This is a genomic window from Corynebacterium pacaense (assembly GCF_900169525.1).
Taxonomy (GTDB): Bacteria; Actinomycetota; Actinomycetes; order Mycobacteriales; family Mycobacteriaceae; genus Corynebacterium; species Corynebacterium pacaense.
Genome location: NZ_LT821240.1, coordinates 230,686 through 288,356, shown reverse-complemented (window position 1 = coordinate 288,356; position 57,671 = coordinate 230,686). Strand labels below are relative to the sequence as shown.

Below are 57,671 nucleotides of genomic sequence, written 5' to 3'. Positions count from 1 at the left end.
GGTGCTCTGATCAACCGTGCCATCTGGTGCAATGATCGCGGACACCCCCGACGTCGCGGCCACCACCACCGCCCTATCGAATTCGATGGCTCGCATCCGGCTCATCGCCACCTGCTGGTGGGTCATGTCGGTGAAGCCGAAGGTCGCGTTGTTGCTGGGTGTGGCCAAAAATTCGGCCCCGTTGGCGATGGCGGACCTGCCCGCGGCGTCGAAAGCCACCTCGTAGCAGGTTTGGATTCCCACGGACACCTCGCGCCCGAGCCGGGCGACATTCATCCCGACCACACCGGTGCCGTCACCCGGTTGGAAGTTCCCGGCCTGATCGACATAGGAGGAGAAGATCCGGAAGAACTCCCGGAAGGGCATGTACTCGCCGAAGGGCTGCAGGAACTTCTTGTTATGAAAATCACCGGCGCCGCTCTCCGGATCGAAGACCACCATGGTGTTGCGCGGCCCGATCTCGTCCTGGGTGATGGTACCGACCAGAATGGGTGCCTGTGCGCTCTCAAGTGCCTGATTGATCAGCACCGATGCCTCAACATCGGTGAAGGGGTTGACATCGGAGGAGTTCTCCGGCCAGATGACCAGATCCACCGGGTGATCCAGTGTGGCGGTCTCCCGGACGTGGTTGGCCAGGACCGCGCGCCTCTGGGCGTTGAAGTCCAGGCCCATCCGCGGCACATTTCCCTGGATGGCAGCGACCTCCACCGATTCGGAACTCGTTCCGGGGCGATCGACGTAGAGCGACGCAACCAGTCCGGAAAGAAGCACCGCACCTGTTGTCAGTGCTCCTGCCACCCTGCGGCGGGAAACCAGCACCATGGCCAGCCCGACACCCGCGAAGACCGTGGCGAGGGTGACCAGTGCTGGGCCGCCGATGGCGGCGAGGTTGGCCAGGGGTCCGTCGATCTGCCCCCATGCCAGGCGCACCCAGGCGAAGCCACCGAAGGGCCAGTGGCTGCGCAGATACTCCACGCTGAGGTAGAAGGGCGGGAACAGGTACGGGCCCCACGTCCGCCAGCGGGCAATCGCGGTTCCCCCGGCACCGGTGGCCAGCGCGTAGAGGGCGAGAACGACCGAGAGAGCCAAATACGGAAGATTGCCCACGAATTCACCGATCCAGGGGAGCATGAGCAGATACTGGACGAGTCCGTGGGTGAATCCCAGGAGCATTCCCTGGGCGATGGTGGGTGAACCGGCGACCGGTCGCCAGGACCACGGGCACAGGCAGATGTAGAACAGGGCGATACCGACGATACCCGCCCAGAACCATCCGACCGGTTCATAGGAGGCGTAGACGAAGAGACCGCCGCCCGCTGCGATCAGCAGCCGGAGGAGCAGTCTCACTTCTCGGGATCCTGCTTACCGAGGTTCCCGGAATCGGGCCGCCCGAAATCCTCGGGGGTGACGTGGCTACTCCACTCCTGAATCTCCTCCTCGTCGATGACGACGGGTGGACCCGCGTGCGGGCCCCCGCCGAAACTGCCGTAGGAGGCCTGCGTGCGGTAGCTGTTCGCCGCCTCGAAGCCCCTGACGCCGAGGTTCTCGACGAAGGTGCGCAGGCGCTGCGCCAGCAGCCCCCTGACCATGCTCCGGGTCGGCGGGATGATCAGCAGGAGGCCGATGATGGAGGAGACGAATCCGGGAATGGCCACCAGGACCGCTCCGGCCGCGGTCAGACCGAGGTTGCCCAGCGTCCTCCCGGGCTGCGCCCGGCCACTGACCTCATCGACCGCGGCGGTGCGGGAGATCCGCCGCATCTCCACCGCGGCGAGCAGGAGACCCCCGAAGAAGGTGATCAGGAGCAGACCACTGGCCCAGCCTAGGCCGAGCCAGAGGCTGACACCGACGAAGGCGGCGGTTTCGACGAACAGATACAGGATTGCTATTACTGCGGGCACCTGTACCACACTACCGTCTCCGCGGGAGCGTCAGGAATCTACTGACGCTCCTCCAGCCAACCCTCAGCCTCCAGGTAGGTCCCGCGGAGAGTGTCCAGGGACTCCGCGCTGGGTTCCTTCCACAGACCGCGTTCACCCGCCTCCAGCAGGCGCTCGGCGATGTCCTTGAGCGCCCAGGGATTGGACTGTTCAAAGAATTCCCGGTTCACCGGATCCGCCACGTAGGTCTCGGTGAGCGATTCATACATCCAGTCCTCCATCAGCCCCGTGGTCGCGTCATAGCCGAAGAGGTAGTCCACGGTCGCGGACATTTCGAAAGCCCCCTTGTATCCGTGGGCGCGCATCGCCTCGATCCAGCGCGGATTGACCACCCTGGCGCGGAAGACGCGGCGGGATTCCTCATGCAGGGTGCGGGTCTTCACCGTTTCCTGACGTGTCGAGTCGCCGATGTAGGCCTCGGGGTCCTCACCGGTGAGTGCACGGACCGTGGCGACCATGCCTCCGTGGAACTGGAAGTAGTCATCGGAGTCGGCGATATCGTGTTCGCGGGAATCCACGTTCTTCGCCGCGACCTTGATCCGGGTGTAGGCCCGCCGCATCTGTTCCCTGGCCTCCACCCCCTGGAGGCCGCGGCCATAGGCGTATCCGCCCCAGGTCGAGTAGACCTCGGCCAGATCCCTATCGTCGCGCCAGTTTCCGGATTCGATCAGCTCCAGCAGTCCGGCGCCGTAAGTGCCCGGGGCGGAGCCGAAGATCCGCAGCACCCGCCCGTCATCATCGGTGGCGGCGTTGGCGCGGATGAAGTTCTCCGAATCGGATTCATCGAGACCCGCGACCATCTGTACCGCATCATCGATCAGGGCGAGCACGTGCGGGAACGCATCCCGGAAGAAACCCGAGATCCGAACGGTGACGTCGATTCGGGGACGACCGAGCTCCTCAAGCGGAATGATGTGCAGGTCCACCACCCGCCTGGAGGCCTCATCCCACTCGGGACGCACGCCGAGCAGTGCGAACACCTCGGCGATGTCATCGCCGGAGGTGCGCATCGCGGAGGTCCCCCACACCGACAGGCCCACCGAGGTCGGGTAGGCGCCGTCATGGTCGGCGCGGTAGCGTTCGATCAGCGAATCCGCCAGCAGCTGACCGGTCTCCCAGGCCAGCCGCGAGGGCAGGGCCTTGGGATCGACCGAGTAGAAGTTGCGGCCTGTGGGCAGGACGTTGATCAGACCGCGCATGGGTGACCCGGACGGTCCGGCCTCGATGAAGCCGCCGTCGAGCGCGCTGAGGATCTGGGTAATCTCACGGGGGGTGGCATCGAGCCTGGGCACGATCTCCTCGCAGACGAAGACCAGCAGGGACCTCAACGCGGCAGGGTCCGCCCCCTCGGGCAGCCGGTCGAGGAGGCTGTCGACGCCCCCGGCGTCCCACCCCCCGGCCTCCAGCGCGGTGAGCAGTGCTCGTGCCAGCGACTCGACCTCGTCGACACGCGTACGGTTTTCATCACCGGCCTCCGAGAGGCCGAGCGCCTCGCGCAGTCCGGGAACCGCGGTCTGCCCGCCCCACAGCTGGCGGGCCCGCAGCATCGAAAGCACGAGATCGACCCGGACCTCTCCACTGGTGGCCTCGCCGAGTATGTGGAGGCCACCGCGGATGGAGACGTCCTTGATCTCGCAGAGCCAGCCGTCGATTTCCATCAGGTGGTCATCGAAGGATTCATCATCTGGGCGTTCATCCCAGCCGAGATCGGAGTCCATCTTTGCGGCCTTCAACAGTGTCCAGATCTCCTGCCGGATCGCCGGCAGCTTCCCCGGGTCCATGGCCGCGATGTTCTGATGCTCGTCGAGCAGTTGCTCCAGGCGGGTGATGTCACCGTAGGATTCGGCCCGGGCCATCGGCGGGATCATGTGGTCGACGAGGATTGCGTGGGCGCGTCGTTTCGCCTGCGTGCCCTCACCCGGATCGTTGACCAGGAAGGGATAGATCAAAGGCAGCTCGGAGATCGCCTGATCGGTGTAGCAGTCGGCGGACATTCCCGCGTTCTTGCCTGGCAGCCACTCCAGGTTTCCGTGTTTGCCCATGTGCACGATCGCGTCGGCGCCGAAATGGCTGCGCAGCCAGTGGTAGACACCGAGATAGTGGTGGTTGGCCGGGAGATCCGGGTCATGGTAGATCCCCACCGGGTTCTCCCCGAAGCCGCGTGGCGGCTGAACCATGACCACCACGTTGCCGAATTGCAGCCCGGCGATGTACAGGTCGCCGGATTCCGGATGGACATAGTGGGTCCCCGGTGCCTGCCCCCAGTGTTCGGTCATCTCCGCACGCATACCCTCGGGAAGCGTGTCAAAGTAGCGCTGGTAGTCACCGGCGGCGAGGCGCAGCGGGTTGGTCCGCAGGATCTCCTCGGTCAGCCAGTCCGGGTCGTGACCACCGGCCTCGATGATGGCGTGCATGAATGCATCACCGTCGAGGTCCGCGTATCCCGGAATCGCCGAGGTCTCCCCCAGGTCATAGCCCGCGTCCTCCATGGCGTGGAGGACCCGCAGTGTGGAGGCGGGGGTGTCCAGGCCGACTGCGTTGCCGATGCGCGCGTGTTTGGTCGGATAGGCCGAGAGCATGACCACGATCCGCTTCTCGACGTTGCCCAGGTGCCGCAGACGCGCGTGCCTAAAGGCGATTCCGGCCAACCGGGCGCAGCGCTCCCGATCGGGAACATAGGCGATCAGACCCTCGGAATCGTAGTGCTTGAAGGAGAAGGGCACGGTGATGATCCGGCCGTCAAACTCCGGGACCGCGATCTGGGTGGCCACGTCCAGCGGCGAGAGTCCGTCATCGGATTCCTCCCACTGCTCCCTGGACCAGGTCAGTGCCAGACCCTGGATGATCGGGATGTTCAGGGCCGCAAGTGCCGCGACATCCCAGGCCTCATCGTGCCCGCCCGCCTGGGCGGTGGCCGGTTTGGTTCCGCCCGCGGCGAGAACCGTGGTAATCAGGGCGTCGAGGGTTCCCAGCTCGTCGAGCAGGTCATCGCTGGCCTGGCGCAGAGATGCGGCGTAGATCGGCACGGCCTGCGCCCCGCGTTCCTCGATGGCGTCGGCGAGCGCGGCGATGTAGTCGGTGTTGCCTGCCAGATGCTGGGCCCGGTAGTAGATGATGCCGATCCTGGGTCCGGAGTTCGGTGACTCCGGCCTCTCCAGATGACCCCACATCGGCATGTGCTGCGGGGGTTGGAAGCCGAGCCCCGTCAGCAGGACGGTGTCGGAGAGGAAGTTGTGCAGATTGACCAGGTTGGCCCGGCCCCCCTCGGCCAGGTAGGTGTGCGCGGTGGTGACCACACCTGCGGGGACCGAGGACAATTCGGTCAGTTCCGCGTCCACGGCGAGTTCTCCGGAGACCACCACCACGGGCTTTCCCGAGGAAAGCACCTCCCCGAGGCCCTCCTCCCACGCCCGTTTGCCACCCAGCAGCCGCACCAGGACCACGGAGGCGTCGTTAAGCTCCTCCTGCAACCTGGTATGGGAGATGGTGCTGGGATTGGCATAGTGGTAGTCCACCGATTCATCCGTGTTCGCCGCCTTCGCGGAGAGCAGGTCGGTGTCTGAGGTCGACAGCAGGAGGATCATGATTGCGTCCACGCAACCTTTCCGGGGTTCACGCGCCCCTTAGGCATGTTGAAGTTGTTGTTGTGACGAAAATGGTCTGGCTGTGACAGTGGCGCGACCGCTCGGATTTTCACCTTGTGGAGAATTCACTCCCGTCAAACATCCCCGTTGACACTACCCGATGCGCTCAGTGCAGCTGGTCCAAAAGCCACCCGGAATAGGTGCGGAGGTGACGGAAGTAGGGACCGAAGTGGTTGACTCCGGTGCGTCCGGGTACCTTCGGTGCCCGGGACTCGTGGTAGCTGAGATCCGTGCCGGCCAGGGACCAGGCGTCGCGGACCCTGCGCACCTGGGCGACCGGGATGACGTCGTCGTGGCGCGAACCCCACAGCAGCACCGGCATGCCCGGCGCGATACCACCCAGGCGCTGTCGCCGGAACTCCGCGGAGACCTCGGGCAGGTCATCGAGGATGTCGTGGAGCCGGTGCCCGCTCACCGTCCACCGTGCGGTGTCGCGGTACCCGCTCGCCAGCAGGGTTCCCCCGGCGCAGGTGGCGACGTTGCGCAGGATGATGCGCAGACCCTCGGCGGTGAGCTTGGGCATGATCTCGTCATGGAGCTCCGGTCTGCTCACCGACAAGCCAGCGACGGCATAGGCGATCACCCCGGTCAGCAGGCCACCGTCGACCTCACGCAGCACCTCGCCGAGCTCGGAGGGCGGGGCCCCGACCACCGCGGCACGCGGTGAGATGTCGGGGTGCCCCTCTGCGAGCTGGGCGGCCCAACCCACTGCCCCACCGCCCTGGGAGAATCCCCAGAGGCCCACGGGACTATCCGCCGCCACCCCCAGTTCCCGTGCGGCACGCAGGGCGTCGAAAAGCGAATGCGCAGCGGATATGGAATCGCAGTAGGACTGGATTCCCAGGACCGGGTCACGGGGATAATCGATGAATACTACATCCGCGCCGTTGGCCAGGAACCAGGTGAACACGGGAAGCTCATAGGCGGCGATGGCGTCAAGTGGCGGGGAATAATAGACATTCAACCCGATCGCGCAGGTATGGGAGGGATCACAGTGCGCGGCAACCCCCTGGGTCGAGGGTGCCAGAACGATCACGGGACGGGGACCGCCGGTCCACGGGGTCTTTGAAAAGCACACCCCGCCCGTCGCGGTGGTCATGTTTCCGTGGGAGTCGCCGGTGACGTACTCGAAACGGTAGGAACTGGCGGGGTTGAGCTCACCGCCGGTGCCCAGGACCCGCAGCGGGGCGACGTTGACCAGGGTGCCCCCCGCCATCCCCGGGGTCCGTGACGCCGCCCCGAAATCGGGCACCAGCTCCGGTGCCCCCGCACGCGCGGGGCGCGGTGTCCTGCCACTGACCCGGCGCAGGACCGCGGCAGAGGCCTCCGCGGCGAGCGGAAGCAGACTTCGTCCCATACGGGCGCCGGCCCCGGCGCGGATGACCGCCCCCGGGTGAAACTCTCGGTATCCCTTATCCACCATGTCCTCCGATGCTAGGTGAATGCGGATCACGGAATCCGCTGACATAGGATGATGATCATGGAGTCCAAGAACTCGATCGGCAGCTCCGCCAGCCCTCCCCCATCCGGTGTCTCACACCTGGTTTCCGCCTCGCTCGAACTGGGCGACCGGAACCGCGGGGACGGGTGCCCCGGAGCGCTGCGCATGCATGAGGCCGATGATGGCCTGATCGGCCGGATAAGGATGCCCGGTGGTCACCTCGACCCGTCCGACTGGCTGGCCATGGCCGACCTCGCCGACGGTTTCGGCGACGGTCGAATCCACCTGACCTCACGGGGCAATCTTCAGATCCGTGGGATCAGTGACCAGTCAGGGTTCGTCGCCTCCATGTCGGAGGCGGGCTATCTCCCCTCACCCGCCCATGATCTGGTACGCAATATCATCGCCTCCCCCCTTGAACCCCGACTCCGGACCCTGGTCGACCGGCTCGATGCGGAGCTGATCGCCTCCCCGGTGGCCGCCGGGCTCGCGGGCCGGACCCTGTTCGGCCTGGATGCCGGTGGCGGCGAGATCATCGCGGAGAACCCGGATTTCGGCCTCCTCGCCAGGGACGGTGTCTTCGAGCTCTTCCTCGCGGCCCGGCCTGTCGGTCTTTCGGTGGCCGGTGACGATGCGGCCGCAGTCCTGGTGCGTGCCGCTGACATCTGGCAGGCCGGGCGCGGTTCTGCGTGGCGGGTCAAGGAGAGACCGGAGATCATTCCCGGAATCTCGGAGTCGCTGCTGGCGGACGGCCGTGTCCGGCGCATCGAAGCCCTCCCGGCACTCCGACCACGGGCGATTGCCCCCATCGGGTGGATAGAGACGGAGGAGGGGATCAGCCTGGGCGCGGGGCTGCGGCTGGGTGTGCTCTCCTCCCGCCTGGCGCGGTTCCTCGCGGCCGTCGATGCTCCGACCACGGTCACTCCGTGGAACTCCCTGGTGATCACCGGTCTCTCCGAGTGCGTGGCGGAGGAGGTGGTCAAGGTCCTCGCCCCGATGGGTCTGATCTTTGATGAGCGTTCTCCGTGGTTGAGGGCCACCGCGTGCACGGGTCTCCCGGGTTGCGGGAAGTCCCATTCCGATGTTCGCGCTGACCTCGAGATCGCGCTCGGACAGGGACAGCTCGACGGTCAGGGACATGTTCACTTCGTGGGATGCGCACGTCGATGCGGCCATCCCAACTTCCCGCACACCGAGTACCAGGCCACCGCCGAATCCAGCTACGACATCCACCAGAGGTAGACAACAACCGTGCTTGCTTCCACTCCCTATGAGACCGACGGCAATGAGATCTACCGCCAGTCCTTCGCCATCATCCGCTCCGAGTCGGACCTGAGTGAATTCACCGCGGACCAGGCGCAGGTCGCGGTACGGATGATCCACGCCGCCGGGCAGACGGATCTGTCCCGGGACATCGCCTTCTCCCCCGGCCTGGTTCCCGCAGCCCGTGGTGCTCTGGCTGCCGGGGCACCAATTATCACCGATGTCACGATGGTCTCCACCGGCGTCACCAGGAGGCGGCTGCCCGCCGACAATGATGTGCTCTGCCTGCTCAACGACCCCCGGACCGCGGAACTGGCCCAGCGGCTGGGAACCACGCGTTCCGCTGCGGCCGTGGAACTGTGGGCACCCCGCCTGGACGGGGCGGTGGTGGCCATCGGCAACGCGCCGACGGCACTGTTCCATCTCCTCGACTGGATCGAGGAGGATCCTAACAGGCCCAGGCCCTCCGCGATCATCGGCATTCCCGTCGGATTCGTCGGAGCCGCGGAATCCAAGGCTGAACTCGGCGAGCGAGCGGAGTACCTGGGCACGCAGTATCTCACCGTCCACGGGCGGCGGGGCGGTTCCGCGATCACCTGCGCGGCACTGAACGCGCTGGCGACCGAACAGGAGATCCTCTCATGAGCCGGCTGATCGGTATCGGGGTGGGACCGGGGGATCCGGAGCTCCTCACCGTCAAGGGCGCCCGCGCCATCGGCGAGGCCGATGTCCTAGTCTATCACGCACGGCGCGGAGGAACCTCCACTGCCCGGACCATCGGGGAACGCTACATGCGGCCGGGCCAGATCCATGAGCTCCTGGAATACCCCGTGACCACCGGTATCAGCGAGCACCCCGGTGGATACGCCGGGGCGATGGCGGAGTTCTACCTCGACGCAGCGCAGCGTCTGCGCGCCCACCTCGATCAGGGGCGCACCGTGGCGGTTCTCTCTCTCGGTGATCCCATGCTCTACAGCTCCTACCAGCACCTCCACCGCCTGCTGGCGGAGGATTTCCCCGCCGAGATCATCCCGGGTATCCCCTCGATCACCGCGGCGGCGGACATGCTGGGACAACCACTGGCCGAGGAGGAGGAGGTGTTGACCATCCTCTCCGGAACTCTTCCGCTGCCCGAGCTGAGCGATCGTCTGCGGGGCACCGATACGGCGGTGGTGATGAAACTGGGCCGCACCTTCGAGAAGGTGCGGACGGCCCTGATCAACGCCGGTGTAGCCGAGCGTGCCTGGGTGGTCAGCAGGGCCACGATGCCGGAGCAGACCATGGTGCCCGTGCTCGCGGCCGATCCCGCGGACATTCCCTACTTCTCCTGCATCATCGTCCCCTCGACGGCCACCGTCGCCGCCCCCGCGGAGGCGGAGGGTGAGGTCGTCGTTGTCGGTCTGGGCCCGGGTGATCCCATGTGGACCACCCCGGAGGTCACCGCGGAACTGCGGCGGGCTACCGACGTCGTCGGGTACACCACCTATGTCAACCGTGTGCCAGCGGTAGCGGGGCAGCGTCTGCACCCTTCCGACAACCGCGTCGAGGCAGAGCGTGCGGCAATGGCTCTGGACCTGGCGAAGCAGGGACGTCGCGTGGCGGTGGTCTCCTCCGGTGATCCCGGCGTGTTCGCCATGGCGGCCGCGGTTCTGGAAACCGCCGATGACGAGCAGTGGCGGGATGTCCCGGTCCGGGTGGTCCCCGGTGTCACCGCGGCCCAGGCCGTGGCCTCCAGGGTGGGTGCACCCCTCGGTCACGACTTCGCCCTGATCTCACTCTCGGACCGTCTCAAGCCCTGGGAGATCGTGGAGCGGCGCGTCCGGGCGCTGTGCGGCGCGGACATGGCGTTCGCGGTCTACAATCCGGCGTCCAGGACCCGTCGCCAGCAGGTGGAGGAGCTCAAGCGCCTGGTCGCGGAGAGCCGCTCCCCGCGGACCCCGGTCATCGTCGCCAGGGCCGTCGGGTCCGCGGAGGAGAAGGTCACGGTCACCGACCTGGAGAATTTCGATCCCGGGGTCGTGGACATGCGCACCCTGTTGATCTTCGGCGCCTCGACCACGAGCACCTATGAGGGCGCGCAGGGCACGAGGGTGTTCACCTCACGGCGCTACAGCACCGATTGAGGGCCTCCTCCGCGCTGTGGACCACCAGGTCCACCTCCGGGAGACCGGGACGCTCGATCATGATCACCTCGACCCCCAGTTCCCGGGCCGCCTCCAGCTTCGCCGCGGTCAGTGTCCCACCGGAGTTCTTGGTCACCAGGGCATCGATACGGTGTTCGCGCATCAGCGTGATCTCACCCTCGACGGTGAAGGGGCCACGGGAGAGCAGGATCAGCCGCCGCTCCGGCAGCGGTTCCACCGGCTGTTCCACACAGCGGATCAGGAAGTCGTTCCCGGAATCCGCGAACACGTGAAGGTTCTGCCTGCCGATGGTAAGGAAGATCCTCCGTCCGCTCTCCCCGCACGCGGCCGCGGCATCCTCCATCGAGGCCACCATCGTCCATTCATCCTCGGCCTGCCACGCCGGTCGGTGCAGCGCGATCAGCGGGGTCTCACCCGCGGCCGCGGCGGCCGATGCCGAGATCCGCTCGGCGAAGGGATGCGTGGCATCGACGATGACATCCACGCAGTGCCGCGCGATCCAGTCGGCCAATCCCTGCGGACCCCCGAATCCGCCGATGCGCACCTCCCCCGCCGGCAGAGCAGGATCCCGGACCCTTCCGGCGAGGGAGCTGGTCACCCGCCAGCCCCGCTCCAGCAGCAGCGGGGCGAGATCCCTGGCCTCCCTTGTACCTCCGAGAATCAGTGCGTGCACGTCAGTGTTCGTCCGTTCTCGTCGCGGGGGCGGTCGTCGGAGTAGAGGAAGCTGTCGGGGAAGCCCTCCGCCGCGAGCACCCTGCCGACGATGATCACCGCGGTGCGTACGATCCCCGCCTCCCTGACCTGGTCGGCGATGCCGGCCAGGGTGCCGCGGACGGTCTTCTCCTCCGGCCGTGAGGCATAGGCGACGACGGCCACCGGGCACTCCGGGCCGTAGTTGGGCAGCAGCTCGGCGACGACGCGGTCGATGTCGTGCGCCGCGAGGTGGATGACCATGGTGGCACCCGATCTGCCGAGCGTCGGCAGATCCTCGCCGTCGGGCATCGCCGAGGCCCGCCCTCCGACGCGGGTGAGGATGACGCTCTGCCCCACCGTCGGCACGGTCAGCTCATGCCCGAGAACCGCGGCGGCCGCAGAGAACGCCGGGACACCGGGGACGATCTCATACTCGATTCCCAGGGTGGTGAGTCTTCTGGCCTGCTCGGCCAGCGCCGAGTAGATCGACGGGTCACCGGAGTGCAGCCGCGCCACGTCCCTGCCCTGTGCGTCGGCACGCCTGATCACCTCAATGATCTCCTCCAGCGGCATCCGTGCGGTGTTGATCACCTCGGCGCCCTCGGGCGTGTTGTCCAGAACCTCCTCCGGCACGATGGAACCGGCGTAGAGACAGACCGGTGAGGTCCTGATCAGTCTGTCCGCACGCAGCGTCAGCAGGTCCGCCGCCCCGGGGCCGGCACCGATGAAATAGACGGTCACTTAGAACACTCCTTCTGGAAAGATCGCCTTGCTCGCCCGCCACTGGGTGATGGGCAGAGCGGATTTGAACGCGGTGAAACCGCCCACGCGGTGCTCTGTGGACACCTGGATCCGGCGCAGCGATCCGCCATGGGTGGCGCGCAGCCTGATCAGGGTCTGCTCCGATTCGATGGTCACCGCATTGGCAACGATACGCCCGCCCGGACGCAGCAGGGTCCATGCGGTTTCCGGGAGCTTATCGACGCCCACCCCTCCACCGATGAAGATCGCGTCCGGGGCCAGGCCCTCGTAACGGGCGTCGTTGAGCGCCTTCGGCGCCGCCCCCATCACCTTCAGCCAGGGCACACCGAGGCGGGCGGCATTGCGGGTGATCCTCGCCGCACGGTCCGGATCGGATTCAAAACAGATCGCCTGCCCGCGCGGACCACCAGACAGTGACAGCGCCCGCAGCCACTCGATGGCAATCGAACCGGAGCCCGCACCGATATCCCAGAGCACCTCACCCGGTCGCGGTGCCAGTGCGCTGACCGTCAGAGCGCGGATATCCGATTTGGTCAGTTGCCCGTCGTGTTCGAAGGAGTCGTCCCCGAGGCCCGGAAGCAACGAGCGGGTCCCGGTTCCCAGCCCCGGCGGTGGTTCGATGGCAATGACATTGAGTGAGGACACCGGCTGGGGCGGCTGCGCGGCGCTGCCGCGGGCGATCTCCTCGTCCGGGCTGTCCAGATCGCTGAGCACCGTGATCCGGTGGGCGGGATGATCCATGTCGACCAGCAGTCTGGCGATGTCCGGCGCGCTGCGCTCATCCCTTCCCAGGACCAGGAATCGGATACCGGAATCGATCAACGGGATCAGGGTCTCCACCTCCCGGGAGACCAGTGAGGACACCGGGGTCACATCCAGGGCCCAGCCCAGACGTGCGCAGGCCAGGGACGCCGAGGAGGAATGGGGAATGACGCGGATGCGCTCGATCCCGAGCACCCTTTTCAGTGTCGATCCAACACCGTGGAACATGGGATCGCCGGAGGCCAGAACCGCGATGCGCATTCCGGTGTACTCATGGAAAAGCGGTTCGATCGCGGGCAGCATCGGCGACGGCCAGGGCCTGCGTTCGGCCCGGATGGAATCGGGGATCAGGTTGAGCTGACGCCAGGAGCCGATGACAACCTCGGCCCGCCGGAGGACGGTCTGGGCGGTGTGGCCGAGTTCATCAAAACCGTCGGCGCCGATGCCGACCACGGTGATGCTCTCCTCCGGCGCTTTCGGTGCCGTCGCCTCAGCCACCTCGACGCGGGCGGCAGACAGGGGTTGGTTCATTCCACCTAATCTAGTTGCTCATCTCAGCGCGGCATTCTTCGCCACACCGGTCGGGGCACCAGCTTCATGATCCAGGCAAGGATCCGCAGCCGGGCGGGCACCCAGATCGTTGTGCTGCGCCGACCATTGATCGCCCGGACAACGGCCGTGGCGACATCGGAGGGGTACACCGACATCGGCGCCGGTGACATCCCCCTGGTCATGGATCCGATGACGAACCCCGGGCGGGCGGTGATCAATGAGACGTTGCTGCCGTGCAGCGCATCGCTCAAACCCTGGCAGAAGGCGTCGAGCCCGGCCTTGGTGGACCCGTAAACATAGTTCGCGCGTCGCGGCCGCCAGCCCGCGATTGAGGAAAAGGCGACGATGGTGGACCGCTGGCTCTGCTTTCGCAGCTCATCGGCGAGCACCGTGAGCATGGAAACCTGTGCGGTGTAGTCCAGGGTCGCGATCTCCACGGCATGGTTCTCGTCCGATTCCGCCAGATGCTGGTCCCCGAGCATGCCGAAGGCGACCACCGCCACCTTGATCGGCCCGGCGAGCTCGAACGCCCGGGTGATCAGCCCGCGATGGGAACTGAGAACCGTGGCGTCGAAAGCAAGTGGGTGGACCTCCTCCGCCCCGGGAAGTTCCGGCAGCGCCCCGGGGCGCCTGGCTGCCAGGACGACCTGTTCACCGGGGCAGAGCAGCCTCGCGATCTCGCCGCCGATGTCCGAGGTCCCACCGAGGATGAGGATACTCAACGCAGCTCCCTGGGAAGATTGTTCAGAAGCTCACAGCCGTCCTCGGTGATGGTGACTATATCCTCTATTCGCGCACCGTACCGGCCCTCGACGTAGATCCCCGGTTCGATGGAGAAGGTCATTCCGGGTTCCAGGATCAGCTCATTGCCGGCCATGATGAAGGGTTCCTCATGGGTGGACAGTCCGATGCCGTGCCCGGTCCGGTGGATGAACTCGGCGCCGTAGCCGGCGTCCTCGATGATTCCGCGCGCGGCGCTGTCCACCGACCACGCCGTGACCCCGGGGCGCGCCTGGGTGCGGGCGGCCAGCTGAGCCTCGTGCAGGACGTCGTAGAGTCTCCGAAAATCCTCCGGAACCACCCCGCCCTCGACGACATAGGTCCGCGTGCAGTCGGAATGATATCCGAGACCGTAGGTGCCCCCGATGTCGACGACGACGACGTCGCCGGGAACCAGGACGCGGTCGGAGAAGCTGTGGTGCGGGTTGGCACCGTTGGGGCCGGAACCGACGATGATGAAGTCGACGGCGCTGTGTTCCCGCAGGATCAGCGCGCTGATGTCATCGGCCACCTCGCTCTCCGTCCGTCCTGCACGGAGCAGGTGTGGAACCTGCCGGTGAACGCGGTCGATCGCGCGGCCGGCTGCGCGGAGCTGGTCGATCTCCTCGGGATCCTTCGCCACGAAGAGTTCGGCGAGAACCCGTGCCGCGAGCACCGTCTGAGCGGAACGCCCCATCAGTTCCTGCAGCGGAATCAGGTGATCGGCGGTGATGCTCGAGCCGATGGCGAGAGCCGAGATCGACTCCGCGCCCACCGCCCCCACCGCGAGCGCGTGCGGATCCTCACCGTCGACCCATGCGATGATGTTCAGGTCCGGGATGGCGGACAGGGCACCATCCCCGCGGTCGACGGCGGGGATGACCATGGTGGGTGCACCATCCGCAGGGATCACCAGCGCGCTCAGTCGCTCATGCGTGGATAGCCAGGAACCGGTCAGGTACGCCAGTTCCGCACCGCTTCCGATGATGAGGCCGTCAAGGCCCGCCGCCTTCGCACCTCGTTGCGCAGCGGCGATCCTGCGGGTGTAGACCTCCGGGGGAAAAATACTCATGGCATCCAACCCTAGTAGCTTTGTGGATGTGAGACTTTCCCACACCGTCCGTTTAAACTCCGCGGGACGTTACGCAACCGGGGTCCTGACAACCGGGTCGATGGATCCGGTCACAGACAGGGCGGGATTCATAATCACCGCTGCGCACTTTCTCCATGGTCCCGCAGCTGTGATCCGGGTTAGGAACCAGACCTACTCGGGTACGGCGAACCGCCACCTGGCCATCTTCGGCACCGACATCGCGGTACTCCGCCTGAATGGCCATGCTCCGACCATGAAGCTCCCCGGCATGGCTACCGACACCCTCCGCATCGGCCATTCCACCCTGACCACCGGTTTCGGTGGCCAACCTCGGGGACTGGCGCCGAAAGAGCTGCACGGGCGGGTGATCACGGCGATTCCGGGCAACGTCTCCCGGAACAGGATCACCCGCGTGCGGCACGGCGCCCTTGTCCTCAATGCTCCGGACAGGGCGATTCGTGGTGACTCCGGTGGTCCGGTGCTCAAGGACGGCATCGTTTACGCGATCCAGTCAATGATCACCGATCCTCTGGGATTCAACACCGGTCTAGCCACGGTGGCGCAGGTTGGCCCCTTCCTTCCGGAAATCCAGTGGGCGATGGATCAGCTGCGCTAACCTCGGCGCCTGCGGTCACACCATCCAGCCATTCGCTGGCGGAGGGTCTGGCCCCATAGCCCCGTGGGCATCACCTCCGCGAAGGGTCCCAGCGGTGAGGTGACCACCGGCTGGTTCATCGGGCCGATCCACATCACCTCGCCGCCTTCATTGAGCTCGGGACGGTAGCGCCCATCCGATTTCATGTTGTGGTGATGCTGACAGCAGCAGATCAGGTTGTACATCGCGGTCGGTCCTCCCTTCTCCCAGGCCAGGACGTGGTCAAGTTGGCAGCGGTCGGCCGGGACCGAGCAGCTGGGGAAACGGCAGTGCCCATCTCGGGCCATCACCGCGGCCCGCATCCTCCTGCTGGGCCGGTACCCCGGTTCGACCACATTCTCCATTTCATCGAGGTCCTCTGACCTTTTGATCCGTTCCTCCCAGTCCGCCGCCAGTACCGCGCCGAGGTATCCGACACCGGCAATCCACGGCCGCCCCCGGTCCTTCGGGGTGTAAAGGTACTGAACCACGCGGAGCGGTGCCCTCCGATCCAGGAATGCCCGCAGTGCCTCCGGCAGGGACATCCTTCCCTTTCCCACCGATGTCAGCGTGTCCAGGAGCCTCCGGGCATCGGCGCTGGCCAGTTTTCCGCGGATATAGGTGGAATCCCCGCGGGTATCAAACTCGAGATACTCCGAGTCGCGTTCACTGCGTGGCCGGGGACCCTGGAAGGTCGGGTCGAGCTCCTTGATCCATTTCGTGATCAGCCCCGCCAGATCGCTGGCCTGGATCATGGCCTCGTCGGCGACGCGCGGTGTAAGCCTGTCGACGATGCGCTGCTCCAGAACCGACAGGATGCTTCCGTGCGCCCGGGAGATCGCGTCCATGATTCTGGCCAGATAGGAGATCCCGACATGAAACATCTCCTCGACGAGGACCCGGAGCTCGGGAAGAAGCTTGAGCAACCGATCGGCCTTGATGGCCTTGTTCACGTCATTCCTGCTCTGCCCGGTGACCCGCATGAGTTCTGTGACCAGTGAATCGGCGTCATGCTCGTCCTCGGAGAGAAGGAGCTGCCATTGATGGTAGATGGATTTGGTTATTTCATAGTTGACAAACGACTGCGCACTGTTCGGGTTCTGATGGCAGAAGTAGGTCTGTACGGTCACGACGTGCACCCCCTGGTGTGATGGTTCCACCTCAGAGCATAGAGCAGAAGGAGGACACGCTCGAACATAATTTCGAACAGTGTTCGAATGGCGGTACTTTCGTCACGGACACCGTCACCGGAGCTATGAGCCAATGGCAACCACACCGCGACGGATCGCATCGACAGCACGTCGCGCGGTGCGGGCCATCTCATCGCTGTAGCCCGTCTTGGCGACCTGCTCGAGCAGATCGATGACCTGCCTGCACCAACGCACGAAATCACCCGGGGTCAGCTCCGCCCCCGACTCCGCGGCAGCCGCCATGCAGTAACCCAGTGGCGCACCCGCGGCCCACTGGTGGACGGCGAGTGCAAAGCCACCCTCCGGCTGGCGGGTGGTGGGAAGTCGGTGCCGCTGCTCATCCGCACTCAGCTCGGTCCAGATGCGCACCGTGTTGTTCATCGCCTCGGCCATCTCCTCGCTCGCCGCGTCGGGCTCTCCACCGGTGGCCTTGCGGTTCTCGAAGGTGCACATGCTCACCACACCCGCGAGTTCGGCGGGATCGAGATCCTCCCAGATGCCCCGTTTGAGACACTGCGCCACCAGGAGGTCGGATTCATTGTGGACCCTGGCCAGGCGCTCGCCCTCCTCGGTGATCACGGGATTGCTCGGATCGCTGTAATCGACATAGTCCATCTCCGCCAGCAGTGCCAGGATCCTCTCAAAATGCCGACCGAGGGTCTCCTTCGCCCTGGAGATCTTCCCCTGGATCCGCTCGAGATCGTGCTGCTTGCGCAGCAGGCGTTCCGCGGTGCGGGCGAGCTGTTCGCGATCCGGCCAATCGTGCGCCGGATGTTCGCGGATGGCGGCCCTGAGCTCGGTGACCCTGGCGCTCGGCCCGATCCGCGCGAACTCCTTCAACTTCTTCGGCCGCGGGTAGTGTCCGCGGCGGAATTCGTCCTGCACCTGGCGGGTGTTGCTGCGCGGGGCATGGACGACTCCGCGGGGCAACCTCATGTGCCCGACAACAATGGGTGCATTTGTGAAGGACTCCGCGTCGATACGCCCCGACCACCCCGACTCCGTGGTCACCCAGGGCCGCGGATCCCGGGCCTGGTTGGCGGGGGTGACCACCACGGCCAGCACGGGCCGTTTGCGTCCGGGCATGGCGATAACCTCACCCAGTTGGAGCTTCGAGAGGACGCGAACGGTCTCCAGCTGTCTCTGCTCGACACCGTGCCTGCGGTTGTCCTTCTCCTCCTCCGTGAGATCCCTGCGAAGCTGCATATACGTGAGGAAGGAATCAATGACATCACCACCGCCGGGTATCCCCGGATTCGCCGCGGTGATCTCCCTGTCCAACTGAGCGCGAAGATCCCTCACCCGGTGTTCCGCACGTTCGATCTCACGAACCTCACCGACGACGGAGCCATCCGCCTGGAACTGGGCGAAGGACTTCTCCAGCAGGCGGAGGGACTGCTCATAACCGATCGTCTTGAGCAGATTGACCGACATGTTGTACCCGGGAGCGAAGGTGGAGATCAGCGGATAGGTGCGGGTGGAGGCCAGACCCGCCACGAACCTGGGGTCCATCGCCGGGGACCACTGCACCACAGCGTTTCCGAGGACATCTATCCCCCTCCGGCCGGCTCGTCCGGTCAGCTGCGTGTACTGCCCCGGCGTCAGATCCACGTGTGCCTCGCCGTTGAACTTGACCAGCTTTTCCAGGACGACGGTCCGGGCCGGCATGTTTATGCCCAGTGCCAGCGTCTCGGTGGCGAAGACCGCGCGGACGAGCCCTTTGACAAAGAGCTCCTCCACGATGTGCCGGAAGGCCGGTAGCATGCCTGCGTGATGGGCCGCGAAACCGCGCATGAGGGCCGCGCGCCACTGCCTGAAGTTGAGGACGTGCAGGTCCTCCTCCGGAATTCCGGTCACTCCGGCGTCGATGATCCGGGCGATCTCCTCCGATTCCTCCTGATCCGTCAGAATCAGTCTCGAGCGCAGACACTGGTAGAGCGCACCATCGCATCCGGCACGGGAGAAGATGAAGGTGATCGCCGGCAGCATGTTCATGCCCTTGAGCACGGTGAGAACCTCGGGCCTACCGAGCGGGCGGTGGCGATCCTGCTCGCGCGGTCGACCACCGCGTTCCTCGCCCCTGCTGCGGGTGCGGAAACCCTCCCCCGCCCGGAACTCGGAGCGGCCCTGCTCGCTGCTGCGCTCGTTCAACCTGTCGATCACCGCCTCCAACTCGCGGTTGACCCGGCCGTCCGAACCCGGTTCAAACAGAGGAAGAACCTTCCGGTGGACCATCATGTACTGATCCAGGGGAACTGGTCGGTGGTCGGTGACGATCACCCTGGTATCCCCGCGCACCGTGCTCAACCACTCTCCGAACTCCTCCGAGTTGGACACCGTCGCAGAAAGGCCGATGATCCTTATGGATTCATCAAGGTTCAGGATCACCTCCTCCCACACCGCGCCGCGGGAAGCATCGGCAAGGAAGTGGATCTCGTCCATCACCACGTGGCTGAGCCGGTCCAGGGCGGGTGACCCCGCATAGATCATGTTGCGCAGCACCTCCGTTGTCATCACCACGATCTCAGCGTCGTGGTTGATAGAGACGTCACCGGTGAGCAGGCCGACGACCTCGGCACCGTGCCTGGCCACCAGATCGTGGTACTTCTGATTGCTCAGCGCCTTGATGGGGGTGGTGTAGAAGCACTTGGTGCCCCGGGACAGCGCAAGAGACACCGCAAACTCCCCGACCACCGTCTTGCCGGCACCGGTGGGCGCGCAGACGAGGACACCATGGCCCGCCTCCACGGCACGGCAGCCGGAGATCTGGAAGGGATCGAGTTCGAATCCGAGTTCTGCGGAGAATTCTGGAAAATGCGGGTCCGGGGTTAAGCTCATGCGCCTCAGATTACCCGTCGACGGAACTAGAGCACGTCCCTGAAGTCGGAACCGGTGCTGCGGAAGCTGGCCTGCGGGGTGGGTTCGACTGCCTCTGGTGCCTCCAACGGCTGCGGAGCATCGGTTCCGCCCGGTGCGGCATCCAGCGGTGAGGCGGAGAGATCGTCCTCATCCAGCCAGTCGGGGCGTTGCTTCTCCCGTCGCCTGTCATTGATGCGGCAGAACTGGATCGCCACCTCCACCAGCAGGGTCAGGGAGACGGCCAGAGCCAGCATCGAGACGGGATCCTGACCCGGTGTCATGAAGGCTGCGAAAACGAACAGCGCCATGATGATGATGCGGCGCTTGTCCTTGATGGAATCGTAGGTCAGCACACCGGCCACGTTGAGCATGCCGATGATCAACGGAACCTCGAAGCTCACGCCGAAGATCAGCAACAGCATAAGAAGGAAGCCGAAGTAGCGGTCACCCGTCAGGGCGGTGGTCTGGGTTTCATCGCCGATGGTGAGCAGGAACTCCAATCCGAATGCGACGATGAAGTATGCCAGAACGGCGCCGGCGACGAAGAGCACCACGGCGATGGAGACGAAGACCGAGGTCCACCGACGCTCGTTCTTCATCAGCCCCGGAGTGATGAAGCCCCAGACCTGAGCAAGCCACACCGGGGAGGCCAGCACCACGCCCACCAGCGCGGACACCTTCAGCCGAAGCATGAAGGGATCGAAGGGGCCGGTGGCGAGGAGACGACACCCGCCATCGGCGGTGAATGCCGCCCTGGACTCGGGCGGGAGGGAACAATAGGGGCCGCGCAGAATCTCGCCGAGCGAGGGGATCCTGATCCCCCAGATCTGGATGGTGAGCTGGTACCAGATGAAACCAATGATGGTTCCCACCACCACAGCAGCCAGCGAAATCAACAGCCGTCGACGAAATTCCTTGACGTGATCGACGATCGACATCTCCCCGGTCGGGGACTTCTTCTTCCGCCGGGAAATCCGCCTTGAAGCGGATTTCTGAGCGTTTCCCTGAGTTTCTGAAGGCGCTGACAATTTTTCTCCGACCTACCCCGTTTATCCGTCCGGATGAGGACTAGGAATCGCGCCTGGGACCCTCGTAGTTCTGACGGTAGTCGGGCTCCTGCTGATAGTGCTGCTCGAAATTGGGCTGGGGAGCCGCGATCTGCTGGGGTGCTGCGGGAGGCTGATGATCAGGGACATCGTCGTCCTTGTTCATCTCCTTGACCTCGGATTTGAAGATGCGCATGGAGCGGCCGATCGATCGTGCCGCGTCGGGTAGCTTCTTCGCTCCGAAAAGAAGAATGATCAACAGGACGATGATGGCAATTTCCCATGGTCCAAGGGACATGTGACCTACTCCAAACTCATATTGCGGCGCTGAAACCACGTGTGAAAAAAACTGAAACAAGGTGCGTGAAAAAAACTTTCACCCTACTGTACGCCAAGATCATACGCCGCCAAACCGCTGTCGGCTCGTTGGCGCAGCGCCAGCCGAAGGTCCTCCGGGTCCTGAACATGCAGCACATCCGCGTAACTGATGGCGAAGCGGATGAACCAGTCCCTGGACAACAACGGTGCGGTGACGGTGAACCACTCCCGGCCCTGCCCGTCCAGGATCGGCTCCGCGCCCTCGGCCAGCTCCAGATTCATGTAGTCGGCCAACCAGGTGGCATCGGAGCGGATCAGCACGCGGGCGACCTCGGAGTGACCCACCGCGTTGAAGGGATCATCGGCGGTGAAGGGCTGCGGATGGGCCTGGCCAGGCTCATTCACCAGGACGATATCCCGGATACGGTCCAGTCGGAAGGTGCGGTGCCCCGCGCTCCTCTCCTCCCACCCCGAAAGATAGGTCTCACCCTCGTTGGTGAAGATCAGGTTCGGTGTGACAACCCGGGTCGAGGTCGTGTCAGAACTAATGGAGTGATAGGTGAAGGAGACCTTGATCTGCCCGTCCATCGCCGCACGGATCGTGGCGAGGGTGTCGCCGTCCTTCTCAGGCGCCTCGGAGTCATAGACGGCGGCGGCCGCATCACCCATGATCGAGCGAAGCTTGGCGGCCGCGGATTTCACCGCGGCCTGATCGGTCACCCCCGGAAGATTCTCCAGTGACTCCAGGGATAGCAGGAGCACCCCGGCCTCCGTGGGGGTCAGGCGTAGAGGCTTGTCCAGACCCTGACTATTGATGATCTTCACCTGCGCGTAGGAGGACTCAAGATCCACCAGATCGCCGGGCAGCAGTCCGGGTAGGCCGCACATCCACAGTCTGTTGAGGTCCTCCATGATCTCCTGCGGACTCTGCCCGAGATCTCGCGCCGCTTCCATCACGGAACGATCCGGGTGCGCCTGGAAATAGGGCAGCAAATTGAGCAACCGGGTCAGCTCCGTTATCGTCCTGTGCGTTTTCGCCATGGTCTACTCTTCCGCTCCCGCAGCCCTTTTCAGCAATCCGAGCACATCAGCCACCGCGTCGGACGGTGACAGCAGCACCGCATCCGGCGCGCTGGCCGCGGCGGTCCTGACCAACCAGTCGCGCTCGACGTCCCTGAGTGTCCAGGTCCCGTCGCCGTTGTCGGTACCCACGGAGCTCAGTGCCACGGCGCGTCCGGGGGTGATGGACAGGTGGGCGTCGATAAGCTGGCGTCCCCTGCGCAACTGCTCGCGCACCACCTCCTGAAGGTCGGTGCCCTCCGCCGGCAGGTGCGTCGCCGGCGCGATCAGTTGCACATCCGAGATCCGGGTGATGCGGAAGCAGCGCGGTGCCCCGCGATCGAGATCGAAGCCGACGAGGTAGATCCGGTCCCGTTCCGGCACCAGACCCCAGGGGTCCATGGTGCGGGTGCTGGGCTCCAGCGCGCGACTGCGCGCGTAGGAAAAAGCTATTCGACGCCCGCGGTGCCGGGCCCTGAGCACCGCATCGAGGGTGTGGGCGGACAGGGTGCGCAGATCACCCGCATTTGTCACGGCCGGCGACCGCGAGAGCTCACGCTCCGCCCCACCGGCTGCGATCTTGGTCCATCCCGAGCGTGCGAATGCGTCGAGCTCCTGGCTCTGGCCCATCTCACCGATCAACCCGAGAACGGCGGACTCGGCCGGGGTGAACTGCACCTCCGGTAGCTGGTAGGTATCGGGGCGCAGACGGTAGGCCTGTTCGGTGCCGCTGACCTGCTCCAGGGGTACACCCACCCTGCGCAGATAGGCGAGATCGCGACTGAGTTTCTTTCGGAAGGCCGCATCGCCCAGGCAGCCGTAACCGTTGACGTGGGTGCGGATCCAGGCGTGGGTGAGGTATTTGCGGGAATAGGATTCCGCGGACAGAAAAGCGAATGTGAGATTGACCAGACGCTCAAGATCGTCCCTTCTGCTGTCCATCGGACCTCCGAATCAGGCGTTGGCTTCCATGTAGGTGATCAGATCGTCGATGTCGGTACTGACGGTGGCGAAAGGATCACCCAGCTCCACGGCCCGGGGTTCCGGGCGGTTGACCTTGTGGCGCATCCAATCCACGGTCACGGGTACATTTAGCCTATCCGCTGCCTTGAGTATTCGCCCGCGGAGGTGGGCCCTCGTGGTCTCCGGCGCGTTGTCCACCGCATCGGCGATCGCCGCGTCGGTGGTCCACCGCCTGATCAGGCCCCTGGACTGCAGGACATCGAAGAGTCCGCGTCCCGGCCTGGTGTCGTGGTAGGTGAGGTTGACCTGGCGCAGTCTGGGATCGTCGAGAGCGAGGTTCCCGCGGTCCCGGAAGCGATCGATGAGCTTCTTCTTGATCACCCAGTCGATCTCCTGGTCCACCCCGGAGAAATCCTGGGTATCCAGGGCGTCGAGCATCCTGCCCCAAAGATCCACCACGCGCGCCATCTCCGCGTTGCTGGTCCCGCCCTGTTCCGGACGCCGCTTCAGCCAGGAACGCGCGTGATCGTGGACGGTGCGCTGGATGTCAAGCGCGGTCATGGTCCCACCATTTTTTAACTGCAATGGTGTCGAACCCGTCTGATCCCTGGAGATCTCCCTGATGGACTCGATGTCACGGGCCAACTCCATGTCGGGCAGCCCGAACTCCGCCTCGATCATCTCCAGGACCAACAGCGTCGATCCGACCTTCAGCGCGATCGACGGCTCAGCCATGTTGGCGTCACCGACGATGATGTGCAGGCGACGGTAGCGGTGGGAATCCGCATGGGGCTCATCGCGGGTGTTGATGATGGGCCTGGATCGCGTGGTGGCGCTGGACACGCCCTCCCACACATGGTCGGCGCGCTGTGAAACGCAGTAACCGAGCGGAAAACTCTGCTTCGCCGGGTCCGGTACGTAGATCATCCCGGCACCTGCGATCAGCTGGCGGGTGATCAGGAAGGGCATGAGCCTGCGCCCCAGGGATTTCAGGGAGACATCGCGGGATACCAGGTAGTTCTCGTGGCAGCCGTAGGAGTTACCCACTGAATCGACGTTGTTCTTGAACAGGTAGACCTGCCCGCCGATGCCCTCTCCGGCGAGAGCGTGCTCGGCCTCGACGGCCATGGCGTTGGTGATCGCGTCGCCGGCTTTCTCCTGATTGATCAGCTGGGTGAGGCCGTCACATTCCGCGGTGGCGTACTCCGGGTGGGAGCCGACGTCGAGATAGAGACGTGCCCCGTTGGGAAGGAAGATATTCGAGCTGGCGTACTTCTCCACGACGGGCCGGAACATGTACCGCGCGATCTCATCGGGCCTGAGCAGACGGGTGTCGCCGTCCATGAAGGTAATGCCGTATTCGCTTTCGACGCCGACGATCCGGCGGGTCAGAACTCCCGAGTCTCCCATGGGAAGCGAGTCTACTCCCCGCCTTTTTGAACGTAGGATCGCACGAACTCCTCGGCGTTGTTTTCCAGGAGTCCATCGATTTCATCCAGCAGATCATCCACACCGCTGGTGTTGATCTGTACCTGGCCGGCTGCGACATCCTGATCGTCGTGGTCATCGCGGTCTCTTCCGCCGCCACCGATGATCTGTGTCTGCCTGCTGCTCACGTAAATCCACTCTCCTTCAATTTAACTGCACTTCTACCCGAGGTTAGCCTGTCCTGTTTTCAGGGTCTACCCCGCTCCTCCCCGCCCGAGCGCATCCAGGACGTCGCTCACCGTCGCGGCGGACTCCAGGATCTCCGCACTGCGGGTATCACTGAGCGCGTCCAGTTCGGTCAGCGTTATCAGTTGCTCCCCTCCGTCGCCGGTGTCCACGATCAGGGACTCCCAGTTGGCGGCGACTATGGAATCGCTGAATCTGTCGATCATCCGCCCCCGGAACCTGGCCCTGGTACCCTCAGGCGGTACCAGGGCGGCCCTGGCTATATCATCCTGTGAAACCAGCGTGTGCATCCTACCCTTGCGCACGAGTGCGTGATACAGACTGCGTGCCGGATCAATATCGGTGTACTGCAGGTCCAGAAGGCTGATCTTGGCGTCCTCGATGGTGATCCCGCGGGCCAGGAAGGAATTGATCAGGGCGAGTTTAGCCGTCCAGTCCAGAAGATGGGAGGTGCTCAGGGGATCCGTCGCCAGCATCTCCATCACCCCCGCCCAGGTGTCCAGCACCTCCCGGTCCACAGCGGTCAACTCCTCCGGCGGCAGGTTCGTGCTGATGCGTTCATGGTAGCTGCGCAGGATCTCGAGGGCGGTCAACCCACGGCCGTCGCTGAGGGTGAGTCTGTGGCCCAGACTCAGGTCGTGGGACACCCGGGATACCTCTGCAACCGGTCGCTGCAGCGACAGGTCACTGAAGTCCACCCCCGCCTCCACGGCGTCGAGGACCAGGGAGGTCATCCCGAACTTGAGAAGATTCGAGGTCTGGGACATGTTCGCATCACCGATGATCACGTGGAGGCGACCCCAGCTATCCGCATCGGTGTGCGGTTCATCGCGGGTGTTGATGATTCCGCGGTTGAGCGTGGTCTCCAGGGAGATCTCCTGCTCGATGTAGTCCGCGCGCTGACTGATCTGGAAACCGGCTCCGCGGCCGAGCTGGCCGATTCCGACACGTCCGGCCCCGATGATCACCTGCCTGCACACGAAGAAGGGAATCAGTGCCCGGGAGAGCACGTCGAATTCCACGGACCTGGCGTAGCGGTAGTTTTCATGGGCACCGTAGCTCGCGCCCTTGCCGTCAACGTTGTTCTTGTAGATTTTCAACGGCGGGCACGGTTCGTGGCCCTCGAGCACGGAGACGCCGTTGTCGCTGAAGGCGGCAACGTCCGCCACCGCCTGCAGTAGGATGTGGTCACCCGCGGCGTCGTAAAGCATTGCGTCCCTGGCGTCGGTCACCTCGGGTGAGGAGTACTCCGGGTGCGCGTGGTCAACATAGAACCGGGCCCCGTTTGTGATGAAGACGTTGGCCACCCCCAGCGCGTGCGGATCCACGGTGGGCACCTGATGGTAACGGCGCAGATCGAACCCCCTGCTGTCGCGCAGAGGGGATTCGTGCGCGAAATCCCAGCGGACGCGGTGGTCGCCGAAACCCCGCGCACTGGCATAGGCGACCACGGCGTGGGTCGACGTGACGATCGGACTCAGATAGTTGTGTCCCGGGGTGGAGATGCCGTACTCGGTTTCGGCTCCGATGAATCGTTGCATGTTCCGACCCCTGTCTAGACGATCACTTCGGCGTGGGTGACCCGCTTGCCCTGGCGACCGGTGATCCGCGACCATTCATCTGGGCTGGCGGTGTTGGGCATGTCCTCGCTCTGCTGGTTCTCCTCCTCGATGGCCACCAGCAGCTGTTCGGTGCTCAACCCGACGCCGCTGCCCTCGATGTGTGCCTTGATGGCGCTTTTCTTGGCGCGGTCGACGATATTGGCGATCATCGCCCCGGAGACGAAATCGTGGTAATAAAGGGTTTCCACGGTACCGTCGATCAACGTGAGACGAACATAGGGCCGCGGGGTGAACAGGTGGTCCACCGCGGCGTCGATCATGTCCACGGCCGGTTCCGCCAGTGGCAGTGAATCGTTGACGTAACGGGTGAAGATCTGCCTGGCACCCTCGCGATCGGGGCGTTCGATGCGGATCTTGATGTCGAGGCGCCCCGGACGCAGAATCGCCGGGTCGATCAGCTCCTCGCGGTTGGTGGCCCCGATGACAATGACGTTGCTCAGATCCTCCACCCCGTCCAACTCGGCGAGCAGCTGCGGGACCACGGTTGTCTCCATGTCCGAGCTGACCCCGGAGCCGCGGGTCCGGAAGATGGATTCCATCTCATCGAAGAAGATGATCACCGGGCGTCCGTCACCGGCGAGTTCGCGGGCGCGCTCGAAGATTACGCGGATGTGACGCTCCGTCTCCCCGACGAACTTGTTGAGCAGTTCGGGACCCTTGACGTTGAGGAAATAGGAGGTACCCGTCTCCCCGATGCGCTGGGCTAGTGAATTGGCCACGGCCTTGGCGATCAGGGTCTTGCCACAACCGGGCGGGCCGTAGAGCAGGACCCCCTTGGGTGGGTGCAGGTTGTAGGTGCGGTACATCTCCGGATGCAGGAAGGGCAGCTCCACGGCGTCCTGGATCTTCTCGATCTGCGCGTCCAGCCCCCCGATATCGGAATAGGAGACGTCCGGGGCCTCCTCGAGCGCCAGATTGGACACCTCGGTCTTGGGGATGACCTCGAAGGCATACCCGGCGCGACGGTCCACCAGCAGGGTGTCGCCGGGCCGCGGGAGCTTCCTCGTCTGGTCCATCAGCGGCCCGGCGAGTTTAACCACCCGTTCCTCGCCGGTGCGGTCGGAGATCAGGGCGCGGTCGCGGCCGATCATCTCCATCAAAGTGGCCAGTTCTCCGGTCTGTTCAAACTCAAAGGCCTCGAGTATCTGGTTGCCCTCGCCCAGTCGCACCTGCACCCCGGGCAGAAGATCGGCCGCGCACAGCATCGGTGACATGGCCACCCGCATGCGGCGGCCCCCGGTGAAGATCTCGGCGGTGCCGCCGTTCGGCGACATCTCCAGGAACGTGCCGTAGAGCGAGGGCGGTTGGGAGAGATCCTCGATCTGGGAGTAGAGCACCGACAGTTTGTCGCGGGAGGACTTCAGCATCTCCGCCAGCTTGGAGTTGCGCGCGCCCAGGTCCTGATTGCTCCGCTTGAGCTGGCGGATCTCGGTGCTGAGACGGGTGAACTCCTCCCTGTTGAAATCGGAGAAGGAGCTATTCATCGGTGTTGCCATGAACCCACTCTAGCGCCTGACGAAAGCTTATCGACGCGCACGTCGCTGCGGACGGGGCGGCACCACGCCGTCCGCGAGGCGGCGCGCCAGAATGAGGAAGGCGGTGTGGGCGTTCATGCGGTGCTCGGGCCTCGTTGCCAGGCCCTCGACCTTCCAGTCCCGGACCAGTGACTCCCACGCGCGTGGTTCGGTGAAGCACTTCTGTTCCCGGATACCCTCCATCACCTTCATCAGCTGAGGCACCGTGGCGACGTAGGTCATGAACACCCCGCCCGGGATGAGCAGATTCTTCACCGTCTCCAGCATCTCCCAGGGCTCGAGCATGTCCAGGATGATCCGGTCGACCGGGCCGCCGATATCATCCACGGTGACCTCCTTGAGATCGCCGAGCCGGGGATCCCAGGTGGCCGGACGCTCGCCGAAGTACTCCTCGACATTGGAGACCGCATACTCGAGGTGATCCTCGCGGATCTCATAGGAGATCACCCGCCCCTTCTCCCCCACCGCGCGCAGCAGTGCCATGGACAGTGCGCCGGATCCGGCACCGGCCTCGAGGACGCGCGCACCCGGGAAGATGTCGCCCTCCACGAGAATCTGGGCCGAGTCCTTCGGGTAGATCACCGCGGCCCCACGGGGCATGCTGAGAACGTGATCGACCATGAGGTGCCGGAAGCACAGGTAGGGCGATCCCATTGAGGATTCCACGACCGTGCCCTCATCCGAGCCGATGATGTCATCGTGGGAGATCTGGCCCTTGTGGGTGAAGTAGGATGCCCCCGGCTCCAGGATGATGGTGAAATGGCGGCGCTTGGCATCGGTGAGCTGGACGCGGTCGCCTGGCTGGAAGGGGCCGGAGTAGGGCATGGGCCCTCGCTTTCTTATTCAAGTGGAATCGACGGCGTTAACTTACCAGATAGGCCTCCAGCGCCTGTTCAAACCACTTCAGATCCTTCACCCCTGCCATTTCCCTGGCTGAGTGCATCGACAGCAACGGGATTCCGACATCGACCGAGGCGATTCCCAGGCGCGTGGCGCTGATCGGGCCAATGGTCGAACCGCAGGGGACGTCATTGTTTCCGGCGAACACCTGGTGCGGGACCCCCGCCATCTGACAGGCGCGGATCCACATCCCGGAGGTCACCGCATCGGAGGAGTACCGCTGGTTGGCATTGACCTTGAGCACCGGCCCGCCGCCGATGATCGGCTGGTTGACCGGATCGTGCCGCTGCGGATAGTTGGGGTGCACGGAGTGCGCGGCATCGGCGGAGACCATGGTTGAACGCGCGAACATGCGGGCCCGGGAATCCCCGTCGGCGCCCAGCGCCAACGCGGTGCGGTTCAGCACATCACCGAGGAGGGGTCCTGCGGCCCCGGTGGTGCTGGCACTGCCCACCTCCTCGTGGTCGAAGGCGGCGAGCACCAGAATCTCGGCTCCGGCATCACCGGATCGGGCGGCCTTCATCAGGGCGGTCATCGCGGGATGGACACTGGAGAGGTTGTCCAGGCGTCCGGAGGCGATGAACTCCCCGTGGGCACCGAAGACCTCCGGTGCCTGGGTATCCACCGTGATCAGGTCGTGGCTGAGGATATCCGATGGTTCAACCTCCGCGGAGTCGGCGATGACGTCCATGATGGAGGTCCCGGGCTCCCCGACCGAGAACACCGGTTGCATGTGGTTCTGGGGATTGAGCTTCAGGTCCGAATTGATGCTGCGATCCAGGTGGATGGCCAGGTGCGGGATCCTCAGCACCGGTGTCGTGGTGAGCAGCTTCACTGATCCATCGGCAAGGGCGATACGACCCGCAAGGCAGAGCTCACGGTCAAGCCAGGAACTCAGGATCGGCCCTCCGTAGACCTCCACCCCGGCCTGCTGCCAGCCGTGCGAGCTGAGATCACCCATGGGCTTCAGCTTGAAACCGGGGGAATCGGTGTGGGCTCCGATGATCCGGAACCCGGAGTCGGTCGTGGCCTCCTCCGGAATCCACCAGGCGATGACCGCTCCGCCACGGACCACGACATGCCCTCCCGGCGAGGCGTCCCAGGCCTCGGTTTCAATCTGACGGGTGAACCCCTCGTGTTCACATCGTCCGGCCACGGTGGCCGCGGCGTGGTAGGAACTCGGGCTCAGGGTGATAAAGGAGAGGAAATCATCGGTGACATGCATGGGTCCAAGGCTAGCGAATGGATGCCGGCCCGCGCATTGATTAAGGTGTCAACCATCATGACCACTACTAGCGAATGGATGCCGGCCCGCGCATTAATTAAGGTGTCAACCATCATGACCACTCCCCTCGCCCTGTCCCCCTCCCGCGCCGGGGACTACCAGCAGTGTCCGCTGCTCTACCGCCTCAGGGCCATCGACCGGCTCCCGGAACCGAAGACCGTCGCGCAGGTCAAGGGAACCCTCGTCCACGCCGTGCTCGAGGAGATGCACAAGCTCCCGCGCGCCGAGCGCGAGTATCCGGCCATGGTCAAACGGCTCAAGCCGACTTGGGAGGCGATGTGCGCCGGGGATCCGGAACTGGGGACCCTGGTGCCAGAGGAGGAGCTGATGGGTTTTCTCGTCGATTCCCGTGCCCTGCTGCGCGGCTATTTCGAGATGGAGAATCCGCAGGGCTTTGATGCCACCTCGTGTGAGATGTACGTGGATACCATTCTGCCCAACGGTGTACCCGTCCGTGGTTTCATCGACCGCGTGGACACCGCACCGGGCGGAGAGGTCCGGGTCGTCGATTACAAGACGGGACGGAAACCCAAACCGCAGTGGAGCCAGCAGGCGAGGTTCCAGATGCTGTTCTACGCGCTCGTGTACTGGCGGATGTTCGATGAGATCCCCGCGCAGCTGCGGCTGATGTACCTCAAGGCCACCGATTCGATGTTTCTCAGCCCTTCCAGGGAACAGCTGGAGTTCTTCGAACGTGACCTCGGTGAGCTGTGGGCGAAGATCGAGATGGATGGCAGGGCGGGTGAGTTCCGCCCGAAGCGCTCCAAACTGTGTGGATGGTGCTCCTTCCAGAAACTGTGCCCCGAGTTCGGTGGCGTTCCACCGGTCTACCCGGGATGGCCGGGTAGCACCGCGGATGCGCGGGCGCGGGACTAAACCTAAAGATTGATATTTCGATGATTTTCTAATGCTCGCTGCATACATGCAGGTCAATGAAGTTTCACCTCTTTGCGCACGCATCCGGATCGACTATTGTTAAGCTCAACCTTTAATTAATTATGAATCCCATAGGTTTATTAACTAAGGCAAACTTAAGTCAGCTTCCGGAGCGATTGAGGAGGATCAGTGACCACCGGAGATCCAGCGCCACAGCACCCCGGTGAGGTCCTTCGCCTGAACTACCTGGAACCCGCGGGAATTACCGCCTACGATCTGGCAAAATCCCTCCACGTGACCGAATCCACCATCAACAACCTGATCAGCGGGCAGACCGGACTCACGGTCGGCCTTGCCATCAGGCTGGCCAGGGCGTTCCCACTCAGCGTCCAGGAATGGATCGCACTCCAGCGCGACTATGATCAGCACCACAAGCACTCCAGGGATTCCGCCTGAACCCGCGTCCTGACGTGCGGATCCTTCCCCGTACGCACTAGAATGTCCTAGGTCAAGAGTTATTTTCAGGCGGGAAGGAAAAGTGGAGAAGCAAGTGGTGGCCGATCCCGACGATCAACGAGGCTGGCTCGCGCGCGCACTGCTGCCCGACGGCAGCGATCCGGACCCGCGGTTCACGCTCGCCAATGAGCGCACGTTTCTGGCATGGACGCGGACCTCGCTGGCCTTCCTGGCCGGCGGCGTCGCCCTGGCCGCACTGCCGATCCAGCACATCTCGGAGCAGCTCCGCACCTGGACGGCACTGTTCATCATCGCCATCGGCCTGCTGATCGCCGCGGGATCCGCGCTGCGCTGGGTCCGGATCGAGAGGGCGATGCGACGCCGGCGCCCGCTGCCGGTGCCCGCAATCATTCCCGTTCTCTCCGCCGCATCCGTCATCGCCTGCCTGCTGGCGATCTGGGTGTTCGCCTAGATGTCCGCTCCCCTGCAACCCCTGGACCCCGGACTCCAACCCGAACGCACCTCGCTGGCGTGGGAACGCACGGCGATCTCACTCGCACTGGCCAGTGCCATCCTGCTGCGCTGGTCACCGCAGTTCGGCTCCGGCGTGCACACCCTGATACTCGCCGTCCTCGGTGTGGCCGTGGTCCTCTACCTGACCCAGGCGCGCAGATACCGCGACATGGGCTACGCGCTGGTCCGGGGGCGTCGAAACGCAAACGTCAGGGCGGTGGTCACCTTAACCGCCGCCCTGATCGTCTTCGGAATCTCCGGTTTCGTCCTGGTGCTGGCCGCCCTCTAGATCAGAACTCCACCTATGAGGAATCCGAGCGCCACCGCGATCGCGATGTTCACCGTGCCCGGAATGAGGAAGGGGTGGTTGAACACGTACTTGCCGATCCTGGTCGAACCGGTGTCATCCATTTCCACCGCGGCCAGCAGGGTCGGATAGGTCGGGAGGATGAACAGCGCGGAGACCGCGGCGAAGGAGGCCACGGCCGTCAGCGGCGAAACGCCCATCGCCAGTGCCGCCGGCATCAGCGCGCGGGTGGTCGCGGCCTGGGAGTACAGCAGCGCCGCGGCGAAGAAGAGAACCACCGCCAGCATCCACGGCGAACTCTGCAGAACCTCACCCGCGAGATCCTGGATTTCCTTGATGTGGGCATTGATGATCGTGGTGCCGAGCCAGGCCACGCCGAGGACACACACGCACGCCGACATTCCGGAGCGGAACACCTGAGTCTTGAGGATCTCATCGGCTGGAATCTTCGTGATCAGCACGATGACGGTCGCCGCCGTCAGCATGATGGTCATGATCGCCTCGTTGCGCGGCAGCGTGGGATCGGTGATCAGCCCGAGCTGCTCACTGATGGCGGTGGCGTAGAGCATGACCAGGATGATCGAGGCGAGGAAGATCCACACCGAGGCCTTCGCCCCGCGGGTCGGGACATAGTTGGACGTGCCCTTCGATGGCGCTACCAGGCCCTTGGCGAGCCGATCCTGATAGACCGGATCATCCTCGAGGTCCTTGCCGAGGTGGTTGGCGATGATCGCCGTGGGGAAGATGGCGAGGAAGGTCGAGGGAATCACCACGGCCAGCAGCGTGAGATAGCTGACCCCCATCGGTTCCACCAGGGAGGCCATGAGAACCACGGCGGCGGAGATCGGTGAGGCGGTGATCGCGATCTGCGAGGCCACCACCGCCACCGACAGTGGACGTGAGGGCCGCACGTTTCCCTCCTTGGCCACCTCCACGATCACGGGCATCGTGGAAAAGGCCGTGTGTCCGGTGCCCGCGAACAGGGTCATCAGATACGTCACAACCGGGGCCCAGAAGGTGATCTGCTTCGGATTCTTGCGCAGGAACCTCTCCGCGACATGCACCAGGTAATCCATTCCGCCGGCCCGCTGCATCGCGGAGATCGCGGCGATCACCGTCATGATGATACCAATGACATCGAAGGGGATATCCTCGCGGGTAACCGGAATGCCGGTCAGCCCCAGCAGCAGGACACCGAAACCACCGGCCAGGCCGATGCCGATTGACCCTATCCGGGCACCGAGGATGATGGCCCCCAGGACGATGAGAATCTGCAGGATCAACAGCATGTGGCTTCACTGAACCTTCCATGTCGGGGCTTTAACGCTGGATCGGACATGTACCACGCCTGCCACGGATTCAACCGCGTTTGTCCAGCCTGGAGCCAAGATTATGCCTACATAATATATAAGTCGATGCTCCCGGAGTGGTGCAAAAAATGTGGGAACTAACACATTCAGACATTTTCGGACACCACTGCGGTCATCCCGTTCCTACCGCTGGTCGAGGTAGAGCTTGCCACGGAAGATCGGATGCATGAGGTTCTCCTTGGACAGCACGGTGTCCAGGGTCGCCTCATCCATGAGCTTCTTCTCCAGGATCAGTTCCCTCACCGAGCGGCCGGTCTCCGCGGCCTCCTTGCCGATCTGGTCCCCGATGTCGTGTCCGAGGAAGGGATTGAGGTAGGTGATGATCCCGATCGAGTTGTCCACATAGGCGCGGCAGACATCCGCATTGGCGGTGATACCGACCACGCACTTCTCACGCAGGGTCTTCGCCGCGTTGCCGAGGATGCGAATCGACTGGAACAGCGCCTCCCCGATGACCGGCTCCATGACATTGAGCTGGAGCTGCCCCGCCTCGGCGGCCATGGCCACGGTGAGATCGTTTCCGAAGACCTTGAAGCAGACCTGGTTGACAACCTCCGGGATGACCGGGTTGACCTTGGCTGGCATGATCGAGGACCCGGCCTGGCGGGCGGGAAGGTTGATCTCGTTGAGGCCGGCGCGCGGACCGGAGGACAACAGGCGCAGATCATTGCAGATCTTGGACAGTTTCATCGCCGCACGCTTCACCGCGGAGTGCGCGAGCACATAGGCTCCGGTATCGGAGGTGGCCTCGATCAGATCCTTCGCGGACTTGATCTCGAGTCCGGTGACCTCGGTGAGGGTGGCGGTGACCTGGTGGCGGTATCCGGAAGGGGTGTTCACCCCGGTCCCGATGGCGGTGGCACCGAGATTGACCTCGAGCAGACGCTCCATGGCCATGCGCAGGACACCCTGCTCCTCCGCGAGGTTGTGGGCGAAGGCGTGGAACTCATCGCCCAGGCTCATCGGTACGGCATCCTGGAGCTGGGTGCGCCCCATCTTGATGATGTCGACGAACTCCGTGCCCTTGTCCCGGAAGGCGGACTGCAGCAGCTCGATCTCGGAGACCAGATTGTTCATCGCCGCATAGACACCGAGACGGAATCCGGTCGGGTAGGAATCGTTGGTGGACTGGCTCATGTTGACGTCGTCCATCGGGTGGAGCACGTCGTAGCTGCCCTTCTCCTTCCCGAGGTACTCCAGCGCGAGGTTGGCCACCACCTCGTTGGTGTTCATGTTCAGACTGGTCCCCGCACCACCCTGGAAGACATCGATCGGGAACTGATCCATGCAGCGGCCCTCGACCAGAATCTGATCGCAGGCCCACACGATCGCCTCCGACTTCTCCGCAGGGAGGGTGTGAAGGCGCCGATTGGCCAGAGCCGCGGCCTTCTTCACCTGCACCATGCCGGTGATGAACTCCGGAACCTGGTTGATGGTGGTACGCGAGATCTGGAAGTTCTCCATGGCGCGGAGGGTGTGCACGCCGTAGTAGGCGTCCGCGGGAACCTCCACCTCGCCGAGAAGATCGGATTCGAGCCGGAAGTTCTTCCCACCGGCGGTTGTGCGCTTCGGGGAATCGATCTTCCTGCCTGCTGAAGTGGTTTCCTTCGCAGCCACCTGGGTGTCTGCGTCCACCGCCGGGTTGTCCAGGGTGTTCTCGGAATCCACAGACTGCTCGGAAACCTTTTTGGTCGTCTTCGACATGTTCTGCCTCTCACAGGATCTTTGCAAATGACCGGTTTGTCATTAACTATCAATCCTACGTGTCCAGCGGTGGTGCCAACGACTATATGCGTGCGATTCTGATCTCGGAGGCGAGAATGGCCTCGGCACCGATCCCGGCGAGCTGATCCATGATGAAGTTGGCGTTCCTGCGGGGCACCATGGCACGCACGGCGACCCAGTTCTCGCGGGCAAGCGGGGAGACGGTGGGTCCGGTGATCCCCGGGGTGATGGTGCTGACCGCGGCAAGATTCTCACGATCGACGTTGTAATCGAGCATGAGGTAATTCTGGGCGTGGAGGATTCCCTGCACCCGGCGGAGAAGGACCTGCTGCTCCGTGGTCAGTTCCTCGCCACGCCGCCCGACGATCACGGCCTCCGAGGTGCACAGGGACTCACCGAAGGGCGCGAGCCCCTGCTGCCGCAGGGTCCGGCCGGTGGAGACGACATCGGCGATGGCGTCGGCGACTCCGAGCTTGATGGATATCTCCACCGCACCGTCGAGTCGGATCACGTCGGCATCGATGCCACGGGCGTGCAGATCATCGCGGACGAGATTGGGGTAGGAGGTGGCCACGCGCTTTCCCTCGAGCATTTCCACAGTCCATTCACGGCCGACGGGCGCCGCATAGCGGAAGGTCGAGGAACCGAAGCCGAGGGAGAGCACCTCATGGACCTCCGCACGGGAATCCCTCGCCAGGTCCCTGCCGGTAATGCCCAGGTCCAGCTGCCCACCTGCGACGTAGATCGCAATATCCTTCGGGCGCAGATAGAAGAACTCCACATTGTTGTCGGCGTCCAACACATTGAGGGACTTGGAGTCACCGCGGCTGGCATAGCCAGCCTCGTTGAGGATTTCCACGGCACGCTCGGACAGCGAGCCCTTGTTGGGGACAGCGATTTTCAGCACGGTTACCGCCTAGAGGTACTTGTAGATGTCTTCGGGCTTCAGCCCGCGGGCAACCATGACCACCTGGGTCCAGTAGAGAAGCTGTGAGATCTCCTCGGCCAGCTCCTCATCCGACTGGAACTCAGCTGCGAGCCAGACCTCCCCGGCCTCCTCGATGACCTTCTTACCCAGCGAATGGATGCCCTTGTCCAGGGCCGCTACGGTGCCGGAACCCTCGGGACGGTTCCGGGCACGATCAAGAAGTTCTTCAAACAGCGAGTCAAATGTCTTCACCCGGAACATTCTTCCACACGGCCACCGACGATGTGGCCTGGGGTTGGGGGTTTTCCTAGTTTGGCACCTGTGCGGGCTCGATGGCGGCCCACCAGTGATCCAGAAGCTCCGGGGTCACCCCCTCCAGGCTGAGGCTGCCGTGCAGATCGCGGAGCGGAACCACCCCGGTCGGCGCAGGTGCCCCCTCGGCATGCAACCCGATGACCCGGCAGCCCGCGGCAACGGCCGCACTCATGCCGTTGAAACTGTCCTCGAAGACCAGGCACTGGGAGGGCTGAGCCCCCACTCTCTCCGCTGCGGCGAGGTACATGTCGGGCGCGGGTTTGGGCCGCGGAACCTCATCGCCGGTGATCGAACCGGTGAAAAACTCCCGGCCGACGGCGGCGATGGCCCGTTCGGCGAGGACACGTTCGGTGTTGGTGGTCACCAGCATCGGGGTGTCCCGCATGTTCAGGGCGGTGAGCAGGGAGCACACCCCCGGGTTTAGAACGAGTTGGGCGTCGAAAAGCTCGTTCATGCGCGCGAACAGGGTGCTGCGCAGCTGCGTGTAGTCGTCCTCGGTGATCTCGATGCCAGCATGGGCGGCGCAGACGTCGACGGTGTTGCGGAAGCTTCCGCCGATCGTCCTCTCCCGCAGCTCCGGGGTCAGACGCCGACCCATCGCCTCGCTCATTTCGAAGGTCGCGATGCCCCACAGCGGTTCGCTGTCGACCATCGTGCCGTCCATGTCCCAGAAGATCGCCTCAATCATGCCCATACTCTAACCTGTCCGAAGGGTAACCTACACGTTGAAGTATTTCGCCTCCGGATGGTAGAGCACGAAGGCATCGGTGGACTGCTCGGGATGCAGTTGCAGCTCCTCTGACAGGGTCACCCCGATTCGACCGGGTTCCAGCAGCTCGACCATGGTGGCACGGTCCTCCAGGTTCGGGCAGGATCCGTAGCCGAAGGAGAAGCGCGCACCGCGGTAGTCGAGGTCGAAGAAGCGCGACTTGTCCGCAGCGTCCTCATCTCCCGCGGTCCCGCCGCCACTGAGCTGGAGTTCGGAGCGGATACGCGCATGCCAGTACTCCGCGAGTGCCTCCGTGAGCTGGACACCGACGCCGTGGACCTCGAGGTATTCGCGGTACTCATTCGCTTCGAAGAGCTCGTTGGCAAAAGCGGCGATCGGATCACCCATCGTCACCAGCTGGAAGGGGAAGACATCGACCCGGCCCTCGGCGATCGCCTGTTCGCGGGGGCGGATGAAGTCCGCGATGCAGAGGAACTTCCCCCGCTGCTGGCGCGGGAAACTGAAACGGGCGCGCTCGGGTGCGTCGGGCTCCGGCGACTGCAGTATCACCACATCATCGCCCTCCGAGACCGCGGGGAAATACCCGTAGACCAGCGCCACGTGATCAAGGATGCCCTCGGACTTCAGCCGGTCGATCCAGTAGCGCAGTCGCGGACGTCCCTCGGTTTCCACCAGCTCCTCGTAGCTCGGGCCCTCCCCGCCACGGCTGGACTTCAGACCCCACTGCCCCATGAACAGGGCTCTTTCGTCGAGGTTGGGCAGGTACTCCGCCAGCGGCAGCCCCTTGACGATCCTGGTTCCCCAGAAGGGAGGGGTGGCCAATGGCGTATCCAGGGATACCGCGGAACGCTCGGGTACCTCCACCGGTACCTCTTTCTCCCTGCGCTCGGCTGCGATCCGCTTCGATCGCTCGTGCCTGGCCCTGCGCTCCTCCTTCTTCTTCGCTGCCGCGATACCCTCCGGGGAATCGGCGGCGGCCCGCTCCCCTCTCTTCGCGGCCATCCACTCATCCATCAGGCGCAGGGACTCAAATGCGTCGCGGGCGTAGTAGACGTCCCCGGCGTAAACCTCGCTGAGATCATTTTCCACGAAGGTGCGGGTCAGTGCCGCGCCGCCGAGCATCACCGGGTAGTGGGAAGCACCGACGGTATTCATCTCGGCGAGGTTCTCCTTCATCACCACCGTGGATTTCACCAGCAGCCCGGACATGCCGATCGCATCGGCCCTGTGTTCCTCCGCCGCGGCGAGCATGTTGGACAGCGGCTGCTTGATTCCGAGATTGATCACCTCGTAACCGTTGTTGGACAGGATGATGTCCACCAGGTTCTTCCCGATGTCGTGCACATCGCCCTTGACGGTGGCGATCACGATGCGCCCCTTGCCCTCGGAGACCTCACCCTCGGCGGTGTCCTCCTCCATGAAGGGCTCGAGATAGGCCACCGCGGCCTTCATCGTCTCCGCCGACTGGAGGACGAAGGGCAGCTGCATCTGGCCGGATCCGAAGAGTTCACCGACAGTCTTCATGCCCTCGAGGAGATCCTGGTTGATGATCTCGATCGGGGCCTTCTCCTTCATGCCGGCGTCGAGGTCCTCCTCCATTCCGGTCTTGTCACCGTCGATGATGCGTTGCGCCAGCCGCTCAAACAATGGCATCGCCGCCAGGGCCTCCGCCCGGGCGTCCTTCGCCGCTGCGGCCGAGACACCCTCGAAGAGCTGCATGAACTCCTGCAGCGGGTCATAGTCCTGTGTCCGCCGGTCGTAGACCATGTCCAGGGCGACCTCCCGCTGCCGCTCCTCGATGCGGTTCATCGGCAGAATCTTCGAGCTGTGCGCGATGGCGGAGTCTAGCCCCGCCTGGATGCACTCGTGTAGGAATACGGAGTTGAGTACCTGCCGCGCCGCGGCGTTGAGCCCGAAGGAAATGTTCGACAGTCCCAGGGTGGTGTGCACCCTGGGGTGCCTCTTCTTCAGTTCGCGGATCGCCTCGATGGTCTCGATGCCGTCGCGTCGGGTCTCCTCCTGTCCGGTGGAGATCGGGAATGTCAGACAGTCGACGATGATGTCGGATTCATCAAGTCCCCAGGTCCCGGTGATATCGGCGATCAGCCTCTCGGCGATGGCGATCTTGTGCTCCGCGGTGCGCGCCTGTCCCTCCTCGTCGATGGTCAGGGCGACCACGGCGGCACCGTGCTGCTTGACCATCGCCATGATCCGCTGGTACCGGGACTCCGGTCCGTCGCCGTCCTCGAAATTGACGGAGTTGACGATGCTCCGGCCACCGAGATGCTCGAGGCCGACGCGGATGACCTCGGGTTCGGTGGAGTCGATCATAATGGGCAGCGTGGAACTGGTGGCCAGCAGCGAGGCCATCGTGGACATGTCCGCACGTCCGTCCCTGCCCACGTAGTCGATGCACAGGTCGAGCATATGCGCGCCGTCCCTGGTCTGTTGCTTGGCCGCCTCGACGCACTTCTCCCAGTCACCGGCGAGCATCGCCTCCCGGAATGCCTTCGAGCCGTTGGCGTTGGTGCGCTCACCGATCATGGTGATTCCGGTGTCCTGGGTCAACGGCACGGAGGTGTAGAGGGACGCCACGGCGTCCTCGACCTCCACCTCGCGCTCCGCCCTGGCGACCGCGGTCCCACCCGATTGCGTGCCGACGACCGCGTCGCGCACGGCACTGATGTGCTCAGGTGTGGTGCCACAGCAACCGCCGACCATTGACAGACCATAGTCGGAAACGAAGCCGCGCAGCGCACCAGCCAGTTCCGCCGCGCTGAGCGGGTACTCCGCACCGTTCTTGCCCAGTACCGGCAGTCCGGCGTTAGGCATCACCGAGATCGGGATGCTGGCGTGTTTGGACAGGTAGCGCAGATGCTCGCTCATCTCCGCAGGTCCGGTGGCACAGTTAAGCCCGATCATGTCGATACCGAGGGGCTCCAACGCGGTCAGAGCCGCACCGATTTCCGAACCCACCAGCATGGTTCCGGTGGTTTCCACCGTGACATGGCAGATGATGGGCAGCGTGACCCCGCGCTCCGCGAAGGCGTCCTGGCAACCGTGGACCGCTGCCTTGACCTGGAGCAGATCCTGGGCCGTTTCAATGAGGAAGGCGTCCGCACCGCCGTCGATGATGCCCAGGGCAGCTTCCTTGTAGTGCCCGCGCAGATCGACATAGGGAGCGTGGCCGAGCGAGGGCAGTTTGGTTCCCGGGCCGAGCGATCCGACGACGAACCGGCGCATCCCGTCACGACCGGGACCCATTTCATCGGCGACCTCACGCGCGATCGCCGTTCCCTTGTACGCAAGCTCGTAGCACCGATCGGCGATGTCGTAGTCCGCCAGGTTGGGAAGGTTGCAGCCGAAGGTGTTCGTCTCAACCAGGTCCGCGCCGGCTTCGAAATAGGCGCGGTGGATCTGGCGGAGAACGTCAGGGCGTGAATGGTTGAGTATCTCATTGCAGCCCTCGAGGCCGAGGAAGTCCTCGTCCACATCGAGGTCGAAGGCCTGAAGCTGGGTACCCATGGCACCGTCGCCGATGAGCACGTGCTCGCGTAGGGCATCAAGGAACTGGGAGGGGGAAACTGTAGTCGACATTGTTTAGACAGCCTAGTACGCAGGATCGGTTTCCTGAATTTTCCCTCCCATTCAGATTCAGGAGCTCCGATTCCCAGTCCGGACGCGGCTACTCGAACTCGGGGAAGGCCTCGAGCGAGAGGTCATCGGCACCGGTGAGCCTGGCGGCGTCGAAGAGCAGTTCCGAGATCTCCTGCTTTTCCTCGGGTTCAATGACCGCATCGTGGTTGCTGGTGTTGAAATCATCCAGCTCATCCAGGGTCGACTGGGCGACGGCGTTGAGCGTGTCCTGATCGGGTCCCTGGCTGAGTTTGTCCAGGGAATCCATGTACCGTTCCAGGATGGCCTTCAGCGCGGGAAGGACCGAGGCGTCAAAGGGTTCGTCCCAGAGGTCCTTCTCGTCCTCCTTGAGGTAGGAGCCGGTGGCGAACTCCTCGAGGGTGCTGATGAACTCGTCGATCTTGGGCTGGAAGGTGGCGCGAATACTCATGGCAGCCATTGTTCCCCAAAACCCTCAGAGACGCACTCCCAGCAGCGACTCCAGCGCCCGGGAGACGATCTCACCGGATTCGGTGAACCGCTGACCGTCGCCATTGCCCGCCTCAGCCCAGGCGTCGACAGCCCCCAGCACGGAGGGGGTGTCCAGATCGCTGGAAAGATGGGTGCGGATGGCCACGGTAAGTTCCAGCGCGGCCTCCACATCATCGACGCTGCGAGCGGCCCTGCGCCAGGAGGCCAGTCGCTGCTCCGCCGCGGCGAGGATCTCATCGTTCCAATCCCGGTCCTCGCGGTAGTGGCTGGAGAAGACCCCGAGCCGGATCGCGGCGGGTTCATGCCCCTGTGCCGTCAGGCGCGAGACGAACTCGAGGTTCCCCAGCGACTTGGACATCTTCACCCCGTCCCTGGAGATCATCCCGGGATGGACATAGTGCCTGGCCATGCGCTCGACGCCGTTGGCGGCCTCGGCGTGGGCGGCGGAGAACTCATGGTGGGGGAAGATCAGATCGGATCCGCCACCCTGAATGTCAAAACTCGGCCCCAGCCGGTCCGTTGCGATCGCGGAGCACTCGATGTGCCAACCGGGACGACCCGGGCCGAAGGGTGAATCCCAGGCCGGCTCACCCTCGCGGTTGGCCCGCCACAGCAGCGCGTCCAGCGGATCGCGCTTGCCCGCACGATCGGGATCACCGCCCCGTTCCCGGAAGAGTACGTCCATGGTCGCCCGGTCATAGTTGGATTCATAGCCGAAGTGATCCGTGGCGTGCACCGAGGCGTAGACATCCGGGTACTCGGGATCATCGACGACGTAGGCGGCTCCCTCATCGAGGAGGTTCTGCACCATCGCGATCACCTCCCCGATGGATTCCATCGCCCCGATGTAGTCCTTGGGCGGGATGACCGAAAGCTCCTCCATATCGGAGCGGAAGAGGTTGATCTGGCTGGTTCCCAGATCCCGCCAGTCCACCCCGTCGCGTTCGGCGCGCTCAAAGAGCGGGTCATCGACATCGGTGATGTTCTGCACGTAGTGGACCTGCAGACCGTTGTCCAGCAGCACCCGGTAGATCAGGTCAAAGGCGAGATAGGTTGACGCGTGGCCGAGATGGGTGGAGTCATAGGGGGTGATTCCACAGACGTACATGCCCACCGGGGTATCCGAGCCCGCCGGGGGCACCGCCACCGGGCGCACCTCGCGGTCCGCGGTGTCGTACAGGGCCAGCGGTACTGGGTTTCCCTCCAGTACCGGTACTTCAGGGATGGGCCAGGATTTCATGGTGAGTTACTCTATCTGCTTTCGGTGCTTCGGGATCATGCTCGGGTAGCCTCCGGGGGAGGGTCGATCCCGAGTGTTCGGTGTTGTCCGGATCGGGCCGCGTGCGGCTACGGATCTAGGGTGCCAGGTAGCCGAGCCCCAGCAGCGCCATGACCGCCAGCCCGACAGGGATGCGGTAGGCGGCAAACCAGGAGAAGGAATGGTTGGCCACGAACTTCATCAGCCAGGCGATGGAGATATAGCCCACAACGAAGGCGACCAGGGTGCCCACCCCGAGCTGCAGGCCGGTCGCGGCCTGTCCTGCCGTCGGATCAAAGGCGTCCTTGAGCGAATACAAACCCGAGCCGAGCACGGCCGGAATCGCCAGCAGGAAGGAGAACTTCGCAGCAACCTCGCGATTGAGCCCCAGGAATAAACCCGCCGAGATGGTACCCCCCGACCGTGACACGCCCGGAATCAGCGCCAGGCACTGTGCCAGACCCATGACGATGGCATCACGCATATTCAGTTCGTCATACCCCCTCGTCTTCTTCCCCACCTTCTCCGCGAGAATGAAAACGAAGGAGAAGAGGACAAGGACGGTGGCGGTGATCCAGAGGTTGCGCAGGGACTCACGGATGAGGTCCTTGCCCAGGACACCGAGAATGACCACCGGGATGGTGGCGACGATGATCATCCATCCCATCCGGTAGTCCCGTCCGCGCCGCTGGGCGTTGAACAGGCCGGCGATCCAGCCGGTGATGATCTGCCAGATCTCCCTGGCGAAGAACACCAGGACCGCGGCCTCGGTTCCCAGCTGGACCACGGCGGTGAAGGATGCCCCGGCGTCGACGCCCCAGAACAACTCCGAGATGATCCGCAGATGGCCGCTGGAACTGATCGGGAGAAACTCCGTCAGACCCTGGACCAGTGACAGGATCAGTGTCTGTGCCCAGGACATGCTCTCCGGCGTCGCCGCGGGCTCCGCAGCGGCGGCAAGAAGGGATAACTGTTCATTCACCCGATCCACCGTACTATCCCGCCCCATCAGTAGTGTGGTCGGAGTGAAACAGAGAAGGGTCGGTGCCAGTGGATTGAGGGTGTCCCGCCTCGGGCTGGGCACCTCCACCTGGGGTGCGGGAACCGATCTGCGGGAGGCGGGTGCCATCCTCGGTGAGTTCATCGGTGCAGGCGGCACGCTTATCGACGCCTCCCCCGCCTACGCGGACGGACGTGCCGAACAGATACTGGCCGAACTGTTATCAAACACACACACGCGCCGGGATGTGGTCATCTCCTCCAGCGCGGGCGTGGACCCCACCCGGCCCATGGGGCAACGGGTCGACTGCTCCCGCAGCTTCCTCCTCTCCCAGCTCGACGCCACCCTGTCCGCCCTGGGAACCGATCATCTGGACCTGTGGTCCGTGGGTTTCTGGGATGACCGGACGCCCCTGCACGAGATCGCGGACACCCTCGACTACGCCGTGCGCACCGGACGGGTGCGCTATGCCGGCGTCCGTGGCTTCGCCGGCTGGCAACTGGCGCTTCTGCACGCGGCGACCTCCACCAGGCCCATTGTCGCGGCCCAGGCGGAGTACAGTCTCCTGCTCCGACGTGCCGAGGAGGAGCTGCTTCCGGCCGCCCAGCACCTCGGCGTCGGCTTCTTCGCCGGGGCGCCCCTGGGCCGGGGGGTGCTCACCGCGAAGTACCGTTCCGAGATCCCCGCCGGCTCACGCGCGGCCTCCACCTTCGGCGATGTCGAGGTCCGGGGTTATCTCGACCCCCGTTCGCACACCATCGTCGATGCCCTGGACACCGCCGCGGTGGGTCTGGGCATCAGCGCGACCGCCGCAGCGATGACGTGGGTCCGGGACCGCCCCGGCGTCAGCTCCGTGATCGTCGGCGCTCGAACGCCCGAGCAGTTGTCAGAGCTGCTCAGAGCCGAAAGGGTCGCGCTTCCCGCTCAGATCACCAGCGCGCTCGATGACGTGTCCCTGTAACTGGGATTTGTCCCTGTAACTGGGATTTGTCCCCGGGACTGGTAACCTAGACCGTTGTGAGTATGCGCCCCCGAACCCGTGTTCTTCCATCCGCCGCATTGTTGCTCAGTTCAGCGTTGTTTCTCGCGGCCTGCGGCACCTCGGACACCTCCGAGCCGGCGGACATGGGCGGTGCGATCCCGCAACCTTCCCCGATCCCGCGGAACCCGGACGGGCGGGTGATCCCCCTTCCCGCCGGCCAGGATGCGGTCAGTGACCTGGAACGCGCCAACGGCGACATCCTCGGCGTGCGCACCCCCTCGGCGCTGTCCGTCGGTTCCATCGGGGCCTTCGGTGCCGGTGAGCAGAAGGTGCTCGACATCGACCCGGGATGCGGTGATCTCACCGCCACGGGAGACACCTTCGTGCTGCCCTGCCCCCAGGGTGTCTACCTGGTTGACTCCGCGTCCCCCGATCTCAGCGATCTCCGGGAGACGGAGAATCCTGCGACGGTGGCCGTGCTCACCTCGACCGGTGAGCTGATCGCAGGCAACAACGAGGATGCGACCCTGACCATCTACCGCGAGGGCACGGATCCGAAGACCTTCAAGGTCGCCTCGCCGACCGATCAGATGATCGCGGTCGAGGTCGATGGCCGCCATGACGCCGTCTACCGTTCCAACAACGCCAACACCACCATTCAGGATCTGGACTGGCCCAACAACAAGATGGGCGCGACACTGCGGGTGGGGCTGGGCGTCGGGCAGATCGCCGGTGGCGAGGACGGTCTCGCTGTCGTTTCGGACAACCGCGGCGGCCAGATCGCGATCTACAACGCCGATGATGTCATCCGGCTGCAGATGACCGCCCCCGTTGATCAGAGCCCGTGGGGTGTCGCCTGGGATGCGCCGCATGCACTGGCGTGGATCGCCTCCACCTCCGACAACCAGCTCGCCGGCTACCAGATCTCCGCCGGTGTTCCCGAGGAGAAGTACCGGCTGAACACCGTGGCCAATGCACTCAACGTCGTTGTGCTTGACGACGCCTCCCTCGTCGCCGCCTCGGCCTCCGGTGACGGGCTGCAGATCATAGACAATCCTGCCTCCCAGAAAGCCCAGAACCAATGACGAAGAAGTCCACCGCCCGCATCATCCGCCAGAAGGTCTACGACGCGAGTCTGACCCAGATGTTCAGGCTGAAGCCGGAGAGAATCCACGGTCTGATCAATGACGCCCTTCGCGTCGCCCAGCTCATCGGCCCCGTGAACCGTGCGATGGGCGCGATCGTGGCGGTGAAGGATCCGGTCCTGGAGCAGGAGGTCTTCGGACGTACCATCCCCCGCCCCCTCGGTCTCGCCGCCGGCTTCGACAAGAATGCCAACTCCCCTGATGTGTGGTCCCCGCTGGGCTTCGGCTATGCGGAGCTGGGAACCGTCACGGCGTCCCCGCAGCCGGGCAACCCCACCCCCCGGCTGTTCCGCCTGCCCGCGGACAAGGCAATCCTCAACAGAATGGGATTCAACAATCTCGGCGCGGCGGAGGTAGCGGACAATATCCGCCACCGCTCCAGCACCGATGTCATCGGCATCAACATCGGCAAGACCAAGGTTGTGCCCGCGGAGAAGGCGGCCGAGGACTACCGGCGCTCAGCCTCACTGCTGGGCGATCTCGCCGATTATCTCGTGGTCAATGTCTCCTCCCCCAACACACCCGGACTGCGCGACCTGCAGGCCGTGGAATCGCTGCGCCCGATTCTGAGCGCGGTTCAGGAATCCACGACGGTGCCGGTGCTGGTGAAGATCGCCCCTGATCTCTCCGACGAGGACATCGATGCGGTTGCCGATCTGGCCCTCGAGCTGGGCCTCGCCGGCATTGTGGCCACGAACACGACCATCTCCAGGCAGGGTTTGACAACCGACGCGGGTGAGGTGGAGGCGATGGGCCAGGGAGGGATCTCCGGGCCACCGGTTGCCGAGCGCGCGCTGGAGGTGCTCCGGCGCCTGCGTGCGCGGGTCGGCGACCGGTTGGTGCTCATCGGCGTGGGTGGGATCATGACAGCCGAGCAGGCATGGGAGAGGATCGGCGCCGGCGCCACCCTCCTGCAGGGCTACACGGGTTTCATCTACGGTGGGCCGGACTGGATCCGGGACATCCACCTCGGGCTCGCCGAGCAGGTTCATGCCCACGGCCTGTCCAATATTTCGGAGGCTGTGGGCAGGGGCCTGGGCTGGAAGGCTATTTAGGAAGCAGTGCCCGGCGGATGAACAGTCCGCAGAGGATGGCCACCACCGCCCAGGCACTCAACCAGAACTGCCCCACCCACATCAGGACGGTGTTCGGCAGCAGTCTGCTCAGGATGACCAGCACCACCGCGATCAACAGCGAAATGACCTGGATTCTCGAGCTCTCCTCGTATTTGCTGGTGGTGGCGAAGCCGCCGAGGATCAGTGCTGCGACGAGGATGAGCAGGAAACCGGCCGTAATACCGAAGAGGCGCATGAATCCCCCGGTGAACAGCTCGATGGCGGCGAAAACCAGCAGTACGGCGCCCAGTGCCACGAAGGCGCCGCCGATGCGGATTCCGGCGGGGACGCGGCGCCAGCCTGCGCGCTCCCCCGACTTGGACCGTGATTTCCCGGATGATGCACTCATGATGTGAGTGACACTACTAGTTCTGGTACCAACCCCACACAATGGCTCGCCCAATTGAGTGGAAATACAGGTTGAAGCCCAGCACGGTGGGGGTGGCGTCGGGGTCAATGTCGAGCTTCTCCACATCGACCGCGTGCACCGCGAACAGGTAGCGGTGGGGCGCATGGCCGGCGGGTGGCTGCGCGCCGTAGTAGCCACGCTTTCCGGAATCACCCCTTAGCGAGACCGAACCCTCGATCTCTCCACCGGCGGGGATCGAGTTCACCGATGCGGGAATGTTGAACACGGCCCAGTGCCAGAAGCCCGCGCCGGTCGGTGCATCCGGATCGAAGCAGGTGATGGCGATGGATTTGGTGCCTGCGGGCAGATCGGACCAGGACAGCTGCGGGGAGACATCGTTGCCGGCGAGCTGCGGTTCGCCGAGTTTCGCACCGTCGCGGATATCGGTGGAGCTCAGGGGGAAGGAGGGCAGATCCTTCAACGGTGCGTAGGGGTCGGGTCCGGGGAATCGGGGATCATTGTAGGTGCTCATACCCCCGTTTCTACCTGAACCCCGTCAACTACTCCACCTTTCATACAGCCGGGCGTAGGTCCCACCGGCGGCCACGAGGGTGGCGTGGGTGCCGTCCTCGATGATCTCGCCGGACTCCATGACGATGATGCGGTCCGCTGTGACCGCCTGGTCGAGCCTGTGCGCCACCACGAGGGAGGTCCGACCCCGTGCGATCTGCGATGCCGCCGTCTCCAGCAGCCTGGCGTTGTCACTGCCCGCCTCACTGGTCGCCTCGTCCATGATAAGCACCGGCGGATCGCGCAGGACGATCCGGGCGAGTGAGATCTGCTGCTGGACCTCGGGGGAGAGTTCCTCCGCCCCGGCACCGACCGCGGTATCGAGCCCCCGGGGGAACCAGCGGGCGTGGGCCCCGCTGCTTGCGTGGAGGCCCACGGCGGCCAGGGCGTCGACAAGCACCTCGTCCGGTGCACCGGGCGCCGCCATGAGCAGATCCTCCCGCAGAGTACCGGAGAACAAATGAACCTCCTGGCTGATCAGCGTGATCTGCCGGGTGGTCCAGGTGTCGGAGACCTGCGAGGTGTCGATTCCCGCCACCGACACCCGTCCGGAGTCCGGGCGCTGGAGGCCGGCGATCAGCGCCGCAAGGGTGGACTTCCCTGCCCCTGAGGTACCGACCAGGGCGGTCGTGGTGCCCGCCGCGAGGGTGAGATCGAGACCGGAGAGCACGGCGGCCCCACCCGGGTAGGAATAGTGCAGCTTCTCGACGCGCACCTCGGGCGCATCCTCCAGATCCGCGGGTTCCGGGGCCTCCGGAGCCAACTGCCTGAGGGTGGCCAGGCTGACCGCGCGCCCCAGGGAGGTCACCGCACTCTGAATCTCGGAGGAGAAGAACAGGATGTTGAACACATGGACCTCCATCCGCACGATCAGCACGACCGCGGCCGTCGCCGCACCGATGCTCAGCGTTCCATTGGCGCTGAGGAACGCCGCCATGATGAACACGCCGATCAGGAGGAAGCCGTAGGCCAGCGAACCGATACCGAGAACCACGGTGAAGATGGGGGTGCGATCCGCGCGCGCCTGAACCGCGGTCCAGGACGCCCCGCGCATGCGCCGCACGGCCCAGTCACCCAGGCGCAGTGCGCGCAGCGTGTCGATGCCCCTGATGGTGTCCAACAGCAGGTTGTTGCGGCGCGCCTCGGTACTGGAGACGATGTTGGTCGCGGTGGGGATGCGGGCGAGAATCGTGCGGATTCCGGGGATGATGATCACGGCGACGGAGATGAACACGAGGAGAAAGGACCAGTGGATGGCCACCAGTGACGCCAGGGTGGTGGGAAAGATGATGATCGTGATGGTCAGACGCACGCCGATCATGGAGATGATCCGGACCGTGTTGTCAATATCCTGGGTGATCCGACTGATCACGTTTCCCGTGCCGAGCTTCATCACCTCGGGCACCGGCGCCCGCAGCGCCGAGGACAGGGCCTCCTTGCGCAGATCCACCGACAACCTGCGGGTCGCCGAATTGATCAGGTACTGCATGATCGACCGACCGGCCGCCTCGATGAGGATGGCCGCACCCACGGCGGCCAGCAGAGCAGCCATCCCGCGGCCGCCGCCACCAATAAGTGGAAGGCTGACGCCGTTGAGCACATCGACCGAGAAGCCGAGCAGATTCGAGGTGCCCACCATTGCCCCGACGGTCACCAGGCTGATCAGGGTGAACAGCGCGAACCAGACGCGGCCCGGCCTGGAGGGCAGCGAGGACAGCAGGCGCGAGGAATCCCTCAGACTCGCGGGTGCCAGGGCATCGGCGGTGGGTGAGTTCTCCGTCATGGTGTGGCCTCATTGAGAATGTCGGAATAGACGCGGTCCGCAGTGACGTGCCAGGTGGTGTTGGAGGTGATCACCACGGTGCGCCGATCCTGTCTGAGTTCCGCCACCGACCTGGCCACCCTGTCCAGGGTGACCGAGTCCAGGCCGGTGGTCGGCTCATCCAGGATCAGCAGCTCCGGATCCGCTGCCAATACGCGCGCGAGTGCGACCCGCTGACGCTGACCACCGGAGAGATTCAATCCGGCCTCACCGATCGGGGTGGTGGGCAGAACGAGTCCAAAGTCCGGGTCCCGTGGGTCCGCACCCAGCCTCTGGAGAATATCAAGGCAGCTGGCCGCCTCCAGCGCGTCCCTGACCCTCCCCGGGTCGATCGTGCCCCGCGGATTGAGGTTCTCCTCCAGGGTCCCCTCGAACACGCTGACGCGGTGCGGTGCGACCAGCACATCATCGACATCTCGCAGCTTCTCCAGCTCGGCGTCCACATCCGCGCGGGTCTCCGGACGCCCGGGGTTCCAGACGGTCAGTCCGGGATCGATACGCACGGCCAGAGCTCCCGGGTTGGGTTCGCGGTGCACCGCGTCCAGATCGGCCACCAGCTCCCCCACCCGCTGGGTGGAGGCCTGGGAGCGCGCCCAGATTTCGGTGAGCATTCCCAGCGAGACGCCGAGGACGGTCAGTGACGGCGGCACCAGCAGCGTCACGGTGACCAGCTCACCACCGGTGATCCGCCCGTCATAGGCGAGGATCACAGCGTAGGCCAGCAATGCGATGCTGATAACCGCCGGAACGAACTGGCGCACGAAGTTCAGTGCCGCCTGCAGCCGCGCTTCGGCCAGCATGACGGCGAGTGCGGATTCAGCCGCCGCGGCGAACCGGGCCTCGGTGTATTCCACCGCCCCGAGTCCCTTGACCACCCGCGAACCCTGGGCCACATCGGTGGCGATGGCCACGGACTCCGCCTCCGCCTGTCGACGCCGCGCAGAGATGCGGGTAAGCGGCCGCGCGGTGAGGTAGGAGGCAAGCGCGGTCAGCAGACCGCCGACCGGGAGCAGCACCGCGATCATCGGGGAAATCGGCAGGATGGACACGGCCGAGCCCGCCAGGTAGCCGACCATCATGATCGGAAAATTGAGTACCTGCTTGAGGTCCCCGATCTGCACGGAATCCTGGTCGACGGTGTTGAGGACGGCCCCGGGAGTCAGCCGGTTGCGGGGCGTGCGAAGCAGTCGTCCGGAGAGTTCGAGGCGCAGGGTGTGCACGACCCGTGCCGCGGCCATGTCGGTCAGTGCATCCCCTGTGGCCTCCATGACGAACATGATCCAGAGCAAGAAGGCGATGGTCACCGAGATGACCAGCACGGGCATCACCCCGCCGTTGCCGAACGCCCAGTCGCTTCCGCGCCCGACCACGAGGGAGATCACCGCACCGAGGGCGCTGCTGATGAACATCGTCAGGATGATTGTCCAGGTACCGGCGGGATACGCCCAGAGGAAACGCCAGGTGGCCCGCCGGGTGCCGGTGGCTCCCTGACCATCGATGAGGCCCCGTTCCTCCACCGGTGAATCGGGGACGAACCAGGACCAGGTCCGCATCCTGCGGAGTTGGGGTGGCATGGCGTTAAAGATTACCAAAGAAAACCCGCACCCGGTCCCGGCCACCTCTGCACCGGCTGAACCGCCGTCGGGCGGTGCCTTACACACATGTAATTTCCGCGCACCACGATCGGTGCCGTGACCTGCAGATTTGTCTTTCAATCCGGGTTCAGGTTATTGTTTATCTCGTTGAAAGGGCGCATGCCCCGGAAATAATTCACCCGGCCCGGGTGGCGGAATGGCAGACGCGCTAGCTTGAGGTGCTAGTGTCCTATTAACGGACGTGGGGGTTCAAGTCCCCCTCCGGGCACACTTTTCCGCCGGAGATCTTATTTAAGATCCCCGGCGGTTTTGGCATATTCTGGACTCCATGACACTCACAATTGACCGGGCGGGTCCCTCCGACTACGGAGCGGCGGTGGATATTCTCATCGAGGCATTCGCCTCCGATCCCGGGTTTCTCCGCCTGATCCCCCAGCCCGATGAGGGCGGTACCAAACTCCGACAACTGTTCGAACTGCAGATTGACAGGCAATACGGTCCGGCGGGAATGGTGGACCTGGCCCGCAATGAACAGGGCGAGATTCTCGGGGTCGCGCTGTGGGACGGCCCCGATGACAACCATGACCTGGCGGAGCAGGCGAAGCTGCTGCCCCACCTGGTATCGATTTTCGGCGTCTCGGCGGCGCGACTGGTGCTCGGTGAACTGCACTCCGCACGCCAGCACCCCCGGTTCCCCCACTGGTACCTCTACACCATTGCCGCGACGGGGGCGGCCAGGGGCCAGGGGGTGGGAAGCACATCCCCGGGCCCAGGAGACCGTCCAGGCATAGGAAGGCGGTCTTGGGCTGGAAAAAATAAAGGCGCATCCCACCACCGCCCCCACCAGCGCGTTTGGCCACGCCACGTCCCGCGGCCACCACTCTCCCCCCCTCTACACCATTGCCGCGACGGGGGCGGCCAGGGGCCAGGGGGTGGGAAGCGCGCTGCTCGAGCACGGGATCAGTCGAGCCGGGGAGGAGGCGATCTATCTGGAGGCGACCACCACCAGGTCGGCGCAGCTCTACCACCGCCTGGGATTTGTCCCCCTCGGCTACATCCCCAACGACGATTCCCTTATTCCGGAACTGGCCATGTGGAAACCGCCGGCCATGCCGGGCCTGTGACCGGATCCTAGCCGCCGTCGAAGGCCGCCAGGATCCTCTGGGCCGCAAGGGTGGGAGTGGTCGTTCCCTCACGTAGCTGCCGCTCCATGGCGGCACTGGTCGTCTTCACCGCGGCATCATTGTCCAGACGCAGCCGGATGGTTTCATGAACCATCGCCCACATCCATCCGATCTGCTGCTGCCTGCGACGGTCCTCGAACAGTCCCTCCCGCTGCATCACCTCGTGATGGTCCATGACATAGCCCCAGAATTCATCCACGCCACTGCCCTCGACCGCGGACATGGTCAGCGTCGGGGGGTGCCACAGCTCGTCCTGGCTCCGGACCATGCGCATCGCAGCGGCGAGATCCCGTGCGGCGCGCTTCGCAAGCTTCTCGTTGGGGCCGTCCGCTTTGTTGATGGCGACGATATCGGCCATCTCCAGGACACCCTTCTTTATCCCCTGAAGCTGGTCGCCTGCTCCCGCCAGGGCCAGAAAGGTGAAGCAGTCCACCATCTGGTGAACGGCCACCTCACTCTGCCCCACCCCGACGGTCTCAACGAGGATGATGTCATACCCGGCGGCCTCGAACACCACAATCGCCTCACGCGTCGCCTTGGCGACGCCACCGAGGGTGCCCGCCGACGGGGAGGGCCGGATGAAGGCCGAATCCTCCTTGGACAGACGCGCCATCCGCGTCTTGTCACCGAGGATGGAACCACGGGTCTTCGTCGAGGACGGATCGATGGCGACGACCGCCACGCGGTGCCCCTCACCGATCAGCTTCATCCCGAGAGTCTCGATGAACGTCGACTTGCCCACTCCGGGCACACCCGTGATTCCCACCCGCAGGGCGTTGCCCGACTTCGGCAAGAGCCTGACCAGCAGTTCCTGTGCCAGCTCCCGGTGAGCCGGTGAGGTGGATTCCAGCAGGGTAATCGCACGGGCCAGCTTGGGCCGGTCATTGGCGAGCACGGCTGCGTAAAGATCGTCGACGTCGATCCGTTGACGGGCCCTCTTCAGCACCTCGGGTGCCACCGCGGTGGTGGAACCCAGGTCCGTGCCGCCCGTGGTTGTCAGAGTCCCCAGATGGTGTTCCAGGTATTCCCGATCACGCATTCACATCCACGTCCAGGTCGAAACCGAGGTTGGCGGCCAGTTTGTTGATCAGGTCGATCGCAGAATCGGCGATAACCGTTCCGGGAGGGTAGATCGCCACGGCACCGTCCTCGTAGAGCTCCTGGAAGTCACCCGGGGGGATGACACCTCCGACCACGATCATGATGTCCTCACGACCGAGTTTTGCCAGCTCGTTCTTCAACTCCGGCACCAGGGTGAGGTGACCGGCGGCCAGGGAGGAGACACCGACCACGTGGACATCGGCGTCGACGGCCGCCCGTGCGGCCTCCGCGGGAGTCTGGAAAAGTGGTCCCACATCGACGTCCATGCCGAGATCGGCAAAGGCGGAGGCGACAACCTTCTGTCCACGGTCGTGGCCGTCCTGTCCCATCTTCGCGATGAAGATCCTGGGACGACGTCCCTCCTCAGCCTCAAAGGCGTCCGCGAGGGCGATCGCCCTGGAGACATTGGACACAGCCCCCTCCTTTCCGACTTCCTCCTTGTACACACCCGACAGGGTCTTGATCTCCGCTTCGTGCCTGCCGAAGACGACCTCGAGGGCATCGGAGATCTCCCCCACCGTCGCCTTGGCGCGCGCGGCATCGACGGCGAGTTTGAGCAGATTGTGGTCGAGATCGCCCGGTTCCTTGTGCTCGATGCGCGCGGCCGCCGTAAGTGCCTCGAGCGCCGCGGTGACCTCGGCATCGTCACGCTCCGCCCGGAGCCTGGCCAGCTTCTCCAGCTGCTCGGCGCGTACCTTGGTGTTGTCGACCTTGAGCACCTCGATCTGCTCATCCTCTTCGACGACGTAGCGGTTGACGCCGATCAGTGCCTGCCTGCCCGAGTCGATACGCGCCTGGGTCCGTGCGGCGGATTCCTCGATGCGCAGCTTGGGGATGCCCTGGGTGGTGGCCTGGGCCATACCACCGGCCTCCTCGACCTCCTCGATGTGTGCGCGGGCGCGGTTGGCCAGCTCGTTGGTCAGCCACTCCACATAATATGATCCGGCCCAGGGATCGACTGGCCGGACGGTTCCGGACTCCTGCTGGAGCAGCAGCTGGGTGTTGCGGGCAATGCGGGCGGAGAAGTCGGTGGGCAGTGCGAGTGCCTCATCGAGTGCGTTGGTGTGCAGCGACTGCGTGTGACCCTGGGTTGCCGCCATCGCCTCGATCGCCGTTCGGGCGACGTTGTTGTAGACGTCCTGGGCGGTCAAAGACCATCCCGAGGTCTGGGAGTGGGTGCGCAGCGACTGGGACTTCGGGTTCTTCGGATCGAACTTCGCCACAAGCTCGCTCCAGAGCAGACGCCCGGCCCGGAGCTTGGCGATCTCCATGAAGGTGTACATCGAAATACCCCAGAAGAAGGAAAGGCGGGGGGCGAACTTGTCCACGTCCAGTCCCACATCCTTGCCCGCACGGATGTACTCGATACCGTCGGCGAGGGTGTAGGCCAGCTCCAGGTCCGCGGTGGCTCCGGCCTCCTGGATGTGGTAACCGGAAATCGAGATCGAGTTGAAGCGCGGCATCTTCAAAGAGGTGTACTCGAAGATATTGGAGATGATCCGCATCGAGGGCTTCGGCGGATAGATGTAGGTGTTACGGACCATGAACTCCTTGAGAATGTCGTTCTGGATCGTTCCCGCCAGCTGCTCGGGAGCCACGCCCTGCTCCTCGGCGGCGACGATGTAGAGCGCCAGCACCGGGAGGACCGCGCCGTTCATGGTCATGGACACGGAAACGGCGGAGAGATCGATCCCCTCAAACAGCTGCCGCATGTCCAGGATGGAGTCGATGGCCACACCGGCCATGCCGACGTCACCGAGCACACGTTCATTGTCGGAGTCGTATCCACGGTGTGTGGCCAGATCGAAGGCCACGGACAGGCCCTTCTGCCCCGCGGCGAGGTTGCGGCGGTAGAAGGCGTTGGATTCCGCGGCCGTGGAGAATCCTGCGTACTGGCGGATGGTCCAGGGCTGATTGGTGTACATCGTCGGATAGGGTCCGCGCATGAAGGGCTTCTGCCCTGGCAGGGAATCCAGGGGGTGCCCGGAGGCCGCGGCCTCGGCCCTGTCCTCCGCGGTGAAGACTCGCTTGACGTCGATGCCCTCCGGGGTGTGCCAGATCTGATCTGCCGCAGCGGGCTCCGCCGCACCGGCGGAGGCGGGATGTTCGCCGAGGGGAACGTCGGAAAAATTGGGAATGTTTGTCATGGTGGTTGCTATGCTCCCAGCGTATCCAGCAGACCGGAAAGTACTTCCGCTGCGTCGATCTTCATGTTCAGGTAGCCGTCGGGCTGTACGGAGGCACCCTCGAAGGATGCCGGTGCGCCCGCCAACAGGATCTTTCCCGCTCCCGCCTCGCGGAGTTTCTCCACGGCGAGTTCCCCAGAGGATGCGTACTCCTGATCGGTGCCACAGATGACGACGATCCCGGCGCCTCCAGCGGACTCGAACTCCGGCGTACCGGGGGTCAGCTCACCCGGGTTGACCACGGCGATTCCACCGGAGGCAAGCAGGTTGGTGACGAAACCGGTGCGGATGTTGTGCTTGGACAGCGGTCCCAGGGGGATCAGGGTGATGCTCGGACGCTGACCCGTGCGATCCAGGAATGCGTCGGAACGGTTTCGGAAGGATTCGAACTCCGCGGCCCAACGACGCACTCCCGCCGGCTCGTGCCGCAGTTCCGGTGCGAGCGGGGCCTCGGCCAGATTCGGGAACTCGTTGATGCCGGTCAGCTGCTTGCGCCTGGTGGCGATCAGGTGCCGGGTGCTCTCGTGCATCTCATCGAGTGCACGGGCGACGCTGCCGTTGGCCAGGGCGGCCCGGAAGCCACCCTCGGCCTCGATCCCGGTGAACACGGCCCATGCCTTCGCCGAGAGTTCATCGGTGAAGCTCTCCACATAATAGGAGCCGCCCGCGGGATCCACGACGTGACCGAGATGGGACTCCTCGAGCAGCAGCAGGTTGGTGTTCCGTGCGATGCGGTGGGCGAAGTTCCGCGAGGTTCCTGGCATGCCGCCGGGGATCGCGTAATCGAAGGTGAGCACCTCAACATCGGTGGCTCCACCGACACCGCCGGCGAAGGCGGCGACCGTGCTGCGCAGCATGTTCACCCAGGCGTCACGCTGACTGAACATCACGGGGGCGGTCAGTGCGGACTGCGGTGCCGCGGCCTCCTCGGGATGCCCGAGAACCTCGCACACCCTGGCCCAGAGCCGGCGCGCGCTGCGCAGCTTGGCGATCTGACCGAACTGGTCATCGGTGACCGCGAAGCGGAAGGCGATCTGGCGCAGGGCCTCGGCGGTGGAAAGCCCCGCCTCGGTGAGCAGGCGGACGTACTCGACGCCCACGGCGAGGGCCAGCCCCACCTCCTGGGCGTCGCTGGCGCCCTGGTTGGACAGTGAAACGGCGTCCACCAGCAGGGTACGCACGCCGGGGCGTCCGGCGAGCGTGACGGCCAGTGCGACCGACTCATCCAGGGATGCCGTTTCACTGCCGTCGACCGCCGCGGTCAGCGGCGCGGCACCCAACGTCACCCCGGGGGTCCCGGTGGCGTCGAGAAGCTCCAGAATCCTGTTCGCCGCCTCGCTCAGCCGGCTGCCCGCATGGACGTGGATGGGCACCAGATCGGTGAGCACCCCGTCCAGGACGACCGGAAGATCCGCCGGCGTCAGTGAGGAACGGAGATCCAGGGACAGGGTCGTGGTACCGAAGTTCAGCGCGTGGAGTATCTGCCTGTTCACCTCCGCGGAGCTGTCCCCGTAGGTGCCGAAGGTCTCGCAGACCCCCCATCCCTCGCGCTCGCCGTCAACGGCGGTTCCGCGGGTGAAGGGGAACACCCCCGGCAGCTCGGTGTTGGGTTCGCCGTGCTCGTCCGCCCGCGTGTAGAGCGGGGAAATGTCCACGCCGTCCGCGGTGGTGACGATCAGCCTGCGCCACACGTCCGGGGGAACATCCTTTACATCCTTCTTTTGAACCCTGGCGAAGACCCCTGCAACGGCCTTGTGCCAGGCATCCAGGTTGTCAGTGAAGGAACCAGGTAAAGAGGCATCTCTGAGATCAGTCAACTTGGAAATACTCCCCATCGAAAAGTGTGCCTATAGTGTCGGCGGACCACATCGGAGCATCGCTTCCGAAAAATGAATCAGC

48 protein-coding genes, 1 tRNA gene and 2 pseudogenes (1 of these 51 running past the window's edge) are annotated in these 57,671 nt (G+C 64.5%); 13 read left to right on the top strand and 38 right to left on the bottom strand.

Features of this window, described 5'->3' with window-relative positions; translation table 11 throughout:
• From lnt to B7E02_RS08445, 4 genes are all read right to left on the bottom strand, one after another.
• Nucleotides 1-1,347 carry the 5' portion of an apolipoprotein N-acyltransferase gene (gene lnt, locus B7E02_RS08460; RefSeq protein WP_080794956.1) on the bottom strand. Its footprint begins 213 nt before the window's first position, so the window shows 1,347 of its 1,560 coding nt (coding positions 1-1,347); the start codon lies at nucleotides 1,345-1,347; its stop codon lies off the left edge, out of view.
• Nucleotides 1,344-1,901 carry an FxsA family protein gene (locus tag B7E02_RS08455; protein WP_080796863.1) on the bottom strand — a complete coding sequence of 186 codons (558 nt, stop codon included), beginning with the start codon at nucleotides 1,899-1,901 and terminating at the stop codon, nucleotides 1,344-1,346. The genes lnt and B7E02_RS08455 overlap by 4 nt, the downstream gene beginning before the upstream one ends.
• A 38-nt stretch (nucleotides 1,902-1,939) precedes the next feature.
• Nucleotides 1,940-5,524 carry a cobaltochelatase subunit CobN gene (cobN, locus tag B7E02_RS08450; RefSeq protein ID WP_080796862.1) on the bottom strand — a complete coding sequence of 1,195 codons (3,585 nt, stop codon included), beginning with the start codon at nucleotides 5,522-5,524 and terminating at the stop codon, nucleotides 1,940-1,942.
• A gap of 166 nt (nucleotides 5,525-5,690) precedes the next feature.
• The gene (locus B7E02_RS08445; protein WP_080796861.1) at nucleotides 5,691-7,007 is read right to left on the bottom strand and encodes a lipase family protein; all 1,317 of its coding nucleotides are present in this window, start codon (nucleotides 7,005-7,007) and stop codon (nucleotides 5,691-5,693) included.
• A gap of 57 nt (nucleotides 7,008-7,064) precedes the next feature.
• Here B7E02_RS08445 and B7E02_RS08440 point away from each other — a divergent pair, with 57 nt between their 5' ends.
• From B7E02_RS08440 to cobJ, 3 genes are read left to right on the top strand one after another with little or no spacing between them, the layout of a single operon-like run.
• Nucleotides 7,065-8,267: a hypothetical protein gene (locus tag B7E02_RS08440; protein ID WP_080796860.1), complete on the top strand. Its 1,203-nt coding sequence runs from the start codon at nucleotides 7,065-7,067 to the stop codon at nucleotides 8,265-8,267.
• Nucleotides 8,268-8,276: 9 nt separating this feature from the next.
• On the top strand, nucleotides 8,277-8,933 hold the full coding sequence (locus B7E02_RS08435) for a precorrin-8X methylmutase (protein WP_080794953.1): 657 nt from the start codon (nucleotides 8,277-8,279) through the stop codon (nucleotides 8,931-8,933).
• Nucleotides 8,930-10,411 carry a precorrin-3B C(17)-methyltransferase gene (gene cobJ, locus B7E02_RS08430; RefSeq protein WP_080794951.1) on the top strand — a complete coding sequence of 494 codons (1,482 nt, stop codon included), beginning with the start codon at nucleotides 8,930-8,932 and terminating at the stop codon, nucleotides 10,409-10,411. The genes B7E02_RS08435 and cobJ overlap by 4 nt, the downstream gene beginning before the upstream one ends.
• On the opposite strand, the gene B7E02_RS08425 is transcribed toward cobJ, so the two are convergent.
• Genes B7E02_RS08425 through B7E02_RS08405 form a run of 5 tightly spaced genes read right to left on the bottom strand, consistent with a single transcriptional unit; the run spans nucleotide 10,383 to nucleotide 15,032 of the window.
• Complete coding sequence (locus B7E02_RS08425) at nucleotides 10,383-11,105, bottom strand: cobalt-precorrin-6A reductase (protein WP_080794949.1); 723 nt, start codon at nucleotides 11,103-11,105, stop codon at nucleotides 10,383-10,385. The two genes, cobJ and B7E02_RS08425, sit on opposite strands and share 29 nt — an antisense overlap.
• A complete protein-coding gene (gene cobM, locus B7E02_RS08420; RefSeq protein ID WP_080794947.1) occupies nucleotides 11,093-11,866 on the bottom strand; it encodes a precorrin-4 C(11)-methyltransferase in 774 nt (257 codons plus the stop codon). Before cobM ends, B7E02_RS08425 begins: the two co-directional genes overlap by 13 nt.
• Nucleotides 11,867-13,180, bottom strand: coding sequence for a precorrin-6y C5,15-methyltransferase (decarboxylating) subunit CbiE (cbiE, locus tag B7E02_RS08415; RefSeq protein WP_080794946.1), 1,314 nt, complete (start codon nucleotides 13,178-13,180; stop codon nucleotides 11,867-11,869).
• Nucleotides 13,181-13,203: 23 nt separating this feature from the next.
• A complete protein-coding gene (locus B7E02_RS08410; RefSeq protein WP_080794945.1) occupies nucleotides 13,204-13,923 on the bottom strand; it encodes an SDR family oxidoreductase in 720 nt (239 codons plus the stop codon).
• Nucleotides 13,920-15,032, bottom strand: coding sequence for a M24 family metallopeptidase (locus tag B7E02_RS08405; protein ID WP_080794943.1), 1,113 nt, complete (start codon nucleotides 15,030-15,032; stop codon nucleotides 13,920-13,922). The genes B7E02_RS08410 and B7E02_RS08405 overlap by 4 nt, the downstream gene beginning before the upstream one ends.
• A 28-nt stretch (nucleotides 15,033-15,060) precedes the next feature.
• Here B7E02_RS08405 and B7E02_RS08400 point away from each other — a divergent pair, with 28 nt between their 5' ends.
• Nucleotides 15,061-15,669, top strand: a complete 609-nt coding sequence (locus B7E02_RS08400; protein WP_080796859.1) for a trypsin-like serine protease — start codon at nucleotides 15,061-15,063, stop codon at nucleotides 15,667-15,669.
• Here the strand turns inward: B7E02_RS08400 and B7E02_RS08395 are convergent.
• From B7E02_RS08395 to B7E02_RS08340, 12 genes are all read right to left on the bottom strand, one after another.
• A complete protein-coding gene (locus B7E02_RS08395) occupies nucleotides 15,666-16,817 on the bottom strand; it encodes an HNH endonuclease signature motif containing protein (protein ID WP_143336718.1) in 1,152 nt (383 codons plus the stop codon). The two genes, B7E02_RS08400 and B7E02_RS08395, sit on opposite strands and share 4 nt — an antisense overlap.
• Before the next feature lie 123 nt (nucleotides 16,818-16,940).
• The gene (locus B7E02_RS08390; protein WP_080794941.1) at nucleotides 16,941-19,715 is read right to left on the bottom strand and encodes a DEAD/DEAH box helicase; all 2,775 of its coding nucleotides are present in this window, start codon (nucleotides 19,713-19,715) and stop codon (nucleotides 16,941-16,943) included.
• Between the two features lie 26 nt (nucleotides 19,716-19,741).
• On the bottom strand, nucleotides 19,742-20,710 hold the full coding sequence (gene tatC / locus B7E02_RS08385; RefSeq protein WP_342743718.1) for a twin-arginine translocase subunit TatC: 969 nt from the start codon (nucleotides 20,708-20,710) through the stop codon (nucleotides 19,742-19,744).
• A gap of 94 nt (nucleotides 20,711-20,804) precedes the next feature.
• Nucleotides 20,805-21,080 carry a Sec-independent protein translocase subunit TatA gene (tatA, locus tag B7E02_RS08380; protein WP_080794939.1) on the bottom strand — a complete coding sequence of 92 codons (276 nt, stop codon included), beginning with the start codon at nucleotides 21,078-21,080 and terminating at the stop codon, nucleotides 20,805-20,807.
• An 83-nt stretch (nucleotides 21,081-21,163) separates the two neighbouring features.
• Nucleotides 21,164-22,141: a helix-turn-helix transcriptional regulator gene (locus tag B7E02_RS08375; protein WP_080794938.1), complete on the bottom strand. Its 978-nt coding sequence runs from the start codon at nucleotides 22,139-22,141 to the stop codon at nucleotides 21,164-21,166.
• Between the two features lie 3 nt (nucleotides 22,142-22,144).
• On the bottom strand, nucleotides 22,145-23,101 hold the full coding sequence (locus B7E02_RS08370) for a helix-turn-helix transcriptional regulator (protein ID WP_080794937.1): 957 nt from the start codon (nucleotides 23,099-23,101) through the stop codon (nucleotides 22,145-22,147).
• 12 nt (nucleotides 23,102-23,113) lie between these two features.
• Nucleotides 23,114-24,532, bottom strand: coding sequence for a Pup--protein ligase (gene pafA / locus B7E02_RS08365; RefSeq protein ID WP_080794935.1), 1,419 nt, complete (start codon nucleotides 24,530-24,532; stop codon nucleotides 23,114-23,116).
• Nucleotides 24,533-24,543: 11 nt separating this feature from the next.
• Nucleotides 24,544-24,738, bottom strand: coding sequence for a ubiquitin-like protein Pup (locus B7E02_RS08360; protein ID WP_080794934.1), 195 nt, complete (start codon nucleotides 24,736-24,738; stop codon nucleotides 24,544-24,546).
• 66 nt (nucleotides 24,739-24,804) lie between these two features.
• A complete protein-coding gene (dop, locus tag B7E02_RS08355) occupies nucleotides 24,805-26,337 on the bottom strand; it encodes a depupylase/deamidase Dop (RefSeq protein ID WP_080794933.1) in 1,533 nt (510 codons plus the stop codon).
• Nucleotides 26,338-26,351: 14 nt separating this feature from the next.
• Complete coding sequence (arc, locus tag B7E02_RS08350) at nucleotides 26,352-27,902, bottom strand: proteasome ATPase (RefSeq protein ID WP_245802292.1); 1,551 nt, start codon at nucleotides 27,900-27,902, stop codon at nucleotides 26,352-26,354.
• Nucleotides 27,903-27,941: 39 nt separating this feature from the next.
• The gene (locus B7E02_RS08345) at nucleotides 27,942-28,778 is read right to left on the bottom strand and encodes a tRNA (adenine-N1)-methyltransferase (RefSeq protein ID WP_080794930.1); all 837 of its coding nucleotides are present in this window, start codon (nucleotides 28,776-28,778) and stop codon (nucleotides 27,942-27,944) included.
• 37 nt (nucleotides 28,779-28,815) lie between these two features.
• On the bottom strand, nucleotides 28,816-30,078 hold the full coding sequence (locus tag B7E02_RS08340) for a M18 family aminopeptidase (RefSeq protein WP_080794928.1): 1,263 nt from the start codon (nucleotides 30,076-30,078) through the stop codon (nucleotides 28,816-28,818).
• Nucleotides 30,079-30,192: 114 nt separating this feature from the next.
• On the opposite strand from B7E02_RS08340, the gene B7E02_RS08335 reads away from it, so the two are divergent.
• From B7E02_RS08335 to B7E02_RS08320, 4 genes are all read left to right on the top strand, one after another.
• The gene (locus B7E02_RS08335) at nucleotides 30,193-31,014 is read left to right on the top strand and encodes a RecB family exonuclease (protein WP_080794927.1); all 822 of its coding nucleotides are present in this window, start codon (nucleotides 30,193-30,195) and stop codon (nucleotides 31,012-31,014) included.
• Nucleotides 31,015-31,203: 189 nt separating this feature from the next.
• Nucleotides 31,204-31,470, top strand: a complete 267-nt coding sequence (locus tag B7E02_RS08330; RefSeq protein ID WP_080794925.1) for a HigA family addiction module antitoxin — start codon at nucleotides 31,204-31,206, stop codon at nucleotides 31,468-31,470.
• 97 nt (nucleotides 31,471-31,567) lie between these two features.
• The gene (locus B7E02_RS08325; RefSeq protein WP_143336781.1) at nucleotides 31,568-31,942 is read left to right on the top strand and encodes a YidH family protein; all 375 of its coding nucleotides are present in this window, start codon (nucleotides 31,568-31,570) and stop codon (nucleotides 31,940-31,942) included.
• A complete protein-coding gene (locus tag B7E02_RS08320; protein WP_080794922.1) occupies nucleotides 31,943-32,272 on the top strand; it encodes a DUF202 domain-containing protein in 330 nt (109 codons plus the stop codon).
• On the opposite strand, the gene B7E02_RS08315 is transcribed toward B7E02_RS08320, so the two are convergent.
• The 9 genes from B7E02_RS08315 to B7E02_RS08275 form a co-directional block, all read right to left on the bottom strand.
• Nucleotides 32,269-33,579, bottom strand: coding sequence for an anaerobic C4-dicarboxylate transporter (locus B7E02_RS08315; protein WP_425429792.1), 1,311 nt, complete (start codon nucleotides 33,577-33,579; stop codon nucleotides 32,269-32,271). The two genes, B7E02_RS08320 and B7E02_RS08315, sit on opposite strands and share 4 nt — an antisense overlap.
• A 204-nt stretch (nucleotides 33,580-33,783) precedes the next feature.
• Nucleotides 33,784-35,364 carry an aspartate ammonia-lyase gene (gene aspA / locus B7E02_RS08310; RefSeq protein ID WP_080794921.1) on the bottom strand — a complete coding sequence of 527 codons (1,581 nt, stop codon included), beginning with the start codon at nucleotides 35,362-35,364 and terminating at the stop codon, nucleotides 33,784-33,786.
• An 82-nt stretch (nucleotides 35,365-35,446) separates the two neighbouring features.
• Nucleotides 35,447-36,292 carry an ATP phosphoribosyltransferase gene (gene hisG, locus B7E02_RS08305; RefSeq protein WP_080794920.1) on the bottom strand — a complete coding sequence of 282 codons (846 nt, stop codon included), beginning with the start codon at nucleotides 36,290-36,292 and terminating at the stop codon, nucleotides 35,447-35,449.
• A gap of 9 nt (nucleotides 36,293-36,301) precedes the next feature.
• A complete protein-coding gene (locus B7E02_RS08300; RefSeq protein ID WP_179129699.1) occupies nucleotides 36,302-36,574 on the bottom strand; it encodes a phosphoribosyl-ATP diphosphatase in 273 nt (90 codons plus the stop codon).
• Between the two features lie 46 nt (nucleotides 36,575-36,620).
• On the bottom strand, nucleotides 36,621-37,316 hold the full coding sequence (locus tag B7E02_RS08295; RefSeq protein WP_080796856.1) for an HAD family hydrolase: 696 nt from the start codon (nucleotides 37,314-37,316) through the stop codon (nucleotides 36,621-36,623).
• Between the two features lie 30 nt (nucleotides 37,317-37,346).
• Nucleotides 37,347-40,955 (bottom strand): methionine synthase, encoded by a 3,609-nt coding sequence (gene metH / locus B7E02_RS08290; RefSeq protein ID WP_080794919.1) that lies wholly within the window; start codon nucleotides 40,953-40,955, stop codon nucleotides 37,347-37,349.
• An 88-nt stretch (nucleotides 40,956-41,043) separates the two neighbouring features.
• A complete protein-coding gene (locus tag B7E02_RS08285; RefSeq protein ID WP_080794918.1) occupies nucleotides 41,044-41,424 on the bottom strand; it encodes a hypothetical protein in 381 nt (126 codons plus the stop codon).
• Nucleotides 41,425-41,448: 24 nt separating this feature from the next.
• Nucleotides 41,449-42,705, bottom strand: coding sequence for a cysteine--1-D-myo-inosityl 2-amino-2-deoxy-alpha-D-glucopyranoside ligase (mshC, locus tag B7E02_RS08280; RefSeq protein ID WP_080794916.1), 1,257 nt, complete (start codon nucleotides 42,703-42,705; stop codon nucleotides 41,449-41,451).
• Between the two features lie 115 nt (nucleotides 42,706-42,820).
• Entirely contained in the window at nucleotides 42,821-43,705 is an 885-nt protein-coding gene (locus B7E02_RS08275) for an undecaprenyl-diphosphate phosphatase (RefSeq protein ID WP_080794915.1), read from the bottom strand.
• A 43-nt stretch (nucleotides 43,706-43,748) separates the two neighbouring features.
• On the opposite strand from B7E02_RS08275, the gene B7E02_RS08270 reads away from it, so the two are divergent.
• The 3 genes from B7E02_RS08270 to B7E02_RS08260 all read left to right on the top strand — a co-directional run bounded on the left by B7E02_RS08270 (nucleotide 43,749) and on the right by B7E02_RS08260 (nucleotide 46,905).
• Nucleotides 43,749-44,684, top strand: coding sequence for an aldo/keto reductase (locus B7E02_RS08270; RefSeq protein ID WP_245802229.1), 936 nt, complete (start codon nucleotides 43,749-43,751; stop codon nucleotides 44,682-44,684).
• Between the two features lie 98 nt (nucleotides 44,685-44,782).
• The gene (locus tag B7E02_RS08265; RefSeq protein ID WP_245802228.1) at nucleotides 44,783-45,790 is read left to right on the top strand and encodes a YncE family protein; all 1,008 of its coding nucleotides are present in this window, start codon (nucleotides 44,783-44,785) and stop codon (nucleotides 45,788-45,790) included.
• On the top strand, nucleotides 45,787-46,905 hold the full coding sequence (locus B7E02_RS08260) for a quinone-dependent dihydroorotate dehydrogenase (protein WP_080794911.1): 1,119 nt from the start codon (nucleotides 45,787-45,789) through the stop codon (nucleotides 46,903-46,905). Before B7E02_RS08265 ends, B7E02_RS08260 begins: the two co-directional genes overlap by 4 nt.
• On the opposite strand, the gene B7E02_RS08255 is transcribed toward B7E02_RS08260, so the two are convergent.
• From B7E02_RS08255 to B7E02_RS08240, 5 genes and pseudogenes are all read right to left on the bottom strand, one after another.
• A complete protein-coding gene (locus B7E02_RS08255; protein WP_080794909.1) occupies nucleotides 46,898-47,314 on the bottom strand; it encodes a hypothetical protein in 417 nt (138 codons plus the stop codon). The two genes, B7E02_RS08260 and B7E02_RS08255, sit on opposite strands and share 8 nt — an antisense overlap.
• A 16-nt stretch (nucleotides 47,315-47,330) precedes the next feature.
• Nucleotides 47,331-47,846, bottom strand: coding sequence for a YbhB/YbcL family Raf kinase inhibitor-like protein (locus B7E02_RS08250; RefSeq protein ID WP_080794907.1), 516 nt, complete (start codon nucleotides 47,844-47,846; stop codon nucleotides 47,331-47,333).
• A gap of 24 nt (nucleotides 47,847-47,870) precedes the next feature.
• Nucleotides 47,871-48,558 (bottom strand): annotated as a pseudogene (locus B7E02_RS14945) (ATP-binding cassette domain-containing protein); the annotation flags it as partial.
• 206 nt (nucleotides 48,559-48,764) lie between these two features.
• Nucleotides 48,765-49,667: pseudogene (locus B7E02_RS14940) on the bottom strand (ABC transporter transmembrane domain-containing protein); the annotation flags it as partial.
• Complete coding sequence (locus tag B7E02_RS08240; protein WP_245802227.1) at nucleotides 49,664-51,280, bottom strand: ABC transporter transmembrane domain-containing protein; 1,617 nt, start codon at nucleotides 51,278-51,280, stop codon at nucleotides 49,664-49,666. The pseudogene B7E02_RS14940 and the gene B7E02_RS08240, both read right to left, overlap by 4 nt.
• A gap of 203 nt (nucleotides 51,281-51,483) precedes the next feature.
• Between B7E02_RS08240 and B7E02_RS08235 the strand changes: the two genes are divergently transcribed.
• Nucleotides 51,484-51,569 (top strand) — tRNA-Leu (locus B7E02_RS08235).
• Between the two features lie 664 nt (nucleotides 51,570-52,233).
• Nucleotides 52,234-52,425 carry an N-acetyltransferase gene (locus B7E02_RS14665; protein ID WP_245802226.1) on the top strand — a complete coding sequence of 64 codons (192 nt, stop codon included), beginning with the start codon at nucleotides 52,234-52,236 and terminating at the stop codon, nucleotides 52,423-52,425.
• A gap of 7 nt (nucleotides 52,426-52,432) precedes the next feature.
• Here the strand turns inward: B7E02_RS14665 and meaB are convergent, their stop codons facing one another.
• From meaB to B7E02_RS08210, 3 genes are read right to left on the bottom strand one after another with little or no spacing between them, the layout of a single operon-like run.
• Nucleotides 52,433-53,524: a methylmalonyl Co-A mutase-associated GTPase MeaB gene (gene meaB / locus B7E02_RS08220; protein WP_080794899.1), complete on the bottom strand. Its 1,092-nt coding sequence runs from the start codon at nucleotides 53,522-53,524 to the stop codon at nucleotides 52,433-52,435.
• The gene (gene scpA, locus B7E02_RS08215) at nucleotides 53,517-55,733 is read right to left on the bottom strand and encodes a methylmalonyl-CoA mutase (RefSeq protein ID WP_080794897.1); all 2,217 of its coding nucleotides are present in this window, start codon (nucleotides 55,731-55,733) and stop codon (nucleotides 53,517-53,519) included. Before scpA ends, meaB begins: the two co-directional genes overlap by 8 nt.
• Nucleotides 55,734-55,741: 8 nt before the next feature.
• Nucleotides 55,742-57,589 (bottom strand): methylmalonyl-CoA mutase family protein, encoded by a 1,848-nt coding sequence (locus tag B7E02_RS08210; RefSeq protein ID WP_425429791.1) that lies wholly within the window; start codon nucleotides 57,587-57,589, stop codon nucleotides 55,742-55,744.
• Nucleotides 57,590-57,671 lie beyond the last annotated feature (82 nt).

Coding starts and splice junctions, on each gene's coding strand:
- cobN (WP_080796862.1), bottom strand. CDS start 5,524: ATGATCCTCCTGCTGTCGACCTCAGACACCGACCTGCTCTCCGCGAAG.
- B7E02_RS08445 (WP_080796861.1), bottom strand. CDS start 7,007: ATGGTGGATAAGGGATACCGAGAGTTTCACCCGGGGGCGGTCATCCGC.
- B7E02_RS08440 (WP_080796860.1), top strand. CDS start 7,065: ATGGAGTCCAAGAACTCGATCGGCAGCTCCGCCAGCCCTCCCCCATCC.
- cobJ (WP_080794951.1), top strand. CDS start 8,930: ATGAGCCGGCTGATCGGTATCGGGGTGGGACCGGGGGATCCGGAGCTC.
- cbiE (WP_080794946.1), bottom strand. CDS start 13,180: ATGAACCAACCCCTGTCTGCCGCCCGCGTCGAGGTGGCTGAGGCGACG.
- B7E02_RS08405 (WP_080794943.1), bottom strand. CDS start 15,032: ATGAGTATTTTTCCCCCGGAGGTCTACACCCGCAGGATCGCCGCTGCG.
- B7E02_RS08390 (WP_080794941.1), bottom strand. CDS start 19,715: ATGAGCTTAACCCCGGACCCGCATTTTCCAGAATTCTCCGCAGAACTC.
- tatA (WP_080794939.1), bottom strand. CDS start 21,080: ATGTCCCTTGGACCATGGGAAATTGCCATCATCGTCCTGTTGATCATT.
- B7E02_RS08375 (WP_080794938.1), bottom strand. CDS start 22,141: ATGGCGAAAACGCACAGGACGATAACGGAGCTGACCCGGTTGCTCAAT.
- B7E02_RS08370 (WP_080794937.1), bottom strand. CDS start 23,101: ATGGACAGCAGAAGGGACGATCTTGAGCGTCTGGTCAATCTCACATTC.
- pafA (WP_080794935.1), bottom strand. CDS start 24,532: ATGGGAGACTCGGGAGTTCTGACCCGCCGGATCGTCGGCGTCGAAAGC.
- dop (WP_080794933.1), bottom strand. CDS start 26,337: ATGCAACGATTCATCGGAGCCGAAACCGAGTACGGCATCTCCACCCCG.
- arc (WP_245802292.1), bottom strand. CDS start 27,902: ATGAATAGCTCCTTCTCCGATTTCAACAGGGAGGAGTTCACCCGTCTC.
- B7E02_RS08345 (WP_080794930.1), bottom strand. CDS start 28,778: ATGCCCTACTCCGGCCCCTTCCAGCCAGGCGACCGCGTCCAGCTCACC.
- B7E02_RS08340 (WP_080794928.1), bottom strand. CDS start 30,078: ATGCATGTCACCGATGATTTCCTCTCCTTTATCACCCTGAGCCCGAGT.
- B7E02_RS08335 (WP_080794927.1), top strand. CDS start 30,193: ATGACCACTCCCCTCGCCCTGTCCCCCTCCCGCGCCGGGGACTACCAG.
- B7E02_RS08320 (WP_080794922.1), top strand. CDS start 31,943: ATGTCCGCTCCCCTGCAACCCCTGGACCCCGGACTCCAACCCGAACGC.
- B7E02_RS08315 (WP_425429792.1), bottom strand. CDS start 33,579: ATGCTGTTGATCCTGCAGATTCTCATCGTCCTGGGGGCCATCATCCTC.
- aspA (WP_080794921.1), bottom strand. CDS start 35,364: ATGTCGAAGACGACCAAAAAGGTTTCCGAGCAGTCTGTGGATTCCGAG.
- B7E02_RS08300 (WP_179129699.1), bottom strand. CDS start 36,574: ATGTTCCGGGTGAAGACATTTGACTCGCTGTTTGAAGAACTTCTTGAT.
- B7E02_RS08295 (WP_080796856.1), bottom strand. CDS start 37,316: ATGATTGAGGCGATCTTCTGGGACATGGACGGCACGATGGTCGACAGC.
- metH (WP_080794919.1), bottom strand. CDS start 40,955: ATGTCGACTACAGTTTCCCCCTCCCAGTTCCTTGATGCCCTACGCGAG.
- B7E02_RS08285 (WP_080794918.1), bottom strand. CDS start 41,424: ATGAGTATTCGCGCCACCTTCCAGCCCAAGATCGACGAGTTCATCAGC.
- mshC (WP_080794916.1), bottom strand. CDS start 42,705: ATGAAATCCTGGCCCATCCCTGAAGTACCGGTACTGGAGGGAAACCCA.
- B7E02_RS08260 (WP_080794911.1), top strand. CDS start 45,787: ATGACGAAGAAGTCCACCGCCCGCATCATCCGCCAGAAGGTCTACGAC.
- B7E02_RS08255 (WP_080794909.1), bottom strand. CDS start 47,314: ATGAGTGCATCATCCGGGAAATCACGGTCCAAGTCGGGGGAGCGCGCA.
- B7E02_RS08250 (WP_080794907.1), bottom strand. CDS start 47,846: ATGAGCACCTACAATGATCCCCGATTCCCCGGACCCGACCCCTACGCA.
- B7E02_RS08240 (WP_245802227.1), bottom strand. CDS start 51,280: ATGCCACCCCAACTCCGCAGGATGCGGACCTGGTCCTGGTTCGTCCCC.
- meaB (WP_080794899.1), bottom strand. CDS start 53,524: ATGCGTGATCGGGAATACCTGGAACACCATCTGGGGACTCTGACAACC.
- scpA (WP_080794897.1), bottom strand. CDS start 55,733: ATGACAAACATTCCCAATTTTTCCGACGTTCCCCTCGGCGAACATCCC.